At 34.5% G+C, this 57,671-nt stretch carries 44 protein-coding genes and 1 pseudogene (1 of these 45 cut by a window edge); 8 read left to right on the forward strand and 37 right to left on the reverse strand.

The features are described from left to right. Positions 1-22: 22 nt before the first annotated feature. The gene (locus ABEB31_RS02445; RefSeq protein WP_347049752.1) at positions 23-184 is read right to left on the reverse strand and encodes a hypothetical protein; all 162 of its coding nucleotides are present in this window, start codon (positions 182-184) and stop codon (positions 23-25) included. Between the two features lie 648 nt (positions 185-832). Here ABEB31_RS02445 and ABEB31_RS02450 point away from each other — a divergent pair. The 4 genes from ABEB31_RS02450 to ABEB31_RS02465 are packed head-to-tail and all read left to right on the forward strand — an operon-like array spanning position 833 to position 6,768. Continuing rightward, on the forward strand, positions 833-3,166 hold the full coding sequence (locus tag ABEB31_RS02450) for a sensor histidine kinase (protein WP_347049753.1): 2,334 nt from the start codon (positions 833-835) through the stop codon (positions 3,164-3,166). Continuing rightward, the gene (locus tag ABEB31_RS02455; protein ID WP_347049754.1) at positions 3,156-4,214 is read left to right on the forward strand and encodes a hypothetical protein; all 1,059 of its coding nucleotides are present in this window, start codon (positions 3,156-3,158) and stop codon (positions 4,212-4,214) included. Before ABEB31_RS02450 ends, ABEB31_RS02455 begins: the two co-directional genes overlap by 11 nt. Then, positions 4,211-4,921, forward strand: coding sequence for a hypothetical protein (locus ABEB31_RS02460; RefSeq protein ID WP_347049755.1), 711 nt, complete (start codon positions 4,211-4,213; stop codon positions 4,919-4,921). Before ABEB31_RS02455 ends, ABEB31_RS02460 begins: the two co-directional genes overlap by 4 nt. 8 nt (positions 4,922-4,929) lie before the next feature. Beyond that, positions 4,930-6,768 carry an Eco57I restriction-modification methylase domain-containing protein gene (locus ABEB31_RS02465; RefSeq protein ID WP_347049756.1) on the forward strand — a complete coding sequence of 613 codons (1,839 nt, stop codon included), beginning with the start codon at positions 4,930-4,932 and terminating at the stop codon, positions 6,766-6,768. 418 nt (positions 6,769-7,186) lie between these two features. Here ABEB31_RS02465 and ABEB31_RS02470 read toward each other — a convergent pair whose 3' ends face one another. From ABEB31_RS02470 to ABEB31_RS02605, 28 genes and pseudogenes are all read right to left on the reverse strand, one after another. Further along, positions 7,187-8,734, reverse strand: coding sequence for a hypothetical protein (locus ABEB31_RS02470; RefSeq protein WP_347049757.1), 1,548 nt, complete (start codon positions 8,732-8,734; stop codon positions 7,187-7,189). A 207-nt stretch (positions 8,735-8,941) separates the two neighbouring features. Then, positions 8,942-10,135 (reverse strand): MFS transporter, encoded by a 1,194-nt coding sequence (locus tag ABEB31_RS02475; protein WP_347049758.1) that lies wholly within the window; start codon positions 10,133-10,135, stop codon positions 8,942-8,944. A 44-nt stretch (positions 10,136-10,179) separates the two neighbouring features. Continuing rightward, positions 10,180-11,400, reverse strand: a complete 1,221-nt coding sequence (locus ABEB31_RS02480) for a DUF763 domain-containing protein (protein ID WP_347050035.1) — start codon at positions 11,398-11,400, stop codon at positions 10,180-10,182. Positions 11,401-11,543: 143 nt separating this feature from the next. After that, positions 11,544-11,996 (reverse strand): hypothetical protein, encoded by a 453-nt coding sequence (locus tag ABEB31_RS02485; RefSeq protein ID WP_347049759.1) that lies wholly within the window; start codon positions 11,994-11,996, stop codon positions 11,544-11,546. 623 nt (positions 11,997-12,619) lie between these two features. After that, positions 12,620-12,823 (reverse strand): hypothetical protein, encoded by a 204-nt coding sequence (locus ABEB31_RS02490; protein WP_347049760.1) that lies wholly within the window; start codon positions 12,821-12,823, stop codon positions 12,620-12,622. Between the two features lie 64 nt (positions 12,824-12,887). Next, positions 12,888-14,288: an exopolysaccharide biosynthesis polyprenyl glycosylphosphotransferase gene (locus ABEB31_RS02495; protein ID WP_347049761.1), complete on the reverse strand. Its 1,401-nt coding sequence runs from the start codon at positions 14,286-14,288 to the stop codon at positions 12,888-12,890. Next, a complete protein-coding gene (locus tag ABEB31_RS02500; protein WP_347049762.1) occupies positions 14,281-14,676 on the reverse strand; it encodes a VanZ family protein in 396 nt (131 codons plus the stop codon). Before ABEB31_RS02500 ends, ABEB31_RS02495 begins: the two co-directional genes overlap by 8 nt. Before the next feature lie 40 nt (positions 14,677-14,716). Then, a complete protein-coding gene (locus tag ABEB31_RS02505; RefSeq protein ID WP_347049763.1) occupies positions 14,717-17,056 on the reverse strand; it encodes a GumC family protein in 2,340 nt (779 codons plus the stop codon). 38 nt (positions 17,057-17,094) lie between these two features. Beyond that, the gene (locus ABEB31_RS02510; RefSeq protein ID WP_347049764.1) at positions 17,095-17,865 is read right to left on the reverse strand and encodes a polysaccharide biosynthesis/export family protein; all 771 of its coding nucleotides are present in this window, start codon (positions 17,863-17,865) and stop codon (positions 17,095-17,097) included. A 103-nt stretch (positions 17,866-17,968) separates the two neighbouring features. Then, positions 17,969-18,715, reverse strand: a complete 747-nt coding sequence (locus ABEB31_RS02515; protein WP_347049765.1) for a glycosyltransferase family 2 protein — start codon at positions 18,713-18,715, stop codon at positions 17,969-17,971. A gap of 214 nt (positions 18,716-18,929) precedes the next feature. Further along, positions 18,930-19,907 carry a UDP-glucuronic acid decarboxylase family protein gene (locus ABEB31_RS02520; RefSeq protein WP_347049766.1) on the reverse strand — a complete coding sequence of 326 codons (978 nt, stop codon included), beginning with the start codon at positions 19,905-19,907 and terminating at the stop codon, positions 18,930-18,932. Positions 19,908-19,909: 2 nt separating this feature from the next. Continuing rightward, a complete protein-coding gene (locus tag ABEB31_RS02525; RefSeq protein ID WP_347049767.1) occupies positions 19,910-20,731 on the reverse strand; it encodes a glycosyltransferase family 2 protein in 822 nt (273 codons plus the stop codon). Beyond that, complete coding sequence (locus tag ABEB31_RS02530) at positions 20,724-21,137, reverse strand: putative colanic acid biosynthesis acetyltransferase (protein WP_347049768.1); 414 nt, start codon at positions 21,135-21,137, stop codon at positions 20,724-20,726. The genes ABEB31_RS02525 and ABEB31_RS02530 overlap by 8 nt, the downstream gene beginning before the upstream one ends. Before the next feature lie 130 nt (positions 21,138-21,267). Continuing rightward, positions 21,268-22,350, reverse strand: a complete 1,083-nt coding sequence (locus ABEB31_RS02535) for a glycosyltransferase (RefSeq protein WP_347049769.1) — start codon at positions 22,348-22,350, stop codon at positions 21,268-21,270. Beyond that, the gene (locus ABEB31_RS02540; RefSeq protein WP_347049770.1) at positions 22,347-23,510 is read right to left on the reverse strand and encodes a glycosyltransferase; all 1,164 of its coding nucleotides are present in this window, start codon (positions 23,508-23,510) and stop codon (positions 22,347-22,349) included. The genes ABEB31_RS02535 and ABEB31_RS02540 overlap by 4 nt, the downstream gene beginning before the upstream one ends. After that, a complete protein-coding gene (locus ABEB31_RS02545) occupies positions 23,511-24,800 on the reverse strand; it encodes a hypothetical protein (RefSeq protein ID WP_347049771.1) in 1,290 nt (429 codons plus the stop codon). It lies immediately after the preceding gene. Positions 24,801-24,808: 8 nt separating this feature from the next. Then, positions 24,809-25,801: a glycosyltransferase family 4 protein gene (locus ABEB31_RS02550; protein WP_347049772.1), complete on the reverse strand. Its 993-nt coding sequence runs from the start codon at positions 25,799-25,801 to the stop codon at positions 24,809-24,811. A gap of 248 nt (positions 25,802-26,049) precedes the next feature. Further along, the gene (locus ABEB31_RS02555) at positions 26,050-27,129 is read right to left on the reverse strand and encodes a glycosyltransferase (protein WP_347049773.1); all 1,080 of its coding nucleotides are present in this window, start codon (positions 27,127-27,129) and stop codon (positions 26,050-26,052) included. A gap of 74 nt (positions 27,130-27,203) precedes the next feature. Next, positions 27,204-28,055 (reverse strand): annotated as a pseudogene (locus ABEB31_RS02560) (glycosyltransferase family 32 protein); the annotation flags it as partial. A gap of 21 nt (positions 28,056-28,076) precedes the next feature. After that, positions 28,077-29,048: a hypothetical protein gene (locus ABEB31_RS02565; RefSeq protein WP_347049774.1), complete on the reverse strand. Its 972-nt coding sequence runs from the start codon at positions 29,046-29,048 to the stop codon at positions 28,077-28,079. A 6-nt stretch (positions 29,049-29,054) separates the two neighbouring features. Continuing rightward, a complete protein-coding gene (locus ABEB31_RS02570; RefSeq protein WP_347049775.1) occupies positions 29,055-30,065 on the reverse strand; it encodes an alpha-mannosyltransferase in 1,011 nt (336 codons plus the stop codon). Between the two features lie 10 nt (positions 30,066-30,075). Further along, a complete protein-coding gene (locus ABEB31_RS02575; protein WP_347049776.1) occupies positions 30,076-31,002 on the reverse strand; it encodes a hypothetical protein in 927 nt (308 codons plus the stop codon). 65 nt (positions 31,003-31,067) lie between these two features. Further along, positions 31,068-32,360, reverse strand: a complete 1,293-nt coding sequence (locus ABEB31_RS02580; RefSeq protein WP_347049777.1) for a lipopolysaccharide biosynthesis protein — start codon at positions 32,358-32,360, stop codon at positions 31,068-31,070. A gap of 49 nt (positions 32,361-32,409) precedes the next feature. Continuing rightward, positions 32,410-33,822: a UDP-glucose 6-dehydrogenase gene (locus ABEB31_RS02585; protein ID WP_347049778.1), complete on the reverse strand. Its 1,413-nt coding sequence runs from the start codon at positions 33,820-33,822 to the stop codon at positions 32,410-32,412. Positions 33,823-33,877: 55 nt separating this feature from the next. Continuing rightward, on the reverse strand, positions 33,878-35,002 hold the full coding sequence (gmd, locus tag ABEB31_RS02590; protein WP_347049779.1) for a GDP-mannose 4,6-dehydratase: 1,125 nt from the start codon (positions 35,000-35,002) through the stop codon (positions 33,878-33,880). Between the two features lie 80 nt (positions 35,003-35,082). After that, a complete protein-coding gene (locus ABEB31_RS02595; protein ID WP_430408219.1) occupies positions 35,083-36,036 on the reverse strand; it encodes a GDP-L-fucose synthase family protein in 954 nt (317 codons plus the stop codon). 15 nt (positions 36,037-36,051) lie between these two features. Next, complete coding sequence (locus ABEB31_RS02600) at positions 36,052-37,053, reverse strand: mannose-1-phosphate guanylyltransferase (protein WP_347049780.1); 1,002 nt, start codon at positions 37,051-37,053, stop codon at positions 36,052-36,054. Continuing rightward, a complete protein-coding gene (locus ABEB31_RS02605) occupies positions 37,043-37,477 on the reverse strand; it encodes an adenylyltransferase/cytidyltransferase family protein (protein ID WP_347049781.1) in 435 nt (144 codons plus the stop codon). Before ABEB31_RS02605 ends, ABEB31_RS02600 begins: the two co-directional genes overlap by 11 nt. Positions 37,478-38,095: 618 nt before the next feature. Here ABEB31_RS02605 and ABEB31_RS02610 point away from each other — a divergent pair. After that, positions 38,096-38,563, forward strand: coding sequence for a UpxY family transcription antiterminator (locus tag ABEB31_RS02610; protein ID WP_347049782.1), 468 nt, complete (start codon positions 38,096-38,098; stop codon positions 38,561-38,563). A gap of 86 nt (positions 38,564-38,649) precedes the next feature. Here the strand turns inward: ABEB31_RS02610 and ABEB31_RS02615 are convergent, their stop codons facing one another. The 5 genes from ABEB31_RS02615 to ABEB31_RS02635 form a co-directional block, all read right to left on the reverse strand. After that, on the reverse strand, positions 38,650-38,853 hold the full coding sequence (locus ABEB31_RS02615; protein WP_347049783.1) for a helix-turn-helix domain-containing protein: 204 nt from the start codon (positions 38,851-38,853) through the stop codon (positions 38,650-38,652). Between the two features lie 75 nt (positions 38,854-38,928). After that, complete coding sequence (locus ABEB31_RS02620; RefSeq protein WP_347049784.1) at positions 38,929-39,159, reverse strand: helix-turn-helix transcriptional regulator; 231 nt, start codon at positions 39,157-39,159, stop codon at positions 38,929-38,931. A 500-nt stretch (positions 39,160-39,659) separates the two neighbouring features. Beyond that, positions 39,660-41,849 carry a hypothetical protein gene (locus ABEB31_RS02625; RefSeq protein ID WP_347049785.1) on the reverse strand — a complete coding sequence of 730 codons (2,190 nt, stop codon included), beginning with the start codon at positions 41,847-41,849 and terminating at the stop codon, positions 39,660-39,662. Next, positions 41,846-42,574: a hypothetical protein gene (locus tag ABEB31_RS02630; RefSeq protein ID WP_347049786.1), complete on the reverse strand. Its 729-nt coding sequence runs from the start codon at positions 42,572-42,574 to the stop codon at positions 41,846-41,848. The genes ABEB31_RS02625 and ABEB31_RS02630 overlap by 4 nt, the downstream gene beginning before the upstream one ends. A 13-nt stretch (positions 42,575-42,587) precedes the next feature. Then, positions 42,588-43,076 (reverse strand): T9SS type A sorting domain-containing protein, encoded by a 489-nt coding sequence (locus tag ABEB31_RS02635; RefSeq protein ID WP_347049787.1) that lies wholly within the window; start codon positions 43,074-43,076, stop codon positions 42,588-42,590. A 913-nt stretch (positions 43,077-43,989) separates the two neighbouring features. Between ABEB31_RS02635 and ABEB31_RS02640 the strand changes: the two genes are divergently transcribed. The 3 genes from ABEB31_RS02640 (at position 43,990) to ABEB31_RS02650 (ending at position 54,123) form a co-directional block, all read left to right on the forward strand. Further along, positions 43,990-49,269 (forward strand): amino acid adenylation domain-containing protein, encoded by a 5,280-nt coding sequence (locus tag ABEB31_RS02640; protein WP_347049788.1) that lies wholly within the window; start codon positions 43,990-43,992, stop codon positions 49,267-49,269. A 62-nt stretch (positions 49,270-49,331) separates the two neighbouring features. Then, entirely contained in the window at positions 49,332-53,342 is a 4,011-nt protein-coding gene (locus ABEB31_RS02645) for a non-ribosomal peptide synthetase (RefSeq protein WP_347049789.1), read from the forward strand. Further along, positions 53,329-54,123: a 4'-phosphopantetheinyl transferase family protein gene (locus ABEB31_RS02650; protein ID WP_347049790.1), complete on the forward strand. Its 795-nt coding sequence runs from the start codon at positions 53,329-53,331 to the stop codon at positions 54,121-54,123. The genes ABEB31_RS02645 and ABEB31_RS02650 overlap by 14 nt, the downstream gene beginning before the upstream one ends. Before the next feature lie 50 nt (positions 54,124-54,173). On the opposite strand, the gene ABEB31_RS02655 is transcribed toward ABEB31_RS02650, so the two are convergent. The 3 genes from ABEB31_RS02655 to ABEB31_RS02665 form a co-directional block, all read right to left on the reverse strand. Further along, positions 54,174-54,623: a response regulator gene (locus ABEB31_RS02655; RefSeq protein ID WP_347049791.1), complete on the reverse strand. Its 450-nt coding sequence runs from the start codon at positions 54,621-54,623 to the stop codon at positions 54,174-54,176. Positions 54,624-54,625: 2 nt separating this feature from the next. Further along, positions 54,626-57,295 carry a PAS domain S-box protein gene (locus ABEB31_RS02660; protein WP_347049792.1) on the reverse strand — a complete coding sequence of 890 codons (2,670 nt, stop codon included), beginning with the start codon at positions 57,293-57,295 and terminating at the stop codon, positions 54,626-54,628. 228 nt (positions 57,296-57,523) lie between these two features. Further along, a protein-coding gene (locus ABEB31_RS02665; RefSeq protein ID WP_347049793.1) for a hypothetical protein crosses the window boundary here: on the reverse strand, positions 57,524-57,671 show its 3' portion. 56 nt of this gene lie beyond the right edge of the window; the window shows 148 of its 204 coding nt (coding positions 57-204); its start codon lies beyond the right edge, outside the window; the stop codon is at positions 57,524-57,526.

Consider the following 57,671-nt stretch of genomic DNA (forward strand, 5'->3'; position numbering starts at 1 on the left):
ATAAGCTTAAATTTAATAGTATTTAATCTTTAATGTCATTAGATTTATTTTGCTCATAAATTTTCTTAAAAACATCAGAAACAATAATATCAATGCACAACTCAATTATTGCTGCATTTTGTTTTTCTTCTTTGATTCTTTTTTCTTCTTTCTCTTTTAAAGACATTTTAGCTTTTGATTTCACATCGTTAAAAATTAATACATTATAAATCAAAGATTAAATTTCCATTTAAATTGATTGTTAGATAAAAAAGGTTTTTGAATTAAATAATTTTCAAAAAAAAATAATACTTTTAAAAACAAATATTTATTACTTATTTTTAATATTCACTAGATAAATTTGATACCATAAATCAGTTTAAAGAATACAGTTTTCGGTAAAAACCTTATAAATTAAATATTATTATTTACTTATTTATAAAGTAATACAAATAAAAGTTAATTGATGAAAGATTCGATTTTAAAATTAGATTAATCAACGTAAACTCAATAATAAGAGACCTTTTTAGTTAAAAACTAAAATTGATTTAAATTTGGTAGAAAACATAATTGAAATCAATAAAGTGACAATGAATTTGAAATTAAGAAACTTATTTCTAAGACAATTACACTTCATTACAACAAATACAACATTCAGATTACCAGCTTAATGGAAAATTGATTTCACATTTGAGCTATTTGAAAAAATCAGAATCATAACTAACAATTTTTATTATTTCTATCTAGCTACTAAGAATGATTGCGTTAATCTTACTTAGTTTTAAATATAAGAAATAAGTCTCTTTATAATATCACTATAAAAGAATATATTTGCTTAAATAATATTACAAAATTGGAAAAAACGCTTCAAATACAGAAATTAAAAAAACAGTTGAGTGAAGAGGTTCAAAAAGAGCATTCTGATAATAATATTATCTTATCCTTATCTAATAGTATAGCAAATTTAGATGATAATCAAGTTAGATTTTCTATTGACGCTGGTTTAATAGACCGATTAGGAAGAGAATTAGTAGCTCGACAAGAAACAGCCGTTTCTGAATTAGTAAAAAATTCGTATGATGCAGATTCCCAAGAAGTAACACTTTCTTTCATTGATTCAGACAGTATCGGTGGTACATTACGAATTCAAGATGATGGTGATGGAATGACAAGGGATGAATTGGTAAATGGGTTTATGAGAATTTCTTCAACTGACAAGATTCATAACCCCTTATCTAGAACATACAAAAGAACCAGAGCCGGTCAAAAAGGAATTGGGAGATTTGCCGTACAGAGACTTGGTAATAAACTAACTATTATAACTCAAACTTCAGAATCAGAATCTGCATTAATGCTTTCAATAGATTGGAATGAATATATAGGTGATATTAATTTATCTTCTATCTCTAATTCACTAAAGCTAATTCCAAAAAAAAGAGAAAAAGGTACCACTTTAATCATATCCGGTTTAAGGGAAAGATGGAGTGAGGCTGCTATTCAAAGAATATTCAATTACGTTACTGATATCATTCAGCCATTTGCTCTTACTGAAAGAAAGAAAATTGACGATAAAGAGAGAATTGATATAACTAATGATCCCGGATTTAAAAGCAAATTTGTCAAGATAGTTAATAATGTTCCTAAAACTATAAAAAATGAAATTCTTCAATTTCATTCTCATGCGCTTGCAATTATAGAAGGTGAAATTGATGATACAGGAATTGGATTATATTCCATCGAAAGTGACAAATTAAATATCAATGAAATAGGACAAATTGGAAATAATCCTGATAATAATCAAATTCCATTTGATAAACTAAAAAATGTAAAATTTAGAGCCTACTATTTTATTCATGATTCTGATTTAGTCCCTAAAATGCAAGCAACAAAAATTAAAAAATTAGCTCAAACACAGGGGGGAATTAGATTATACAGAAACGGTTTTAGGGTTTTGCCATATGGTGAGCCGAGCAATGATTGGTTAAAACTCGATAAATCTTTACGAACAAGAAGTATCTTGCCATCACATGGTAATAATAACTTTTTTGGATTTGTTGAATTAATTGATCGAGAAAATAATTTTAACGAAACATCTAGCCGCGAAGGGTTAAGTGAAAATGATGCTTTAATTCAATTAGAAAATTTTGTTTATAGAACAATAATTACTGGAGTTATTAAAGTTGCGGAAGTTAGAAATGTAAAAATAACTACTTCACAGTCTAAAGATGAAGATGGCAATTGGGGTAAAATTGAATTTAGAATACAAAATATTGCTCATACTTTAGAAGAATTGGATAGAGAACTGGAAAATGAATCCGGAGGAATTGAAGCAAAAAAACAGAGAAAAAAAAGAGTAAAACAAGTTCAAGATGCAATAAAGGAGATTGAAAAGATTCAAAAAGAAGAGCAAGAGCTAATCATTAAAGAACGTTCAATGCTTCGAGTTTTAAGTAGTGTTGGACTAACAATCGCCCAATTTATCCATGAAATCAAGTATTATATGGATAATATCCAAAGCGATATTAGATATTTATTAGAAAGGTTACAAGATGATAAATTGGCATTAGAAAGAATTACTATACTTGACGAGAATTTTTCTTCATTCCATACCTACACATCATATTTTGATAATGTTGTTTCTCAAAATGTTATACGAGAACTAAGACCATTAGATCTGCGTAGGGTTGTAGAGCCTTTTAGAAAATCGATCACTAATGATGCTTTAAAATCTGGTATTCAATTTGTAGAGCCAATTTATAATAAATACAGAATATTTACAAAACCTATGCACCCTTCCGAGTGGTCTTCAATATTATTTAATTTTTATACAAATTCAAAGAAAGCGATAAAAAGAGCAAATAGTGAGGGTAAAATACTTATAGAATGTGGCGAATTTGAAGATAAAGTATATCTGGAATTTTCTGATAATGGCGATGGAATTTCGACTGAAGATGAAGAAAAAGTTTTTGACGAATTTTTTACAACTACCTCACCTAATAATTTTGAGAACACAAATGATGTTTCGGAGATCTTAGGTACTGGCTTAGGACTCAAAATTGTTAAAGATATTATTAAGAGTTATAGAGGGAATGTTTATGTAGTATCCGCAAAAGGAGATTATTCAACTTGTATTAGAGTTGAATTACCAAAAGCAACAGAAAAAGATTTAGAAAAATATGGCTTATAAAATATTATACATTGAAGATCTACAACCAGGTTCAATTATTCACGAATTACAAGCAAACGGTTTTGAAGCTGAACATTACAATCCCGAAAGCTTAGAAGAATTACTCCAAAAAGTTGTAGGTTTTGATTTATTACTTTTAGATTTTAGACTTACTGAAAGTAAGAAAATAATCTTTGATGCACCTACTATCGCACAGACAATAAGAACCGTTGGAGGGAGTGTTCAAATGGACATTCCAATAGTGCTTATATCTACTGAAAAAAACATCTGTGATTATTTTAGAGATTATTCAAGTCAAGATTTATTTGATTATTCCGTTTCTAAAGAAATTTTTTTAGAAAATATAAAAAAATATACCACTCGTTTTATTGATGTTATTGAAGCTTATAAGAAAGTTATTGAAAATAAAGGAGATCTTTCTAAAACTCTTGCGCTGAAAACTGATGAAATACAGAATATAGACTATAGGATAGTAGAAAAATTATCCAGTGAAATATTTGCAGACAATGTTTTTGCATATAATAACTTTATATTGAACCATATCATACGGTCAACTGGAATTCTTGTAGGTGAAGATGTTCTTTCTGCAAGATTAGGTGTATCCATGGATTCTCCTGATTGGGAAAATCTTAAAGCCAAATTGATTGATTTTAAGTATTCTGGTATTTATTCAAATGCATATGAAAGATGGTGGAGTTTTAAATTAGACCATTGGTGGGAAGAAATGAATAAGGGCATAAGTCTACGAAGATTAAATGCCACTCAGAGGGTTCAAAAATTAATAGGTAATACGGATTTACAATCTCTTATTCCTCAAGAAAAACTTGCCCATTCAAGTAGTTCTAATTTTTGGACAATCTGCAAGGATTCGAAAATGCCGATTGATTCTCTTGATGGACTTGAATTACATCAACGTGATTTATTTCCCTGGCAAGAAAAAGAATATATATCTATTAAAGCTGGACTTGAGTCATCTGATTTGACTAAGTATATTAAGCAATCAGACAAAGCAAGGTTAAGAGAAATAATGAAACAACTTGAGGTATGATTCATTGGGAAAAAGTAAATTTTATAAAAGATATTTCTGATTTTTTAGCAATTATAGCAAAGTATGATGCACCAATTGACGTATCGAAAATTTATGCTTTGCAAAGTGGCTTCGAATATCGAGCAGATTATAAAATCAATGTCAATGATATTGTCTTTAATGTTGATTCTAAAATATCTGGAACCATACCTTTTGAAGTTAAGAAATTAGCAATTTTTTTTAATCATACTTGTGAGTTTGACTTAAGTAAAGATAAATCCAATGAAGATTTGATAATGTCAAGTTATCATTTTCAGATAAAAATAATTGGTTATTGTGATGATGATGGTGAATATGTAAATTATTGGCGTTTGGATCAGGATCAGCCTGGTGCTGGAATTCATAAATCGACACATCCATATTATCATTTTCAAGTAGGTGGGGATGAAATGGCAGGTGTAGACACGGGAAAAGCTATATTTACTGGGGCGCCTAGAATTGCACATCCTCCAATGGATTTGTTTCTTGGATTTCATTTTATAATTAGCAATTTTTATAATAATAAGCATTATCAATTTGTTAATGAAATTATGTCAGATGGAACGTATCAGGATATAATATTTAGAGCCCAAAAAAGATTATGGGAGCCTTATTTTAATGCGTTTAAAGAAGAAACAACTCATTCTAATTTTACCAAAGAAAAGGTATTTCCCTTGTATATAAATTAGTAATATAAATGAAGAATAAAGAAATATCTAAATATATACAAAATTATTCCACAGATCCCACGTTAGTTGATAGATTAATTGTATCCTCATTCATAAAGTACAATTCTCTTGAAGTAATTCATAATGAGTTCATTAAAGATTATGTTATTTATGAAACAGATTCTGAGTTTATAGAGGTTGATAGTTTTATTTCAATTGTCAAGCAAGAAATGAAAGAATTTGACTTTGAGTTTCTTATAGAATTGTTTGAGCATGTTATATCGCCGGGCGATAAAGTTATCACTGGGGCAATATATACACCTAAAAAAATACGTCAATATATAATTGAACAATCATTAAAAAGTAAAACTGATAGGCAGCTATTTAGACTGGCGGATATCGCATGTGGATGTGGAAGTTTTTTATATGAGGCAACTATTTATTTGCGTAAATTGACGAAAAAAAGCTTTTTAGAAATTTATAGTCAAAATATTTTTGGTCTTGATATTCAAAACTATTCAGTGATAAGATCAAAAATACTTCTTACCTTATTAGCTATAAAAAATGGTGAAGACTTAGTTAATTTTAATTTTAATTTGTATGTTGGCGATGCTTTAGATTTTAATTGGAGTGACAATATTAAAAATTTCACTGGCTTTCAAATCATAGTTGGAAATCCTCCATATGTTTGTTCAAGAAATATATCAGAAGAAACAAAACAACATTTGAAAAAATGGAAAGTATGTGAAACTGGACATCCTGATCTTTACATACCTTTTTTTCAAATTGGGATAGAAAATTTAGATCATGGTGGATTTTTAGGGTATATAACAATGAATACCTTTTTTAAAAGTATTAATGGTCGAGCACTAAGAAAATACTTCCAAGAGTTACAATATCGATTTAAAATTATTGATTTTGGCAATAAACAGATTTTTACGAGTAAATCTACATATACTTGTGTATGCTTTATTGAAAAGATTAATGAAAATTTTGTTCAATATTTCAAAAATCAAAGTGAAAATATTGATAGAGATTATTTATTCACTAAGCTAAAGTATGATGAATTGGATGCTAAAAAAGGGTGGAATCTTGAAGTTGCAAATACTTTAAATAAGATTGAAAAAACCGGTAAACCTTTCGGGGAGATTTATAAAACTAGAAATGGTATAGCTACACTCAAGAATAATATTTATATATTCGATCCAGTAGATGAAGATGAAGACTATTTTCATTTGCAGAATGGTAGCTTATATCAAATTGAAAAGAAAATCTGTGTAGATATTGTAAACTCAAATAAATTTACTCAGATTGATAATGTGAACGAGGTTAGAAAAAAAATAATTTTCCCTTACGAGTTTATAAATGGAAAAGCTAAATTGATTAATGAAGTTTTCTTTAAGGATAATTATCCCAGAGCATATGAATATTTAAATGCCAAAAGAGAAATCCTTTCTAAGCGCGATAAGGGAAATGGAAAGTATGAAAATTGGTTCGCATTTGGAAGAAATCAATCATTAGAAAAGATTAAAAACAAGCTTTTCTTTCCTCATATAACTCCTCATATTCCAAATTTTGTACTTGATACCGATGAAAATTTATTATTTCACAATGGATTAGCCGTTATTGCAGAAGATGAAGATGAATTATTATTCCTCAAAAAAATAATGAGTTCGAGGTTGTTTTGGTATTACATCACAAATTCAAGTAAGCCATATGGTTCAGGATATTTTTCTTTAAGTAGAAATTATATAAAGAATTTTGGGATCTATAATTTTTCTGACGAGCAAAAACAATATATAATTTCAGAAAATGATTCAATAAAACTAGATCAAATCCTATTTGATTTATACGAAGTTGTCATGTAACAAATTAATGAAAAAATGTTGTAATTATTGTATATATACTTTTTCATTAGTGGCTGTAAAGAAGCGGGGAAAAATGGTATTAAATTTATAAACTCTAAATTTTAACTTTTAAGGTGTTCGATAGTCGAAAGCCTTAGTAACTTTTTCGGAGCATTTTCAATTCAAAAAATATCATTTTTAATGAAAAAGATATAAAAAAGAATAAAAAACAACTGTCATAAATGAATCATAGATATTATTAAAAAGTATTTATCACAAAGGATTCAAGACATTTTAAGAACCTTTCCAATAAACATTAATATGGGAATTAGGTGTTCAATTGTAATCCCGGCGACTCCAAAAAAACCTCCTGATTATCAGGAAGTTTTTTTTTAAAGCTTAAAAAAAGTGAACAAAAAGTGAACAGATTTACCTTTATTTAATACTTCTTATGTTCCCAGGAATCTTTTAGTTTTTTATAAATCCATTTTTTAAAATTAGGATTATCATATATTTCTCCTAATAAGCCTATTGGATTTGAATACAATGTATCGCTGGCAAAAACTTCTTTCCAGTTAATTGCGGTCGCCGGATTACCTTTGTAAACACCTGCTTTTGTCATTACTTTAAGGAATTCATACGCTATTAATCCCTGACCAATTGCGGTTGGATGAACTCCGTCAAGGCTAAACAACCCTCCTGCCTTAATTTCGCGGTTACGTGTAACTCCATAATATCTGGAATCGACTCTTGGATAGCAAAATTTGAAATAATCCGGAAATTCGTATGGAGGATCGTAACTGTTTCTTTTTAAAGCCATATCATTAAGTGCCGTAGCGATATCGACTAAATAGAATCGCTCCTTGTTCAGTTTTTTATTGGCTTCTGCCACAATTTCCTGTATAATCCTGTTATACATCCTGATGCAATTGTCAATATGAAGCACATCTCTCTGATTGAGATGTTTTAGCGTAATATCAAAATTATCTTCAAAAAGAAAATAAGGATAATATTTTCCATACGATACGATCGATTTCTTTTCATTCGATAAATCACTCTTCTTCATCGGTGCAGGCTTATCCGGGTCTACAATCCATTCCGTAATTTCGATATCTGTTCTTCCAGCTTTTTCAACTGCTTTAATAAGCGGACAAATAGTAACAAGCGGAATGGTTCCGATAAAAACTTTGTAATCAACATCCATAGGATTATCTTCCATAATAGCGATAACCTGATCCATCATGTATTGATATTCTACTCTAAAGTCTTCGGGATGCCAGAGATTCCAGTCTTGTTCCCGGCGTGTATCATAACTTACATTTTGTGGTCCGCTTGCAAAAGCAGTTCCGTCTGGAGATGTTTGTTTGATGGTTAAATTCGTTACGGTTCCAAGAGCATTATTTGCGCCCAGCCACAAAACAAGATTTTCTACTCCTTCTTTTTTGTGATGGTATTTTAACCATCCAAATTGGGTTTGGTCTTTATTATCTGCATTTCCGGATCCTAATACTTTATAAGCTGTTCTGTGCAGGGATTCATTGACAATACCAAAACGGTTATCTCCGTTTTTATCTGACTTCTCTACATATTTTTTGGAGATATCGGCACTGAGCTGCCATGCATTCGAGACATCAAAACCTCTGACAGAAACATTATGGTAGGCATTTTTCCCTTTCGATTTCTCGAGGGATCCGGCTCCTCGTTCATAATAATCTTCTACTTCGTCCAGATAACCATCAATTATCGATACGGCTTTAATCCATTCAAATGGTCCGGAAATATTGGTTTCTAACTTTCGCTCCAGACGGCGAAAAACAGTTTCGAGGTCTAAAGGCAATCCTCCTTTATCCCATTCGGGAAAGTTGTAATCTTTTGAACCTAAAATCTTAGCAAGCAGCGTAGAATAAGATTGATTTGTTTTCGCAGCCGCGCCCGACATAAATCCCTGGGAAATACTGTCGCCTATGGTAAATAATTTTACAGACATGTTTGTAAGTTTTAAATTAAACTTCACTAATTGAAACGTAAGTTAAATCTTTCTGAACAAAGTTTAAGCATAATTATGTTATTTAATTCTTATAAAACAACAAATTAAATATGCTAATGTGTTAATACTGAAAATTATAAAAGAATATATTTAAGCTTTCGCTGAAGTTGAAGAGTGAACTTTTAAGTTTAAAAAGGAACTGCAAAACTAATCCTGAGTATTAATCTGATTAAGTTTTCTTTTATTTCTGGCCCAATACAAAAGGTATAAGATTCCTATTGCAAATATCAATATGTCAAACTTTATAATCTGAGGAATCCGCATAATCTGGTCATTGTAATAACTGCCTCCTAAAAGCGCCCCGCTTCCGATTCCGAGTTCCATTGAAATATACATTGTGGCCACGGCTTTTCCCCGATGTTCCGGATTACTCAAATCAATTGTCCAGGCACTTATTGCAGGTGATAAAATACCCGTTCCCATTCCGTAGATTCCGGCTCCGGCCAAAAGCATCTGGAGATTTCTGCCTTCGCTAATTACAAATAACGCCACTGCGGTTATAATAAGTCCCGCCATAATTACTTTTGGGCGTCCATGTCTGTCAGAAACCTTTCCTGCTCCAAAACGTACTAAGACCGAAGTTACGGTGTAAGCGGTAAAAAACAGGCCTTTGTTGGTGGCGCCTAAATGTTCGCTCCAATCTGGTATTAAAGTTAAGATTAAACCAAATGCAGTATAAGAGAGAAAAGTAATAATTCCGGCCGGGAAAACATTTTTGTCTACAATGTCATTTCGACCTATATAAAACATTCTTTTGTTGAGTTTTTCTTTAACAGCAAGAGTTTCTTTCATATTGAATACAATAATAATGGAGAGAAAAGCGAGAAACGAGGAACTGTAAAACATCACATTCATTCCGTAAGAATTCACAATCATACTTCCTAATGCCGGTCCCAGCGCTCCTCCAATGCCAAAACACAAACCATGCATTCCCAATGCTTCTCCCCACCTTTTCTGCGGAATAATATCTGCAACATAAGCTGATGTCGATGTTGGTTTAAAACCGGTAGAAAAACCATGAACCAGACGCAACAGAAGAAAACCCGAAACGGAACTTAAAACAGGATAAAGAAAACCACAAATTACACAAACCGATGATCCGATTGCCATAACAGGAACACGACCCCATTTGTCTGTGAGTTTACCACTAAACGGACGCGAAATAGCAGCTGTCAGCGTAAATAACGAAATAATCAAACCCTTATATTCTGCACCTCCGAGACTGCTTAAATAATTAGGAAGTTCCGGTATCATCATGTTAAAACTTGAAGAGAAAAGTAGGGAACTTAAACAAAGTAAAATAAATTGTAAAGTATATATTGATTTTTCGTTTTGTGACATTAGGTTGTTATTGGTAATAATTGCGAAGGGCAATACTATTTAAATTAAAACAATTCAAGCTGGTTGTTGGGAGGCATTGGTTTTCTTTTTGGTGGTTTTGCATCTCCAAAAATAGTTTTCCCTCCATATTTATAGGAATTATCTCTTTCTCTCTGAACGAGCGCGTCAAAATTTGAATTTGGCGTAAAGCTTTCTTCTGCTTTTCTGGAAATTTCAGATAATTTCTGAATCGCATTCATCTTATCGCTGTTTCCTATTTTCGCCCGGTTAATGGCTCTCTGCAAAGTATCGATTGTCTCGTCATAAATGGTTACCGGTACAGGAAATGGATGTCCATCTTTTCCACCGTGCGCGAATGAGAAACGTGCCGGATCTTCAAATCTTGTCGGAGTGCCGTAAATTATTTCGCTCACTAATGCCAACGACTGTAAGGCTCTTGGTCCCATTCCTTTCAGAAGCAATAATTCTTCAAAATCTTCGGGTTTATTATCGTGCGTTGTCCAGAGCATAGCTCCCAGTCTTTTCATGTTTACATCTTCGATCCTCACATCATGATGCGCAGGCATAGAAAGATGCTGCATTTCTTTAATAATTTTGGCTGGCGATTCCTTCATCAATTCTAGAATGCCTTCTCTTGATTTTTCTGCAGCGCCAGAGGTAAGATTAAGAATATTGCCCTGGTTTTCACCATAAATAAAAGTATGGGGCTCATTAATAAAAGACTTCAGATCCTGTGAATGCCAATGGTATCTCCTGGCTGTCTGCGAATTTGCATTCATTCCCTGCTGGATGACCGCCCAATGTCCTTTATTGTCCACAATAAAATTATGCTGATACAATTGAAATCCGTCCTGGATTGCTGTATTATCTACTTTTGCTGTTAACCTACTGAAATTTGCGAGGTTATTTCCGTCGAGACCTGTTTTTTCACCCACAAATAAAAGTTCCTGCGGGGTTGTCATAGAATGTTTGCCTTTGCCTCCGCAAATGTAGATCCCGAGTTCTTTTGAATGCGGATTTACAGCCTTCTTCAAAGCTCCGAGTACAGATGTTGTGATTCCCGAAGAATGCCAGTCCATTCCCATGACGGCACCAAAACTCTGAAACCAGAAAGGATTACTTAGTTTACTGATTACTTCTGAAGTTGAAAATTCCAGCGCAATAGTTTCGACAATCGCAAAACCAAGTTTAGACATGCGTTCGGCAAGCCATAATGGAACATGTCCATAATGTAAAGGAAGATCTGCTGTGCCTGAACGTTTCATTTTTTTGATTTGTGTCATGCAAAATTACGCAATTTTTCTATTAAGAAATTACTAAAAAAAGACCCAAATCATAACAAAAAAAGCCTGTAAACTAAATATCTACAGACTTTTTACAAATCAAATTATCTTTTTTGGCTTATTTATTACATCATAAAAAACAAAGCCCTTTGGAGCACTTCAAGTTGTTTTTCATTTGTTTGTGACTTATCAAATTTTTCTTTTGAAAGTTTAGGAAGTATTCGTGACGGCTTTTTAAAATATAATTTTAAATCTTCAAAAATCTCAGTTTTTGTTTTGGAAGCATCAATCAAAAGTACGTCTTTGATTTCCTCAATCATAGATAAGCCATTATAGAGATGTTTACTAAATAAACAAACTATAAAATTGGAATGTATACCTTCGAGTTCAAAAAAATCCAATAATTCAGAATACTCATATACAACAAATACAGAGTGATCAAAGCTGGTCGCTTTATTTTCATTTTTCAACAAAAAGGAATCTTCAGAAAATTCAAATTCGTTTTTAAATTTTCTTTTAAACATTTTTAAAAAAATACCTTTATTATCGCGAACCAAAACTTTTTCTTTTTTAATCATCTCTTAAAAATTAGTATTTATTCTTATACACAGTTCACCTGGCTCATTGCATCATTTCGATAAAACACCGAAAATTTTAATGAGTATAAAAAATTCTTTTGTTCTCTCGGATACGAAAGCAAATGTCATTTTTATTACTGTTTTTAACTTTACGCGATTTAGGGATAGGATAAACAGATTAAGGGACATGCACTTATTGTGGTTTTTTTTAAGAGCATAAATTTAATTTGTCAAAAAGTACAATTGATGAATTTCGAATTACTAAAATGAATTCGGAATTGAAGCATTCAAAACAGGGAATAACACAGAAAAATCCATAGCAATTTGAGACTGCAAAAAAATACAATCTTGAAATGATAGGAATTTATAAAATTTAGGGAAGTGAAAAGTTTACAACAATGTAAAAAAAAGATCTAAAAGTATTAAGCACATACTTTATTGGGCAAAATACTTTTAGATTTTACTACACATCGTGTAACATTTTGCTGTTGCCTCTTTTGAACTTATTAGAGGCGATAAGTAAAATACCAAAATGAAAAATAGTAATCCATTCCACAAACACAGCAGGCTTAATGGATTGTTAATCCATCAGCAGTCAGAAAAAAATGAAGGTAACTAAAATACTAAACGCCAACGTTTACATTTGGAGCTTCTACTGTATTCATGTTTTTTACCTTTTTAATTTTGTCGTTCAGCTTAAGAACTCTATCCAGTTGTTTTTGCTGAATAGTATATTTTGTATAGTATTTATACCATTCTTTTCCGATAAAAAAGGTTGTTACAGAAACTCCTGTAAGCAGACCAATTAGGTAGTTGTTGATATCCATAATTAAGTTAGTTTAGTTTATTTTTTAGTTTATTAGATATTATTTTTTAGGTTTTTCAAATTAATTAAAATGCATTTTTGTCTCCCTTTAAAGTTACAATAACTGTTAGAAAACAAATTTTTACATCCTTTATAAGGCTCCAGCGCTGGACATATTCAATATCGGTGGTAACACGTCGCTTCATATCAGATACTTTTTTGGTTTCACCTCTCAGACCAGAAACCTGTGCCAGACCGGTAATTCCGGGTTTTACAAAATGACGGACCATAAAATTGTTAATATGTCCATTATAATCAGTTGTATGCTTTACCATATGTGGGCGAGGACCTACAACACTCATATTACCAATTAAAACATTAAAAAACTGTGGCATTTCATCTAAACTTGTCCTCCTGATGAATTTTCCAATTGGCGTAATCCTGCTGTCTCCTTTCTGCGCCTGCTGGGTTTCGTCGCCAACATTTACATACATACTTCTAAATTTGTAACACCAGAAATTTTGGTTCTTTTTACCTGTTCGCATTTGCCTGTACAAAACAGGACCTTTACTTTGTTTTTTAATAATAATTGCCAGGATCGGATACAACCATGATAATATAAAAACTATTACCAGAATACTAAAAACAAGATCAAATATTCTTTTCGTTAATCTGTTATACGCATTTTGTAAGGGTTCAAAACGGGGTTTTATAACATGAAAATTATTTAAATGACTGGAATTGAAATGCTTTTTTGAAATGGAGGAAAAATCCGGAACAAATTTTAAACGCATGCAGTACTTGTCACCAAGTTCAAAAAAATCATTTAGATCTGAAATAAAATCGGGTTTTGAAACAATGTATAATTCATTTATATTGTCTTTGGATGCGGCATGAATGGCTTCACAAAGTGCTTCTGTAAAATCCCTGTTATTGGTAAATTCGACCGAAGAATTTTCGTTTAATATCCCAACAAAGTTGATAAAGAAAGAATTATTTTCTAAATGAGAAGCCAATTCGATACTGGTTTTATTAAATCCCCAGATTGCAACGGTATATTGTTTAAAAACCCAGCCTTTTATTTTTCCGATCACGACTGTAAATAATATTCTGGAAAGCAAAAAATAAGACAGTAAGAAACTTAACTGAATTAAATTGGCTTTTGTTCCAAAAAAATACAGCACATCATCCTGAAATATAAAAATGTAACTGTGCCATAAAACCCGTTGTGTAAAGAAAGCACGCCAGCTGTTACGGAAAAATTCATCTAAACTGAAAAGAACGTCTACCCGGTACAATTGAAAATAAGTAACTGAAAACAGCCAGCTTAAAATTGTAATAGGAATCATTTTATTGAGAAACAACGTATTCCAGCCGACTTTCTCCTCAATTGCAAAATTCAAAAAAACCATTGTGCCCAAAACCATTGCAATCATATCTGCAATAGCACAACACATGATGAAAGTAAATTTATGTCTGTTACGCATTTTTTATTTTTTTCAATAAGTTATAACCTACTGCTCCTATTAAACTTCCTGCAATGCCATAAAAAACATCCATAAAATCGGGACTTCTTCTTTCGATAATAAATTGACCGCCTTCTGCCACACATACAATCAATGCTGCAATTCCTAAGTTTTGTGCTAAATTCAAATTTTTAATATCGTTTGGATTTGATCCTGTATATACTTCCAATAAAAAACCAACAGCTAAAAAAGGGACCGCAGTTCGCAAATTATAATACTCATTACTCCATTTTATAAGCCATCCCGGCAAATAATTTTCATTTGAGAACCCGGGATCCGGCAGCCATGAAAAGTATAAAACGGAAACAACCACTATAATTAATAGTAACAGAACTATTTTGTGAGACATTTTTATAATTATTTATTTTAGCAAATAAGCATTGCTGCGTTTAGGCTTCTTTCACTCTTAGTCCTTTTTTGTACCAGGGTTTTTTGATTTTTGCCTCCTGATACTGATAGCCGTAACTTGCTCCGTAACCGTATCCGTATGAGGTTTTCATATTTACTCCGTTGATAACTATTCCCACATTTTTTAATTGATCTTTTTTAATGAAATTATTCACCTGAACCAAATTGCTTTTATCTGTATAATCATATTTTACCACAAATACGGTTACATCTGCCAGATAACTAAAATTAAGTGTATCTGAAACTATTTGCACCGGTGCTGTATCCAGTATGATAAAATCGTATAAGGTTTTTGCTTCTTCAATCAATGATTCAAAATTGGAATTGGTTATCAATTGAGAAGGATTCGGAGGAGCTTCTCCGGCGAAAAGAACATCCAGGTTTTTAGAAAAATTATTGTCTTTCTGAACAAATCCTTTCCAGTCATCACTTTTATTGGCCAGGAAATTAGAAAGTCCTAATCCGTTTCTGCTGATATTAAAATAATCATGCAACTGCGGATTTCTCAAATCTACACCAATCAGCAGCACTTTTTTATTGAGATTACTTATCGTAATTGCGTTGTGCACCGCGCAAAAGGATTTTCCCTCACCTTGTATAGAAGACGTAAACAATATTACATTTCCTTTATTTTCTTCTTTTTTGGGCAGTAAATACGATACGTTTGAAACCAGCGCGCGTGATGATTCTGCAATCATAGAGCGAGAAGTTGCCGTATTGTCTAATCTGTCGTTGAGACTAATTTTAGGAATGTGTCCCAAAATAGGAATATTGCTGATTATTTTCTGAATGTCCTCTTCGTTATGAATTTTGGTATCAAAGAATAAACGGGCATAAGTAACTCCGAAAGGAAGCAATAAACCAAACATAAAAGCTCCTAACATAAAAACTTTCGGCTGCGGAAAAATAGCAGAATAATTGGTTTCGGGCGCATTTAAAGTTTTTAAATTCGATTCTAAAATGGCACCGTTTAAAACCGCTTCTTCTCTCTTTTGTAATAACGCTACATAGGTCTCTTCTTTTAGAGTAAGATTACTGTTGATATTACCTAATATTTTATCCTGGGTTGGAATATTTTTCACCTTGGCATCGGCAATACTCTGCTCATTTCGGTTCGCATTATTGGTTTGATTCAGAAAATTTAAATAGCCTTGTAAAGTATTCAAAATCTCCTGTTTCTGACTTTTAAGCTGAGTCATTAAACTAATATAGGCCGGATTATTTTTTTGTGCTCTTTCTAAAATCAACTGACTTTCCATCAGCTTCGAATTATAATTGACAAGCATTTGATTGACCGTTGGCGAATCTAAATTGTAATCTGTACCTAAAGTCTGCGCAGGACCGGATTGTTTGACGTCGTTTATCGCAAAAACAGCCTGCCCAATTTGTCTTTCGTTTAATGTGGCACTTTCTTTTTTCTGACTTCTGTCCGCTGTTTTTTCCGTCACGTAATTGTCCATTACAGCTATGTCGTTATTTTGCAAATATTTTTCTTTTACCGTTTCTATTGAATCTTTTTCTTTGGTAAAACTTTTAATTCTTTGATTTAAATAAGAAACCGTATTTCTAAATACTTGTTGTTTGTTCAGCACGATGTTTTTATCCAGCAAAACAATGATTTCGTTTAATATTTTTTTCGAACGATCAGGACTCGAGCCAATATGTTTTAATTCTAAAACCCCTTTTGCTGTTTCGTCGGATACAACAAATAGCGAGGATTTTAGTTTTTTTAATGCCGTTGCTGTCGGTTCTAGACTCACTTTATATTCCTTCTCAAAATAAGCAGACGGATTTTTTTTCGCTTTCGCTGATAACTGAATTTTAAATGGCAAACCTATAACAGAGGTATTACTTTGATATCCTTTAACATTATAGCTGTTTTCTGTACCCGTTTCTGTTACTACAAAACCGTCCTTATTTATTTTAATTTCGTATGAAATCTCGGGTAACGAATCTTTAGAAACGGTCGGAATTACAACAAACGGTACAACATTTACGTAGTTATTTTGTACTGTGTACACCTTTTCATAATAGCTGAAATTTAAATTCAGATTTTTTACCACATCCAACAAAAATTCATTAGAAGTCATCAGTCGGATTTCATCTTCCAGATTATCCTTTTCGCTTGTTTTATCTGTGCTTATCGTGATAATTTTTGTTTTGTCTTCTTGTTTTTTATCAATGAAAATAGAAGCCGAAGTTTCGTAAGTTGGCGGAACCACTTTTATAAAGACATATGCCGCACCAACAAATACAATCAGGCTGAGTAAAAACCAGGGCCAATATTGTAAATACTTTAAAAATTCTTTTTTAAAATCCATAACTATTTCAATTATTATATTTGTCTTCCAGATGAAAGTTAATTTGTAGTAATCAGTAAAATTACTGCGGTAAGAGAGGCCGCTATACCCATCAATTGTATCGGATCTTTTATTAAACCGCCACTATTTACTTTCAGTTTATTTGCTGTCACAATGATGACATCATTTTGTCTCACTCTGAAATTGGGATTAGACATCCAGGAAGCGGTAGTTAAATCGACATGAAAAACCAGACGTTTTCCATCTACTTCCCTAATTAGTTTTACGTCTTTTCGGATTGCAGAATAGGTAAGGTCTTTTGCTAATCCAATTGCATCTAACATACTAATCGATTCTTCGCTAAACGGAATAACGCCCGGAGCATTTACTTCTCCCAAAATGGTAAATTTATTATTGAGAACTCTAACCTGTACAGTCGGATTGACAAGGTAATTTTCGTTTATAAGACGTTCTTTTACTTTAGTTTCGACATTGGCTGGCGTGAGTCCGCCTACTTTTACTTCGTTTAAAATCGGCATCATTATATTTCCCTGAGGATTAACCAGATACCCTGACAATTTCATAATTTCTACCGAATTTTGAGCACCCGCTGTTCCAAAATTCATATTAAAAGGAGCTGCCACGACGGGATTAAGATCACCAATATCAATTTTAAGAATATCATTAGGCTGTATTTTTGGAGATGTGTAGGTTACTGTCGAATTGGAATAGCTGTCTAAATCCTGCAAATACAACATTTGCTTTTTGGTTGTACAAGACTCCAGCATCAGTAAAGGCAATAGAATTATCGAAAGGTAAATTTTCTTCATTTTATATTATATATATTAGTATTCTTAATTACTTTGATTTTCAATAATCTAATCTTGCTAAAGACGTATACATTTAAAACGAAGGTTCTTTTTTTTCCTCTTTTTAATGCACTATGTATTGCTTTAAAGCACTTGTTTTCTTTAGAAATACAGTTCCCATAGCCGCTAAACCATGAAATTTATAAATTCTGTAATCTTCCTGTAAAACTTCAAAAGCACGTTTGAAACTGGTACTCATACCTCCCATTCTCATTTTGACGATATAGGAGTCGATATAACTCATCTTAATTTCATATTTGTACAAATAGCGAAGCAAAAATTCGGTGTCAGACGCTATTTTAAAATCAAGATTGTACAAGCCGTATTTATCAATAATATTTTTCTTTAAGTAAACAGTCGGATGTAAGGGCAGCCATCCTTTTTTGACTTTTTTAAGACTGAAAACGCCTCCAATTCTGTTGCGGATCAAACGTTCCTGTTTGTCATTCGAAACATAAACTCCGTCGCCATAAACTCCTTCTGTATATTTTTCAGAATCAAAACGGGATGCAATTCTTGAGATAACTTTTTTATCATAAAATTCATCATCAGAATGCATTAGGCCTATTATATCTCCGGTTGCTAATTTCAGTCCTTTGTTTATAGCGTCATACATTCCTTTATCCGGTTCAGAAATATACTGGCTTATTTTATCTCTGTAAGTCTCAATAATTTCTTTTGTTCCATCTGTAGAATTTCCATCAATAACAATATATTCTATATCATTATAATTCTGTTCCAAAACACTTTGAATTGCTTTTGCAATAGTGTTTTTGCGATTGTAGCATACTGTGATTATAGTAACTCTCATAATATTTATTTTTTAAATTATAAATAGTTTCCATAGTTTACTGTATTTCCCAATTCCAGTTTAAAATTAAAACAAAGGTGTTTTACTAAAAAATGTTCTCGATGAAGCACCACAATACTCGTTAAAAGCACAAAAACGAAGACTTGAAACTTTAAGGTGCAGCAAATTAGTTCCTTAATAAGGAAATTGAGGAAAAAGGAAAGTTACAGCTGAACTAAATAATGGTATTTTGTAAAAAGGAAGTTCTTGCCTCATTTAGCAATAACTGGTCAAAATAAGTAATGGTAGAAACTAAACCTTCTCGTAGTTGTATAGTTGGTTCCCAGCCGTGGAGTCTGCTTTTAGCCAGAGCAATATCGGGCTGTCTTTGCTTCGGATCGTCCTGTGGAAGATCCAGATGTATAATTTTTGATTTGGAATCTGTAAGCTGAATAATGGCTTCAGCCAGCTCCAGCATTGTAAATTCATTTGGGTTGCCTAAATTTACAGGTCCTAAAAAATCCGGCCCGGAATTCATCATTCTTATCATTCCTTCTACCAAATCGTCAACATACTGAAAGGAACGCGTTTGAAGTCCGTCGCCAAAAATGGTAATGTCTTTTCCCTGCAACGCCTGTACAATAAAGTTGGACACCACTCTCCCATCCGCAGGATTCATATTGGGTCCGTAAGTGTTAAAAATTCGGATGATTTTAATGGCCACTTTGTTCTGATTGTGATAATCCATAAATAAAGTTTCGGCACAACGCTTACCTTCGTCATAACAGGAACGAATTCCTATCGGATTTACGTGACCCCAATAGTTTTCAGTCTGAGGATGAACCAGCGGATCGCCATATACCTCGCTTGTACTGGCCTGCAATACTTTTGCATTCACACGTTTTGCTAAACCTAAAACATTAATGGCGCCCATTACCGAAGTCTTAATTGTTTTTATGGGATTGTACTGGTAATGCACCGGTGATGCCGGACAAGCCAGATTATAAATCTCATCAACCTCAGCATAATAAGGTTCTGTAATGTCGTGACGTACCATTTCAAAATAAGGATTATCCAGTAAATCAATAATATTAGATTTAGCTCCCGTAAAATAATTGTCGAGACAAATTACTTCGTTGCCCTCGTTCAACAATCGTTTACACAAATGTGATCCTACAAAACCTGCCCCGCCGGTAATTAATATTCTTTTCATAGCTATATATTATTTTTGATTGAATTTACCTTGGTCTGAATCTGAAAAAAGTAATGTGATTTGAAACGCGCCAGATAAAACCCTTCTTTGCCATCCAGAAATCCTAATTTGAAAAAATAAGCTCCTATAAAATAAACTGCCGGAAGGAATCCCGTATTCAGTAAACCATATTTAATCTTCTGATTTAAAGATAGATGTTCATTTTTTGATTCTTTTAACTGAAGATATCTCTGAGCTTCCCACGAAGAATAGGCATTGTGTTTCGCTATGTAATGTTCGAGGTTTTTAAAATCTTTATGTGCCACTTTTGCTTTTATAACTCCTACTTTACCTTCAATTATCGGATGTTCGTGAACTTCCATATCCAAATGACTCCACAAATCTTCTTCGATTTTTTCGTACGCTCCTTTAGATTTCTTAAAAAGAGCCGATTTCTGAAATCCGTAACCATATTTGAGTTTCCTGCCCATAAAATAGTTCTCAAATTGTATGGTAAAACCATTGTAGTCAGGATCCTGAGTTTTAAGAGCCACTTCTTTTACAAAGGCATCTGTGACAAATTCATCGGCATCCAAAAACAAAATCCATTCGTTGCGAAGGTTTGCATTCTGGAGTGCCCAATTTCGCTTTTTCGGAAATTTACCATTCCACTGAAATTGCAAAACCTCTGCTCCCAGACTGGCTGCAATGGTCGTAGTATCATCTGTACTTCCGGAATCTACTACTATTAATTGATCAAATTGCTTTAATTTATCCAGACAAGACGATAAATTCAAAGCTTCGTTTTTAACAGAAACGATCACAGTAATTGGTATTTTATTCAAAGCTTCTGATTTTTATGATTTTTGCAGGATTACCTCCTACTATAGTGTTTTTCGAAATATTTTTTACTACTGCCGAGCGGGCGGCTATAACCGCATAATCCTCTATACATATGCCGGGCCCAACAAAAGCATCTGCGGCGACCCAGACGCCATTTCCAATCGTAATCGGTTTTAAAATCAGCGGAAAATCATTTTGATTATAATCATGTGTGGATGCACACAAGTACGTTTTTTGCGAAATTATGGTGTTAGAACCGATCGTTATTTTCCCTTGGTTGTAACAGTCAACATGGGGTCCGAGACTTGAATTTTTTCCTATTTCCAAATTCCATGGAGCCCATATTTTAACGGATGAATAAACATTGGCTGACCATTCTATTTTTGCACCAAAACATTTAAGTACCAATACCCTCCATTTTATAAATAATCTAGATCCAAATGGGCGAAAAAGAATTTGTCTCGCTAAATTCCAGAGTAGTCGTGAAAATTTATTTTTAAGACTAAAAGAATGACTGTAAGTTGATAAATCCAAAATATTAATGTTCAAGCGTTTTTTTATACAGTTCATTCATTTTGCAGGCAACAGATTTAATTTCATATTTTTCTGTGACAAGTCTTCTGCCTTTCTGTCCCATATGTTCCAGCTCATTCGCCGGCGTGCTGATTACTTTTGCAATCATATTTTCTAAATTTTTAACCGAGAGCATGATCCACCATCCACATTCATGAATTTCGAGATCTTCCCAAGGTGTACCCTGCGTTGTAATTACAGGTACACCCGTGGCAAGCGCTTCTGCGACAACAATACCAAAGTTTTCACTGTGAGTAGGAAGTATCATCACATCTCCGGATTTTAAAAAATCCCATTTTTCCTGCCCGTATTTAGCTCCGACAAAATTGACATTATTTAAATCTTGTGCACTTACTCTCAAATTCGAAATATAATTTTCGTCCCCGTTGCCGGCAATTTCAAGTAGCCAGCCATTGGTATTAGAATTTCTCCAGGCTTGTAGAAGAAGTTCAATACCTTTTTTAGGATGGATACGCGATAAAAAAATTATCTTTTTTGTTCCGTAGTGTTTCTTAATACCTTTTATATCATTTAAATCGATCCCGTTTGGTATAATATGAATAGGAGTTTTAAAACCTAAATACTGAATATTCAAAGCTTCCATTTCGGCCGTTGTGTGCAGAAATTTCGCATTATCAAGTGCTTTTCGCTGATAGAAATACAGTCCTAATTTTTTCTTTATGGTATTTTGTCTAATAATCCATGGTTCTAACATGCCGTGAGGAGAAAGAATCACTTTAATTCCCAATTCCTGTGCTATTTTTTGAAACCCCCAGTTTTGCGGACTCCAGATACCATTTATATGGACGATATCTGGCTTTTCAGCTGTTAAAAAAGAATGAAACTCCTTTAACATAGAAAACCATCTAAATACATTGGTTTCAAAAAATTTAATTCTTACCCCCTTAATATCTATAGGATTGGCAGATCTTCCGGTAGCAACAATTATATCAATATGATTTTTTAACTCGGAGCCTAATAACCTCATATATTCTGATGTACCTCCATCTTTTTTGTCGATTCCTGCTATAAAATGGATCACTTTCATACTTCATTAATTTGTTTGTAAATAACTTCAATTGCATCTAAGGAATATTCCATGGCAAATTTTTGTACCTGATCAAGAGATTTTTTAGTCGATTCGGCTTTTTGCAGATTGTCTAATTTTAAAACCTTGTCAATAATTTTTGCACCTTCCTGTTTCCATTGCTGTAAATATTTCAGGTCGGTTGGTTTTTTGTCAATGTAAAAAGCGGCCTCTCCTCCTACTTCATTCATAGGAGCTTTATTGGTGGTGATCACTGGGCAGCCGGAAGCCATTGCCTCAATTATTGGCCAGCCGAAACCTTCGTCAAGAGATGGAAATAATAAGCAACTGGCACCACAATAAGCTGCATTTATAAATTCATCAGCCAAATTGGTGACAAAATGAATATCTGTCGCATAGGATGATTTATTCTGCATGTCAATTAATTCATCTGAGGGAGCTTCGCCAAATAAAACTAATGGAGTATTATTCTGGTAATTACTTCTCCATGATTCGTAAATTTCTACAACCCCTTTTCTGTTCTTATAATATTGATTACCACCAATATGCATTATATAACCTTTTGATAAATCGATTTTTAAATGGCTTTCTAGCACTTTTCTGGCAAACTCTTGTGGCGTTGACAAAAAAGTACGATTCAAACCATTGTAACATACTGCAGAATTAATTATGTTTCCTAAATGGAGTTCATGCAAATCTTGTTGTGTTTTCTGTGAAATCGAAATAAAGTTTTTTCCTTTCGAAAAACCTTTTCTAATATAATACTGATACAATTTTCCGGTAGCTGAGGTTGGATTTTCCGGTATATGTCCTAAAGCAGATCTCAAAGCTAAAAAATCATGACAATGTACCACGTGTTTTCTTTTTTGTACAAGGGGTACCCATGGTCCAAGAGCCTGATCGGCAAAAACAAAAAGCGTATTTTTTGATGCCTTTAGCAGTTTAAACTTTACTTCGACAGGAAAAATCAAATACTGATCAACGTACCCAAGCCATTTCCTTAGCGAATTCGTTACCGGTAAATTGTAAAACAGGGCTTTAGAACTCCAAATTTCAACCTGATGACCCCTTTGTTTCATACCAGTCTGCAGCATATTTGCGTAACGCGGCATGCTTTGATGTTTTAAAAACGAAGGGTGGGTAAAAAGTACAATTTTCATCTATTCTCTTTTCGTATTGACATTTAAACTGGCTACCAATAATCCGGAAGCTATTACAGAACAGCCCAGCATACTCGGCTGTGCCCATTGTCCCTGAGTAATCAGAAATAAAGCAGTTCCACAAAAGGTTAATGGTAAAAGTTTAAATTTGCCTGGTAATTTGAGTGAACTAAAAAAAAGTCCGCATGCAAAAACTAATCGTAAAACTATAAGACCACCACCTAAAATAAGTCCTTGTTCTCCACCAACACGATTTAATTCTCCTTCAGAAACCAGGAAACTTCTTTTCCCCGTTAGCAATTGTGCTCCGGCATTTGTTCCCATTCCCAAATTACCTTCAAATAATGGGGCGTTTAATAATGTCGTAAAAGGCTCGCTAAATCCATCTATTGATCTTTGTATAATAGAGCCCCCTTTCTGTCCATTGGCAGTATCCACACGACTCATAAAAACTTCAGTCCCCAGATTAAAAACAGTTGTTGTTTTTTGCAGAACAGCAAAGAGAACACCAATAACCGCTATCGTTAAAGCCAGTCTAAAAATGGATTTTATACTGGTTGAGGAACCTAGAAAGGCAAAAAAACCAACTAATAAAACGCCTAAAACTGCGGTTCTGCTCACTGTTAACGGTAAGGCAATTATTAATGCAATTGTACTGCCTATCAATAAAATCTTTGAACACGCTTCTTTGGACAACCAAAAATAAAATACAAATACAGAAGCCAGAATGTAATAGGAAGATAATCCCGTAGTAAATGAAAACGTTCCTGATGGCCGAAAATACCCCATTGCTCCATCAAAACCTGCGCTTCCTTCTCCGCCAAGACCTGTATTTATATAAGCGGTTTGTGGACTTATAAATTGAAAATAAATAATTACAGTCATTGCAATGGTAATAGCCAGCATTACTCTTCCCATTTTAAGAATATCTTCTTTTGTAAAAACTGCACCAATAACAAAAATTAATGGAAAATGAAGCAGCATTATTCTGGCCCCATAAACCCCTACGAACATATTTTCGTGACCAAAAGTAAATGTAATTACTAAGCTTAATAAAGTAAAAAACGAACTCAATATAACATATACATTGACAAATTTTACTCCGAAATAAAAAGCTCTCAAAAGGATATAAATAGCGATAGGGTCACGCACGATCAGCAATGGCGTTGCTAAACCAGGCAAAATCCATTTACGAAGTGCTCCCTCTAAAATCCACAGTAAAAAATACAGCCATATGGCTATTTTAATGGATTTATATTCGGGTGTTAATGTATGTGCTGTTGTATTCATGACATTATTTATAAAATCTGTAAAGACGAAAGTGCGTCTGCCATCTCTTGTCCGTAAACAGACCATGATCTGGTTCCCGCCTTGTTTTGAGCTGCAATTCCAAATTCCTGCAGAATATCAGGTTTATCCAATATTTGACTGATGACTTCTTTGATGGCAGCTGAAGATCCAGCCGGTACAATCCATCCATTTTTCCCGTTTTCAATTAAATCGGGTCCTGCTGTACGATCTGTGGTAATAACAGGAAGGCCTTGCGACATGGCTTCTGTTATTACTAATCCAAATCCTTCGAAAAGAGACGGAAAAACAAAAACATCATGCTGTCGCATACTTTCTAAAACCTCATCATGAGATAAGGAAGGGATCCAATTGTGCATTTCTAAAGCTAAATTCAATGCCGCACAATTAGAAACCGATTTATGTCCAACAATTGTCAGCTCCACTTTATTTTCCAACCCTTTTACGGCATCAAACAAATAAGAGATTCCTTTTCTTTGTGATAAGCCGCCTACAAATAAAACCCGGAGTTTTCTATTTTCAAGGGATTCATACTTTTTCTGGGTCCGGACTTCAGGAAAACCGTACGGAATTACTTTTATCTCTGCCAATTTTCCCTGAAACTCTTCTAATGTCTTTTTCGTAAAACTGCTTGCTACAAAAATGATATCTGCCAACGCCAATTCCTGGTCTTTTTTCTGCAGTTTTTCATCTGAATCATTAAACCCAATTAGTGTCTCAGCCCAGTCCGGATTAATTTCAAATTCTCTTTCCATAAGTAAGCGGGCACTTCTCCAGTAACCAATAGGCAAGTCATAAATACATTGTATCCCTGTTTTTTTCGCTTTTTTGAAAGTAAGTAATGCGCCATCTTCATAAGCATATACACCCGACAGACCGAGTTTTTTTGCTTTAGCCAAGTTACCGGCTGTCCATTTATCGTGTTTGTGATAAACATTGTCGATACAAAAAAAGCCGTTTTCATGTCGTATTAGAAAATCCAATTTTAGTTTTGATGCTAAAAGCCGACCCGTTTCATAAAACATTTGAGATTGGGTATAAGGCTGCCAAGTTGTATTTAAACTCCTTCTTTTTAAATCTTTTAACCTGGAATTGCTGCTCAATTTGAATAAAAATTGATTCGGAAATATGGCAATGGAGGTGTATAAGCTAAAAAGAATTTTATTTCTTAATAATCCGGCTACCAAATTTTTTGAATTTGCATTTAATGTAGGATGAGATACCAGAACCTTCATACAACAGAAATTGAATTGATAAACTGCGATGCCATATTATTCAGATTGAAAGCTTCCAGTTCTACCGGGACAATATTCAAATTGTTTTTTTCATATCTAATAATTTGCGGAATCTCATATTGTCCTTTGGAGGGTGTCCAATTGCGCGAAACACAAATTGAATTAATTTGATGTTCTTTATAAGCGGCATAAACTCCGCTTTTCTCGCTTTGAAAGTAAGGTGTGGTAGATATTCCGAAATCACTGTTTCTTAATACTTCTGATATTACTTCTTCCGGCTGAATGCCCAATACCTCATAACGAATATTGTAAAAATCCAGAACAGCTGTATAATTGGTCAGCTCTGTTCCATTTTTACCAATGAAAACAAATTTTATGGGTTTAATAAACTGACTTGAATTGATCATTAAATCTTCAATAAAATCTTCAAATGGGGCACCGTTATGAATGGTTCCAAATAAAACAAACTGAACAAACTCTCGACTTTCCTTCTTTAATGCCGTCAGCGGAATATTACCGCAAATAGGTAAAATTTCTGCATTTATATTATGCGACCGAAGAAAATGCTGGTATAACTTATTTTGCGTATTTACAAAATGGGTTTTAGTATTTTGAATTATTTTCTTTGCTATCAATTGTTGTAATTGCCCAATACATTTGTGTTTTAACGAAGATTCTGTGTCAATCCCTAACCATAATTCATGAAACATCACATGCCATTTATGATTCCCTCTGATTTTTTTCAGGTAAGATGGCAGCCAAAATGGTAATCCTTTCGGATTAAAGCTGTAAGGCACATATTGCAGCGAAATCAAATCCGGTTCAAAATCTTTTACTACAGCCTGTAACCAAAGTAAACGTTGTTTCATATTGGTATCAGCAGGTATACGGTGCACCATTACAGTAGTATTTTCTACAACCTGACTTTCACTTGTATAATAAATAGTCTCATCACATAAGGCTAAAATTCGAGCCTTGTGACCCTCTTTTATTAGTTTACCGCTTAGACGACGTGTATAATCACCAACACCATCATTGCCGATTTCGGCTGAGCCGCAAATAAAAAGTATATCCATTGTGTAATCTTATTTTTGAAATCTGTTTATTATAATCTGTACGAACAGCTTATTGATTTAAGGAATAAGCCTTCTTATCCACCCATTACCACCTTAAATATTTGTTTAGAAGTTCTGTAAGTTTTCTTAAAACTTTTGTCAATAAAGTTTACGATTGGAAATATGCGGGGATAATTGTTTCTCACAACGTGCTTGAATTTTTCTATTCCTTTTTTGCCTCTCCAACTTCCGTTAATTAAATGTATAGCGTAAGATTGCTTATCTAAAAAAATAGCATTTCCAACCAAAATATTTGCGGGGAGAATAAGCATATTGTTTTTTAAAACTTGCTCTGTATTTTGATACCGATACCCGTAGTTCTCTGCAACCGGCGAAATAACAGACCCTATTATTATCTGCTTTAAATCGATAGTCCCATCACTTTTGAAAAGCTTTAAATCTGTATATTTTTCTAAACATTCTTTTACATACGGATGATTGGGTGCCGACGCAAAAATGGCGCCCTGAACCGCAAACCCTGTAATTATTTCCCCATCCGTTTTTGGCAGGAATAAATCATTTAACTGTTCATTTCCTCCCGCATCTTCAAATAAACCGGGATGTATTTCCTGAGCGCTAAAAAAATCATAATCAAACCATGATTCTTCAAAAGGCTTTAAAATCTTGACATCAGAATCTAAATACAAACCTCCCTCTGTGTATAAGGCATATAAGCGAATATAATCTGCTGCAAAAGCCCACTTTTTTGCAAGGATTGCTTCTTTTACAAAGGGAACAGAATCAAAATCAAAACTATCTTTATTCCATATGCGTATTTTAAATTCGGGCAGATGTACTTTCCAGGTAGCCATGCATTCTTTTATAAAAGGCGTATAATCTTCTCCACTAAACCAGCAAATATGAATTGTTTTTGGAATCATAATTTTTCTTTTATCATTTTTTTAAACTCAGACTTTATAAAATCTTCCAATAACCTTGGCCAGTTTAATACTTATTGATTTTTTTTTAATTTCCAGTTTAGAATGGGCTAAAAAGGGATAAGAGCAGTTTTTCCAGTAGATAACATCGCTATTTCTTGGAATTTTTCCCTGAATGGCTCTAAGCAAATGATTGGCTTTCCAGGGCTTTGGGCTTCCCATACCGTGAGACATAGTAGATTCTCCTTCCGTAAAACCCATTCCTTCTTTTCCAATGTAGCTTACAATTCCGTCGTACGCCTCAATAGCGGCGTTTAACGCATCCTGATCGGGCTTGTCAAAAATCTGAAAACCCTTCATTCTTAAAACAGTTGAATTATAAGACTGGTTTAAAAAAATAGAATTCTCTAAACCTCCAATTGCCGGCCCCATAATTTCCTGCATTTGAATCCACAACTTTAAGAATGTGATGTCTTTTTTTAGAAGTCCGACAAAACCAGCATTTACATAAATGGCATTTTTAAAATTTAAATCAATATTGTATTCTTTATAATATGATTTCCAGCCTTGCCTGCGTGGATGATATTTCTGAAGAGGAGAATTAACATCTTCGCAAAGTGCCACTCCACAATTTACCCACTGTTCATAGGAATCCCAGGAATCATTGATCACAATATCCGGATCAAAATAAAATATTGATTCTGCATTTTTTGCCGGTCCATTCCAAAGTTCCAACATAAAATCCGGCTTATAATTTGCCATATTATAGTTGGTTTCTATCGGCAGAAAAATAATTTTTATCCCTTTGGCAGGAGCCAGAGTAATGGCATTATTCCATTTACAGACTGCTTCCTTTTTTCCTTTTAAAATCCATTCAGGCAATGTACCGCGGTAACCTGCATATATATTACCTGTAAATCCGTTTTCATACAATGAATTTGAAAGTGCGGCTACACCATAATGGTAATGACCTTCGAAAATAGTGCAAACTGCTGCATTCATAGAATATTATAATTTTAATAGCTGTTTAAATTTTCTTTTTATACGTTTTGACTGGTGCCTGATGAAAGTGATGTAAAATAAATCAGCGTTTTGAATTTTGTATAAACTCATCATACGTTGTCTGTTTGTCTGACTGGAATACATAAGTTCATCAATAGATTCTGGTCCCAACCTTCCTCTGCCCGAATAATGTATGTGGGTAATGGGGACGTAATGGTCTGGATGGTGCGTTTCTTGATCGACTTTCAGCTTTGATTCTTCACTTAAAGTGGAGTACCACATTTTATAAGAAACTGTATTTTGCGTGTATCCTCCCTGTATTGCATGGATCAAATCCAGGCTGTTTTCATAATCTCCAGACCAGGAACTAAGCCAATTGTAAGGAGGTTTACACAAGTTCAGTAATTTCCAGTCTCCCAGTAAGGAAGCAATATGCAATAGCGATTGATCGTGTTTTTTTGGTATTTCCGGATTTTGTTTAAACCAATCTACCGCTGCATTTATATCTGTAATAATTTTAGATTTAATCCTGATCAGCATATGCCCTGCCGTAATGGCGGTATTTAAAGCATCTTTTCCAAAATATTCATCGACTTTTTCCGGAAGCAGATAATTATGAATTCCTGCTGTTGTATATTCTGTATCCGCATGAATTAAATCATAATATGGTGCAAAATCAAACATTCTCTCCCAATTCATTAAGGCGACGATATCATTATCGGTATAAATAAATTCGTCCCAATCTGAAAACAAAGCCAAAAAGCGATATAAAAATCCTAACGGACATTCTGTTAAAACACTTCTAAGATTGTTTATAAAGGCTTTTGCTTCATCTGAAAAGTCATCGACAGTTAAAAACTCGACCTCTTTTAAAATATATTCAGAAGTTACTTTTTCACCCCCAAAATGAATTAACCGTATTGGCAGCTTACAACCGCTTTTCCTTATTGAAAAAATTAAATTTTCACTATACCACTGGCTTTTTAAATTGGCCACTAAGACAATACCTTTTTTCATTGAATTTCTGTTATAAACCGAGATGCCACTTATAATCTTTCTGCCACATTTTATGGCGGACTGGTCCTGTATAATGTCTTACTGCCATTTGTTTAGGATGAAACAAATAAGAAAAATCAAACTGATCTCCTGAATCCAAAATGAATTTTTTTGGAGTAAGAGGCATATAATAATTATTCTTTAATAAATGATGGTAGATAGTTTGCTCACTAAAATATTCGTAAGTAAAATCGAATGTTTTGAAAAAATCTAATGATTCCTTCATATTTTCGAAAGCCACATTTGCAAAGATAAATCCTGAATTGACCTGATAGATTTGTTCGGTATTTACTGCTTTGTACCGACTATCTAAACAGCCCCAGTTAGTATCCGGCATATACCACCCCTTTGCAGCAGGCTTTTCGGATAATACTAATTCTAATATATTGGCATGTTCATAAAACAAAATATCCGAATCTATAAAAAGAGTTGGTTTTGCAATTGCATGATTTAAATAATAGAACATCTTCCTGCCCAGCGGTGATGTCTTACAATAATGAATTAAATATTCTTCATAAGGTGCCAATTCTTCTTTGCAAATACCTTTAAGAGACTGAATTTCGCTCCAATTAATTCTATTGACAATCTTGATAAAACCAAAACTTTTTTCCAGTTGCTCTATTTGCTGCTGCGTGTGAGATCCATCTGAGTAAAGGGTCCATTTTAATGGTACTCCAACGTAACGAAGAAAGGATAATATGGACAGGAGCTGCTCCTGAAAATCATTAAATGAAGAGAAACTGGCAATTTCCATGTCAATGGTTTTCTTTTGATTTATTTTAGAAATCACAGTAGACAAATCTGAAAATACTTCCTTCTCGAATTTTCTGCGATTTTTTTTTCCTTTAGCTACGGCAATTTTTTTTGTAAGTCCGCCCTGACCAGGTAATTTATTCATATAATCAGAATTTATTTTTCTTAGAATTTGGTTTTGAAAAAGAATGATTTATAAGTACTGTTTATTTATTTCTTATTGGAAAGTATAATCGAAAAACTAAACACGTAATTGACTATTAAAGAAATGATCTGATATAAAATACTATAGTAAAGTATACCCCGTAGCGTTGTCAAATCCCAGATGAAGTACGCCATTATCACTGCTCCAATATTCAAACCAATAACCATAACCGGATTTAAAAAATGACCCCTGCTGCCCATTAAATTACCAGTCATTGCTGTTATCAATCCGATACAGTTTGAAAGCATAATTAAAAAAAGTTCTGAAGACAGTGAGTTGTAGGAAGCTCCTAAAAGCCACAGCATCTGATAAGGAAACAGAAATACTATGAGGATAATGGCTCCCGCAGCTAAAAAAAGAATCAACTGAAAAAACAAAAAGTACTTTAAAAGAGTTTCCTTATTTTCTTCTAATCTCGAAAAACGTGGTAAGAACAATGTTCCCGAAATGGTTGTAAAAAAAGCCATAAGTGCTGCAAATCTCCCTAATGCTCCCACACTTGCCAAATCTGTCGAATTTCCAAAAACAGATAATATCCAAATTACTATTTGACCGGATAAGGCGTAAAAAATAACATTGGGAAGAATTTTAGCTACTATGCCTAAAATTTCTTTACGAATTTTTGGATCTGGTTTTTGATTCCCTTCAACAAATTTTTTATTGATTATTTTTAATCTTGAATTCCCATAAATCTGTGGAATTCCCGAAGCCAAAATAATAATAGCTGTCCAGGGGAAAATGAATAGAACTAAAACGGTTAATACTAATCTTCCTAAACCAATTATTAATTGATTTTTTTGTAAAGTTGCTATATCCTGATGCAGTTTTGGAGTTATTTCAAGAAGCGAATCTGATAAAGCAGCATAAAAAGCAGGAACTAAAGAAAGTAAAATTAAAAGTGAAGCTAGCCAGCCTGCATTATTTTTTAATAATAAATAGATAATTATTGGAGTTGCGATTACTAATGCTATAAAGGCGAATTTCTTTCTAAGATCTAAACCTGTGGCCAAAACAATCCCTAATTTCTGAGGATCTTTCCAAACTTTTCCGCTAAGGGCCATAACTCCGTTAGAAATTCCCGAATCTGTAAACATAACCAGAGTACCTAACATTGTATTTGCGAGCGTATACAGTGCATATTCCTGAACAGGAAGCATTCTCACAATCAATATACCCGATATAAATCCGACTAATTTTAATAGTACCTCTGTACTTCCGACAATAGAAATTAGTTTACCCCAATTAACAATTGTATCGTATTTGGGATGTTGTCGGAGTTTTATCAAAGTAGCTTTCAACAAAAAGAATTTAACAGTTTAAAAAATAGTTATTTACAATATTAAAAGATCAACCTTTGCCGATACTTTTCACCTGAAATCCAATTGCAAGTAGTTTTTCGACATCCAGAATATTACGTCCGTCAAAAACAAAAGCCGGTTTATACATATTAATAAAAATAGAATTCCAGTTATAGGTTTTAAATTCGTCCCACTCGGTTAAAACAGCTACAGCATGTGCCTGATGAAGTGCTTTTTCGGCTGATTGATAAACAAAAATCTGTTTCAGTTTCGATTCAATTTTTTGCTCTGTTAGTCCTTTCAGCTCCCATAAATAACTCATATCTGCTTTTATTTTTTCTTCAGAAACTTTTGGGTCATACACATGAATTTCTGCACCGTCTTCGATTAGATGTTCGGCTACATAAATAGCTGCAGATTCTCTGGTATCATTAGTGTCTTTTTTAAAAGCCCATCCCAGAAATGTTATTTTTTTTCCGCTTACGGTATTAAAAAGTGAGGTTATAATTTTCTTTGCAAAACGGTATTTTTGATAATCGTTTAAAATGATGACCTGCTCCCAGTAACTGGCCACTTCGGGCAGATTAAAATAACGGCACAAATAAACCAGGTTTAAAATATCTTTTTGAAAACAAGAGCCTCCAAAACCCACAGAAGCTTTCAAAAATTTTGGTCCAATTCTGCTATCTGTACCTATTGCTTTTGCCACCTCATCCACATCGGCTTCTGTCACTTCGCATAAAGCAGACAAGGCATTTATTGAAGAAATTCTTTGTGCCAGAAAAGCATTGGCCGTTAATTTTGATAATTCTGAAGACCACACATTTGTAGTTAAAATTTGGTCTGGCGAAAGCCAGTGCGCATAAATATCAACCAATGCCTGAATTGCTTTTTGACCATTTTCAGTTTGTTTTCCTCCAATTAAAACGCGGTCTGCATTAAACAAATCATTTATTGCTGTTCCTTCTGCCAAAAACTCCGGATTAGAAAGTACTTCAAATTTTACTCCGTTTCCGGTATGATCTAAGATGGTCTGCAAAGTTTCTGCTGTCCTCACCGGAAGCGTCGATTTTTCTACAATAATTTTATCGTTTTTTGCGATCCTGGCGATTTGTCTGGCGCATAACTCTACAAATTTTAAATCTGCCGCCATACCTTTACCTTCACCATAATTTTTTGTCGGAGTATTTACCGCGATAAAAATCATGTCTGCTTCCTGCACGGCGCTGTCTACATCTGTAGAAAAAAACAAGTTACGTCCTCTTGCTTCACTTATTACTTCTGAAAGTCCCGGCTCATAGACCGGTAATTTATCCAGATCATTGTCATTCCACGCAGCAATTCTGCTTTTATTTAAATCTACAACCGTTACTTTAATTTCGGGACATTTTAATGCGATAACAGACATGGTCGGGCCACCAACATAACCGGCACCTAAACAGCAAATATTTTTGATCTTCATTTAAATATCTTTTTTGGGAGGCGAAGTGTACTTTATTAATTAATTTGGTAATTTATTATTCATAATAATTAAAGATGGTAAAGCCCGATTCCTGAAGAAGCTGCTCTTTTCTCATTAATTTTAAGTCACACTGCATCATTTCCTGCACCAATTCAGAAAGTTCATATTCGCACTGCCAGCCTAGTTTGGTTTGCGCTTTTGTTGGATCTCCAATTAATAAATCTACTTCTGTAGGTCGAAAATAATGGGGATCTACAGCTAATACTTCCGTACCAACAGGAAGCTGATAATCGGGATTGCTACAGGATGCCACAAAACCTTTTTCTTCTACTCCTTTTCCTTTAAATTCTAATTCAATACCCACTTCTGCAAAACTCATTCGTACGAATTCACGAACCGGAGTCGTTTTTCCTGTCGCAATAACCCAGTCTTCTGCCTGGTCTGCCTGAAGGATCATCCACATCATACGAACGTAATCTTTGGCATGTCCCCAGTCACGCTGTGCATCCAGATTTCCTAAATATAATTTATCCTGTAAGCCTAAAGCTATTCTGGAAGTTGCTCTTGTGATTTTACGGGTCACAAAAGTTTCGCCACGAATTGGTGACTCATGATTAAATAAAATACCATTACAGGCATACATTCCATAGGCTTCCCTGTAATTTACCGTAATCCAGAAAGCATACATTTTGGCTACTGCGTAAGGCGATCTCGGATAAAAAGGAGTGGTTTCTGTTTGGGGAACTTCCTGTACCTTACCATACAATTCTGAAGTGGATGCCTGATAAATTCTGGTCTTATTTTCCAGTCCCAGTAAACGAACAGCATCCAGAATTCTTAAGGTTCCCAAACCATCAACATTACCCGTATATTCAGGAGTTTCAAACGACACCGCAACATGACTCATCGCCGCCAAATTATAAATCTCATCAGGCTGAATTTCCTTAATCAGTCGCGTCAAATTAGTGCTGTCGCTCATATCACCATAATGCAGAATGAAATTCCTGTCATTTACATGCGGATCCTGATATAAATGATCTATCCGATCTGTATTAAATAAAGAAGTACGTCTTTTTAAACCGTGAACGATATAACCTTTTTCCAGTAAAAATTCACTTAAATAGGCTCCGTCCTGCCCTGTTACTCCTGTTATAAAAGCTGTTTTTTGTATTGGATTCATAATATAATTGTATGGCACAGAGGCGTTCTGCTGCAATGTTGCAAATTGATAAGTGGTTTGAGCGTGCTGAATCTAAAAATCTAGTAATGCTTTTCTTTCAGCGTTTCGATATTTTTAAGGAACCAGTCATATGTTTTTTGGATTCCTTGTTCTAAGTCTGTCTGATGTTTCCATCCGATGGCGTGCATTTTTGAAACATCCATTAATTTTCGGGGTGTACCGTCGGGTTTGCTTTCATCCCAAAGTATTTCTCCGGTGTGTCCGACAATTTTTTGTATAGCTGAGGCCAAGTCTTTAATGGTCAGATCTTCACCTGTTCCTATATTGTATAAATGCTCCGGTAATTTATTTTCTAATGCGAACACTACTGCTTCTGCCATATCTTCGACAAATAAGAATTCTCGCATTGGTGTGCCGGTTCCCCAAAGTGTAACCGGAGTATTATTACTTTCTTTCGCTTCATGAAATTTTCTAATCATAGCGGGCAGAACATGAGAACTATTTAAATCAAAATTGTCATTAATACCATATAGGTTAGTTGGCATTAAACTCACAAAATCTTTATCAAACTGTTTGCGGACAGCTTCGCATAATTTTACGCCGGTAATTTTTGCCAAAGCATACCATTCGTTTGTTTTCTCTAAAGAAGCGGTGAGTAAATAATCTTCTCTAAGTGGTTGTGGCGCTAATTTTGGATAGATACAGGAACTGCCCAGAAAGATAAATTTTTCAACATCCAGACTGTGGGCTTCACTAATCAGATTATTCTGAATCTGCATGTTTTCCATCAAAAATTGATAGGGAAAATCATTATTGGCTAAAATCCCGCCAACCTTTGCGGCAGCATCTATAATTACATCTGGTTTTGATTTTTGTATAAAATCCCGAACTGCATTCTGATCTCTTAAATCCAGTTCTTTACTTGTAACACCTATCAGATTTCGATAGCCTTTTGCAGTTAGATTTCGCCAAATGGCGCTTCCCACCATTCCTTTGTGTCCGGCAATATAGATTACAGATTTTTTATCAATCATTTTAAGCTTATTTTATTATAATAATGGCGAAGCAATCGATTCTAACTGTTGGTAGATTTGTTTTACTTCCTGAGAATTTTCCTTTTGCAAAACCATCAAGGCATCGGCAGTGTAAATAAGAATGCAATTCTTAACCCCAATAAAAGTCGTGTGCAGTGAAGTACCTATTACAATATTTCTATTGACATCAATTGGGTGACCTTTGTAAACCAGATAATCGTAGACCGATTCAAAAGAACCTAAATCTGACCATTCAAAATGAGCCGGAACTACCTTAATGTCGCTGCTGCGTTCCATCACTGCATAATCAATACTGATTGATGGAATTTCTAATGACAATTCATAATCTAAAAAACCATTCGTATTGGCTTCCCAGGCAATTTTAGATTTTTGGTAAACTTCTGGTTCCTGCTTTTCCAGTTCATCTAAAAACTTTCCTGCTTTGAAACAAAAAAGTCCGCTGTTCCAGAAATAGTTTCCGTTGTTTAAGTAGCGTTTTGCTGTTTCATAATCAGGTTTTTCGTGAAATGCAATTACATTCTCATTTTCAAACTCGATATAGCCGTATCCGGTTTCCGGCTTGCTTGGCTTTATACCGAAAGTCACCAGATAATCCTGACTGGCTAATGAGAATGCCTGCTCCAGTGCATTATTATAGGACTTAATTCCCTCTATAATATGATCTGAAGGAGTAATCAATAAAATATCTTCAGGTGCTGATGCAAACGCTGCAAATGCAATTGCAGCAGCTGTATTGCGGGGAACTGCTTCTATAATTGGAGTAAATGGCCTGTCGAATTTTGACATAATTGCATTACTCATTTTGTAATTTTCTATATTTCCAACAACTATCGTTTTATTGGATATAGTCAGATTTCGTGCAACTGTTTTTTCAAAGAGTGACTCTCCGTCAAAAAGTTCTAAATATTGCTTTGGAAGTGTTTTCCTGGAAAGAGGCCAAAGTCTGCTGCCCACTCCTCCGGTTAAAACGACGTGAGTAATGGTATTAATTCCCATTAGAATGCACTAAAACTTCTCTTTGATAAACTTCATTACGCAGGTTAGTACTCGAAAAACGATGATCACGTGTATTAAAATAAAGCTCAATTCCTTTTTCTTCGCAGTACTTTCTTCCTGTAAAATCTCTCTCCTTATATTCATCTCCTAAAATACGGATGTCTATAGCAAAGGATTTTAAAACATCTTCTAAGTCCTGTTCCGTCGAATATGGAACAACTTCATCCACAAACTTGCAGGCCTTTAACTGTATGTAGCGTTCTACTACAGTCTGGGTCGGTTTATTCTTTGTTGGGCGATCTAACGTCGGATCCGTCTGTAGACCAACAATTAAATAATCACAATGTTGTTTTGCTTCTTCAAGCATTTTAACGTGCCCTGCATGTAACAAATCAAAAGCACTAAATGTAATTCCGGTTCTCATCTGCTTACTGTTTTAAATTAAAAAATATGTTTGTTAATGTGGTATGATTTTCAGAAACGGTAGTCAACCATTTTATTAGGGTTTGAGCTCTTTTTACTAAAATTTAAAAAAGGGTTCCCCGTGAATAGTTACATTATAACTACTCAAAAAAGAAAAATAAAATGGTGTAAAAACTTGGGAAACCAGGAAAATTAATTGCGATACATGAGCAAAACTTTTTATAATAAAGCATTCAAATCAGCGCCATAAAGTCAATTTATCCCTCTCAATAATTAAGATAAAATTATAATAATAGAACTAATACAGAATTTCATTTTTGTTGCTAAATGTCCTAAATAAGGAAATTTTAGTATAAAACACTTTCGCCTTTTTTTAAGTGTGGAATTAAATTTACTACCTGGTTTAAAGTTACATAACCTGATTTTTAATCGTGCTTTTCTACACATCAGTAATACATCGATTGAAGGTTTGATCATGAAAGAATCTGACCCAATTTTGTAGTATATGAAATAAATTAGAGAGTATTTTTTTTAGAAAATTTCGAAATAAAATAACAGATATAAAAAGATTAATATTTAAGCACATCTATTTACAAAAAATAAATACAATTGAAGCCTTATGAAATGGTATGTAGTTTACACAAAACCAAAGTGGGAAAAAAGAGTTGCAGAGCAGTTAACCAAATTTAATATCAACTGTTATTGTCCTGTTATCAAAAAAGTTCAACAAAGATCAGACAGAAAAATAAGGGTCGAAGTGCCGTTATTTAATCATTACATTTTTGTACAATTAGCAGAAAAAGACAGAAATATGGTATTTAATTCGCCCGGAGTTGTCCGCTTTTTGTTTTGGCTTGGAAGACATGCTATTGTTAAAGACAGAGAAATAGAAACGATAAGAGAATGGCTGGATGGCGGAGATACATCTTCGGAGATCTCGGTTATGCAATATCAAATTGGCGATAAAATACATTTAAATTCGGGTGCTTTCTGTAATCAGAATGCTGTTGTAAAAGATATTACAAAAACCCATTATGTGTTGATTTTAGAATCTTTGGGATATGTCTTAAAAGTAAAACATAAATAATAAATAAAGAAAGAGCCTTGAGAGAAGTTCTACGCTTCACTGGTAATTTCCTTTTTTAAAGAATGAAATTATAAGCTCCTGAATTATCAGTTTTCCAATTGAAAAATCTGGCTCTTTTTAATACCCAGGATTTTAACCAACTGATCTAATTTTGAGAGTTTGAGGTCAATCATTCCAAGCTCAATTTTTTCGTATTTTTTTACGCTCATCTCCATTTGAATAGCTACATATTCCGGAGTATGATTGTTCTGTAAACGATACTCTTTAATTTTTAAGTAGTAATTTTCCATGACTTAGTCTTTTAATACAATTTTTTGTAATCGTTAATTTGGTTAATCTAATAATCAATCTGTAAAAAAAATTAGTTATCTGGTTTCACTAAAAAAGATCGAAACATCGAATTTAAATATGAACTCAATCGAAACCTCTAAAACTTTTGATATTTCTATTAATTTAGAAACGGTTAAATCAACATCACCTCTTTCAATTTTGCCATAACCACTGGTACTCATATTTAATTCTGCGGCAACATATTCTCTGGTGAAATTTTTTAATTCTCTTATCTTTCTAATATTTTCGTATACACTATATTTCATAAAAAATAAAAAGTATAAATAATTCTTAGTCAAAAGTTACTGTTGTTACCATCATTAAAATTTTTCTTCAAAATAAAATAGCGTTATATTCCTATTATGCAAAAAAAATCAGTTTTTAACAATAACCTTTCAATTATTAATAAAGTTTAAAGCTAAATAGTTGTTTTTATTTAGCATTCATTTTAATTTTCGATCAAAAATATATAATGTTTTGAGTTTATAATAATAAATCTGTTCAACGGATTTTAAAATCCGATAAAATACACGATGTTATGTTTTAAGGCATCTGAAAGGTGCTGGAAACCGTAAAAAAATTAATTTATAAGCACCAAAAGTTCGTAATCTTACTTGTTTTATAAATTTTTAAAAGTTTTAAAGAAGAAGAAGAAAATCCGGAAAATCTGCCACAGTTTGTTTTGAAGAAAACTACATATAAAATAAAAAAGAGCTTCCGATCAAATACTCGGAAGCTCTTTTTTTATAATACACTGTTGTAAATTTTACTGTTGTGTGACCAATAACCGCGGATATGGATTAGGGGTAGAATTTATTACTACAGTTGGCACACCGACTTTTACATTTACAAGCAGTTTACTTAATGTGGGATTGGCAGATAATGTCGAATTTACATAAATAGCCGATGAATCATAATATAAATTTGAAGGCTTAGTTACAATTACATTCCCTGCAATAGTAGAATTTAGAATATAATGATATGTCGAGTTGTACATTACAGGTGAAAACATATTAGCGGAATCTAAAAAATTACTGCCTTCAATGTAAGTCACCATGGAATTTACTACCGAAGATGACGGGTTATTATTATAAAATTTCGAACTATAAATAGAAATAGAATTACTGCTAATTACATTTGCTCCTTTGTAATTACTAAAATCACAATTTGCAATAACCGGATAATTTTGACCACCCATACTAAGCGCTACTGAGCCTGTGTCAAATTTACAATCCACCCATGCATTTAAATTATCTGGTCTGGTTGCGGGCATGGAGATTGCGGTACTGCAGTTTATAAACTGAGATTTGTAATACATGGTTTTATCAACATAACTCGACGTATTATAATCTCCGGAATAGGGCAATAAAGGCTCCTGAGAAAATCCTTTTCCACAATTAATAAATCCCAAATACTCGAAAAAATTATTATCAAGTCCCATAATCTGATACAGCTGAATCCCTATTGCCTGATCTCTGAAGTTAACAAATCTCAGGTTTTGATATGCAATCTGACCAATTCCTACATTATTCTTTTTAGCTGCATAAAGACCAACACTTCCGCCTTGTAAGGTTAAATATGCTAAAGTAAAATTACTATCTGTTCCTGTATCAAGTGTCAGTAAAGGAAAATCATCTGTCAAACCAACAATAACCGTTTTTCCGGTTCCCTTACCTAATATCCCATGATTACCATCAAGATGAATTTTTAGGGTTGATCCGATGTAAAATATACCTTCGGGTAATTCTGCAATTCCTTTAGAATCAATTAAACCCTGGATATATGCACTTTGATCTGTTTTTCCCGTTCTGGTTGTCTTCCAGTTTGGGCCTAAAGGATCTGGCAAAGTCTCCCAATTTGGCCTTGCCCAAGGCGTATATTTTGTACCCAGAATGACACTACTCAGGTTTGCCAGCACAGATGAATTAGTGATGACAGCAGTCTGCTCTATACTATTGTACTTAACAGAATTACTATGATCAAGATTACCCAGTAAATCAAATCCTGTTACGGCGCCGCTTCCTCTGTTATATCCACCCTCGCCGTCTATTAAAAACATATTAGTTCTGGGAGAGATAACATCACTTGTCGTTTTCAGATATTTATTCAGAAAAAATAAATTTTGTGCATCGATATCATAAGATCCTGTTTTAACAGCAGAGTATGAATTTCCGCCCCCAAAATCGGTTATTTTCAGATCACCTATATTTTTAGCAGTAAACATTGCTTTAGAACCTTGTCCGTTCAGATTCCATCCCTCGCTGTCCACACCAACAAAAGTTGCCGATTGTAATCCGTCAATATCTGTTGCATCTCCCACAGGGGTTAAATAATTAGAATGTAAATTCACATTTCCATAACTTGGTGTCAGACTATTACCTTTCATAATGAGTTGATTGGAAATGGATTGAGCCTGATGCTTAATTATTTTATTATTTCTGAAATACCCAGAGGTACTGCAATCGAGTTTTATTTGTCCGCCGATATCTATTAATTCATTATTTTCCAATTTTGCGCCAACTGCACTGATGTAAACATATTTTAAAGTTTTAAAAATACAATTGGATATTACTGCACCTGCCTCAAAAGACAGTGTTCTGTCAACAAACGACAATTGTTCCAAACGCACATTACTACTGCCTGCAGCTATTGTTATATTGGATACTTTCGTCAAGGTAGGATGTCCGTACAATCGTTGATTAGTTTTCATGACTATATTCACCCCGGAATAATCTCCTTTCTCTAATCTTACTGAACCATATTGATCTAAAGCCTGCTGTATAGTTGCTTTTTGCGTAACTGGTAACAAATAGGAAGTAAAATAATTATTCTCCTCCTGTTGATTATTAACTATCGGATTTTCGGGAGTTCTCGCAGGCACTTCATCAATTGCATATTGATAATTTTGCGAAAAAACCGTTGTAGACAGCAGTAAAAAGTAAATTAGCTTTTTCATTGTCCGGATATAATATAGGAGTTTGCACCTGTTTTTCTAAGAAATCCAAATCTGACATTTCCTGTAGTACTTGTAAATTTTCCAGCTCCTCCTGCTGTATAGTTCAGAGTCACACCAGATGCGCTCTGAATGGAAAGTACAGCTCCGTTGTGAGCTTCTAAATTAATAGTCTCGCCGACTGCCATAGCTGAAAAGTCTGATGTTAAGGTAAGAGTAGACGATGTTGTACATTCTAATGTATTATTTACATCTCCTGTTGCAATGTTTCGTGATGTTGTAAAGGGAACAATTGCAGAACGAAAAGGCGTACTTGAGGTTCCGCCTGCAGTTTTCGCATACAATGCATAAGGCACACTTAAAAGTTGGGTAACTCCCACAATATTGTATGAAGACCCCCCTTTTACATCTACCTGTGTTTCTATATAATAAGGTCCTTTATCCCAGCCAATTTTACTAAAATCACCGGTAACGATCGTTCCGGTTCCAATTTCAAGAGAAACAAGTCCATTACTATTTGTAGTAGGAGAGTGCGTTTCCTGATACACAATTGTTCCTGTTGAGGTACTTTGATGCACAATTACTTTAACGCTAATTCTGGAATTGACAACGAGACTGTTGTCCTGAGCGCGAATAATTGCCTGATAACTCATTTTTTCAGGTGATTGTGCAGATACCTTAAACGTCACCGTCACAAATAATAATAAGAGGATATGTGCGAGTTTCATTATATTTTTAGTTTTAATTTTTAATTATCTTAAATGATTTCAGGATTTTATTGTTTACATATACTACAAGTATATATATTGACGGACTAAGATTATTTAAACTAACCTGTGTTTCCTCCTGATTAATAGTGTTTTGCCTTAGTAATCTGGCTTGAATATCGTAAAGTCTGTACGAGCGCTGACCATCTTCAGACTCCAGGCTGTTCATACTAATAGTAACAAAATCTGTGGTTGGATTGGGGTAGACAAACATTTGTGCTTTAGCAGGCTCATCAACTTCGGGAATATCGAGATTACCACTTTTTTCCTGATGCTGAATACCTTGGGCAACACTAAAAACAGGTTCTTCTCCGATGTAAGTATAAAATACCTGACCAATAGAATAAGTAACTGTTCCCGAGCTTCCACTTGCACTATTTCCAGATGTTACAATTGTCTCCATTAAATCTGTATTGGCGGGAGTACTTTGACTAATTCCTTTAAAAGGAATCCATAACATCATAATTAGCAGCAGGTATATGTTTCTCGTTTTTAGATACTTCACAGTTGATTTATTCTTACGTTAATTTTTATACTGCAAAATTATTTAATTTCAAAAAATAATCGATATAATAAATATTATATCCGATTATCGGTATAAAATGTAGTATTTTAATGACTATTTACTTACATTGAAAAAGTTAAAAAAGTAGAATGGAGCGGTGCTTTTATTTTAACTTGACTAAAATTATTACAGATTTGAAAGTAGGACTGTAATAATAAGGGGCTTTAAAATCTTAGTAGGAAGATGTACAAAAATAACGACTATTTATTTTTAAAATTATATCTGATAGTTGTTTTTATTTAATATTCAATACAACGCCTGATATTATCTCAATTTAATAATTATGAGGTGCCTAAATAAAAATAATCACAAAAAATTTCTATTTAGTTGATTTACAAATATTTAAAAATCGCTTTTTTATATCATTCAATGATCCAAATTTGAAATCCTACAAAACTGATCTGTATGAATGGATTTGAATACATATAATACTCTAAAATAAAAAACACTAAAAATTAGTCTTTACAATTCAATAAATAAATTAAAACAGGCTCACAATTATTTAAAATATGCTTTTAATCGAGAATAATAGCTTTATACAGAATATGCGAGATTTAGTGAAATATTTTTCCTTTTTTTGATCGACTTATTAAAGAATAAGCAATAAAAAGTATTTAAGACCGAGCCAAAATAAAAGCCAATAACCAATCCATTTCTTATATCCTTTTATTTTTTTCAACAGAAAACACAATAAATGCGACGACGAAATACCTCACTAAAAAACTGTAAGACAAATATCTAATATTTTTCTTGTGGAAAGCACTGATACTATCATCCTATTTTGCTCCTCTTTAATTTTAATACCCTTAAAATGAAAAGACCAAAAAACAATAATTCAGAGAAAGAAGTCAAAGGAAACTTCATGGCGTATCCTGATAATCCGGTACATGAGCTTTTTTCAAAACAAGCGTCAGTATCGCCTACTGCCACAGCAATAGAATTTAGAGACCTGAAAATTTCATATCAGGAACTGTCAAAAAAAGTGAATCAAACCGCAAATTATTTTGTTGGGCAGGGATTATCTCCCGGACAGTTTGTCGCTGTCGCAATGGATCGAAATCCTGATTTAATTGTTTCACTTCTGGCCATTATACAATGCGGGGCAGCCTATTTACCCTTAGATCCAAAATTTCCTGCTGAACGGTTAGAGTTCATGCTTGAGGATTCACAGGCGAGTTTTCTTCTTACCACAAAAACACTTTCAGAGTCATTACCAAAAAATTTAAAAACAATATTAATTGAAGATGTCTTAGTTTCACTAGTCCAATATCCCGATACATCTGCAGGTAATTCGGTCACTCCGAAAGCTGTTGCTTATATAATATATACTTCAGGTTCGACAGGAAAACCCAAAGGTGTCACTGTTACGCATAAAAATTTAGTCAATTTTCTTTTTAGTATGGCAGCTGAGCCAGGCTTAAACGCGAAAGACAAATTATTATCAATCACCACCATCTCGTTTGATATTGCAGGTCTGGAACTATTTCTTCCTTTAATAAAAGGCGCTGCAGTAGTTTTAGCCGATTATGAAACTACACGCGACGGTCAGCTTTTATTTAATCTTTTACAAAAAAAAGAAATCACTATACTGCAGGCAACTCCCACAACCTGGCAGTTACTATTAGATTCGGGCTGGAACAGTCCACTTGCTTTAAAAGCACTCTGCGGAGGCGAAGCCCTGCCTTTAAACCTTGCAAAAGAATTACTGTTAAGATGTGATTCTCTTTGGAATATGTACGGTCCCACAGAAACGACAATTTGGTCTGCTGTAAAACAAATTACAGCCGAAGATAAATTCATTACGATTGGATTTCCTATTGCCAACACCCAGATATATATGCTGGATGAAAAATTACAAATTGTAGAGCAAGGAGAAATTGGTGAAATCGTAATTGGCGGAGACGGAGTCGCAGAAGGTTACTGGAAACGTCCTGAATTAACAGCGGAAAAATTTATTGCAAGCCCGCTTTCTACAATACCCGATTCCATTCTTTATCGCACCGGAGATTTAGGAAAGCTGCTTCCAAATGGAGAATTGCAATGCTTAGGACGTATTGACCATCAGGTAAAATTGCGGGGCCATCGTATTGAACTCGGCGAAATTGAAGCAACTCTAAACACCATTTCCGGAATCAAACAATCTGCGGTTATTCTTAGCAGGCATTTTGGAAATGAGGATAAACTTGTAGCCTATTTAAAATCTGAACAGCAACAAGATGAAGAGGAAATTTCAGAAACACTTTCAAAAGTTTTACCCGAAATATCGATTCCGTCAAAATACATTTGGGTAGATGAATTTCCAATTACACCAAATGGAAAAATTGACAAGAAAAATTTACCTCTTCCAAAAAATAACAGACCCGAATCTGCTCCTCTTTTCAAAAAACCAGTTACACAATTAGAAAAAGATATTGCAGCAATCTGGAGTCAGCAACTGAAAATAACCGATATAGGAACAGAGGATAATTTTTTCGATTTGGGAGGAAGCTCTGTATTGGCACAAAAAGTCACAACACTGCTAAAACAGCGTTTGTCTCTGGAAATACCGGTTTCAAAAATTTATATTCACCCTACGATAAAAGATCTTGCTTCGGTTTTAGAAGAAAATAAAATTCCGGAAAATCCTTTTGAATTGAAACCAACCAATGAAAATCGAACTCCTTCGGATATTGCCATAATCGGTATGGCAGGAAGATTTCCCGGTTCTGACACCATCGGGGAATTATGGGAAAATTTACGGGACGGTAAAGAAACTATTTCCTTATTTTCCAAGGAAGAATTAGATCCGAGTTTACCCGAAAGTCTTAGAAAAGACCCATTGTATATTGGAGCAAGAGGAATTTTGTCATCGGCCAAAGAATTCGATGCCAATTTCTTTGGATTAAATCCGCAGTTGGCAGCTGCAATGGATCCTCAGATCAGGATCTTTTTAGAAATTTCGTACGAAGCTCTGGAGCAATCCGGACATCTTCCCAAACATTATAAAGGAAGCATCGGAGTTTATTCGGGAAGCGAAATTAACTCGTATTATGAAAATAATATTTTCCCAAACAACGAGCTAAAAAGTGCTGTTGGCGATTTACAAATCTACACCGTCAACGGAAAAGATTTTATTGCACCGCGCACTTCGTATCATTTAAATTTAAAAGGGCCATCAGTTAGTGTTCATTCTGCCTGTTCTACTTCTTTATTGGCTGTAGCCGAAGCTGTAAAAGCAATACGAACCGGTATGTGCGATGTGGCTCTTGCAGGAGGATCGAGTGTAACAGCACCCATAAACAGCGGGCATCTTTATGATGATGGATTCATTAAAAGTCCCGATGGATCTACCCGTTCTTTTGATGCATCCGGAAAGGGTACTGTTTTTAGTGATGGCGCGGGAGTTGTTGTACTTAAAAAATTAGAAGAAGCCGAAAAAGATGGTGATATTATTTACGGTATAATAAAAGGTGTCGGTGTAAATAACGACGGGGGTGACAAAGGAAGTTTTATGGCACCAAGTGCTAAAGGTCAGGCAGGAGCCATAATAAATGCCTTTAATGATGCGCAAATATCGCCTTCGACAATTACGTATATGGAAGCACACGGAACCGCCACTCCTATTGGCGACCCCATTGAAATTGAAGGACTTAAAATTGCTTATGGCAAACAGGAAAAATACAATTATTGCGCATTAGGCTCTATAAAAAGTAATATGGGCCATACTACTGCTGCAGCCGGTGTGGCGGGTTTGATTAAAACACTATTGGCGATGCAGCACAAGCAGATTCCGCCAATGATTAATTTTGACAAGCCCAATCCAAATATCGATTTTGATAATAGTCCTTTCTATATCAACAACAAATTAATTGACTGGAAAGCAGAAGGTAAACGAAGAGCCGGAATAAGTTCTTTTGGCATAGGAAGTACCAACGTTCATGTTATTGTTGAAGAATATGAAGCACCAAAAAATAAAGAATCGTTAAACACAAAACCATTGCAATTATTAACCTGGTCAGCAAAAAGTAAGAACAGTTTGCTGGGTTATGAAAATGCTTTGGGCCATTTTATCGATAGATCTAAAAATGTTGCTTGGGCTGATATTACTTACTCACTGAATGTTACACGAGAGGACTTTAACGAAAGAAGTTTTTTAATAGCGGACTCAAATGAGGATGCTGCTGAAAAATTGATTTCATTAAAAACTAAAAACATAAAATCTTCTACCTTAAAAAGTATTCCCCAAGAAATCGGATTCCTTTTTCCAGGACAGGGATCACAATATATACAAATGGGAAAAACACTTTACGATAACGAAAAAGTGTACCGTGATGCCGTAGATCAATGTGCCGAATTACTGATGGACGATCTGGAACTAGACATTCGCAGCATTCTTTATCCAAAAGACAATTCTGCAGATGCCGAGGAACTTCTTAGAAACACGCGTTTAACACAGCCTTCTTTGTTTGTAACAGAATATGCATTGTCTCAATTGTGGCAAAGCTGGGGAATAAAACCAACCTTTCTATGTGGTCACAGCATTGGTGAATTTGCAGCGGCACATTTGGCGGGAATTTTGTCTTTGAAGGACGCTTTACACATCGTGGCCGTCAGAGGAAAATTAATCAGTCAGTTACCGGGTGGATCAATGCTTATTGTTCGTGTATCGGTGGATCAGCTTAAAGAGTTAATTCCTCAAACACTTTCAATTGCAGCCATTAATTCTAATCAGTTTTGTGTTGTTGCGGGGAAAAAAGAGGATATCTCCCTTTTCAATCAGGTGCTTGACGCGAAAGATATTCCGAACAAATTACTCAATACAAGTCACGCCTTCCATTCTTATATGATGGAACCGATTCTCGAAGATTTTAAAAAGACTTTAGAAAATGTAAAATTAAGTATACCCAGACTCCCAATTATTTCGACTGCATCGGGAACCTGGCTTAAAGATACCGAAGCCACAGATCCGGAATACTGGATAAATCAGTTAAAAAATACAGTTCGTTTTGCAGACGCCATGAACACAGCATTTGAAATGGATGATTTTGTACTATTGGAAGTGGGGCCCGGACAAACCTTAATAACTCTCGCACGCCAGCAGGCTGCCGGAAAAATCATTCCTGCATTTGCGAGTATAACACCTCCGCGGGAAGATCAGGAAAATGAGTACAAAACATTATTAACCACTTTAGGCGAATTGTGGATGAAGGGTTTAAATCCGGACTGGAAAGCATTTTACAAAGAGCAGCAAAGACAAAAGGTCGAATTGCCAGGTTATGTTTTTGATCGCAAACTTTGCTGGATAGAACCTTTGGCAACTACCGAAAACATGCACGTTCAAAAAACATACGCCTCTCAAGCTACTGTAGATTTAGGAATTGCAGAAACTAAATCGGAATCAAAAAACCACTTGAGAAAAGATAAGATCATTTCTCAAATTGCTGAGATTATAAAAAATGCATCAGGAATTGTTTACGACTCAGCTGCGTCAGATAATACCTTTCTGGAATTAGGCTTGGATTCCTTATCACTTACTCAGTTGTCGGGGAAATTAAAGAAAGAATTTAATTTACCTATTACTTTCAGACAACTTAACGAATCGTATGCTACACCATCTCTTCTGGCAGAGTATATAGAACTTAATCTTCCTGAGGAAGTTGTTTTCGCAAAAGAAACTGAAAGTCCTGCTCCGATTATCATTTCAAATAAAACAACTATCGAAAATAATGCGGTTTCTTTAGAACAGCTTAAAAAACAGATACAGCAATTAAGTCAGAAAGTGGATCAGTTAGAAGATTTGAAAAGTTTATCTGCCCATAGAAATAGTTCTATTATTCCTTTGGAATTACAAATTCCCGATTCAGTTAAAATCAGTATGAATGAAATTAAAGCCGAACCGAACGGAATTCTCAGAACCAATGGTATTTCTAAAAAAGAGAATATTGTAGACATTGTTAAGAGTCAAAATCAAAATTCAGAAAAAAAATATACTATAAGAGCAAATGAACCTCCTGTTCAAGGCAGTAAACTGGGAAGGGATGAGTATGGAAATCCTGTCTGGTTTATCGATGATCCTGTCAGGAAAGGAAATTTTATAAAGATCAAATTATAATAAAAATAATATTTTAAAATGTCAAAAAAGCTGTCCGGTTTAACATTTAAAATAGGAGAACAATGAAAAATCAACCTCAAATACAGTTAGAAATGGAAACTGAAACTGAAATTCAATTTAATCCATTTTCACCCGAAATAGAGAGGGTAATTTACACTACAAATTCGCAACAGGAAATTTGGAGTGATTGCATTTTTGGAGGAAGTGATGCCAACAAAGCTTACAATTTGTCTGTATCTATTAAACTGAAAGGCAATTTCTTTACAGACATTTTTGAACGCGCTGTAAACACATTAGTACAACGTCATGAAGGTTTGCGGGCCACATTTAGTCCGGACGGTCACTTTATGTGTATTTATAATGATTACAAAATTGAAGTTTCTCAAAATGATTTTTCTGATTTAGCATTATTCGAAAAACAAGGCTATATAAACCGATTTATCAAAGAAGAAATCAGCACTCTCTTTGATCTGGTAAATGGTCCGCTTTTTAGGATTAACATTCTTAAAATTGATGATGCTGAACATCTTGTTACGCTTACAATTCATCATATTATTGGCGACGGTTTAAGTATCGATATTATTCTGGAAGAATTAGCTGCACTATATTCTGCCTATGTTGAAAACAAAGAACGACAACTCCCAGTTCCGGAACGTTTCAGTGAGTTTGCTGAAAAAATTAATTCCTTCATGGAAAGCACTGATTATAAATTGCAAGAAGATTTCTGGATCAATATGTACAAAGAATCTGTTCCTGTTATAGAATTACCGCTGGACTTTACCCGACCTTCGTTACGGACATACAACAGCAACCGAATTGATTTTCCTTTTGATGATGCCCTTATCAACAAATTAAAAAACATCGGAATTTCTGCCGGAAGTAGTCTTGTGACCACACTTTTGGCTGCTTTTGAAATTTTTTTATGCAAAACAACAGGCCAAAATGATGTCGTAGTAGGATTTCCGTCTTCCGGAAACAGCGTCTACGACATGAGACAATTAATTGGAGACTGTGTTAATTTACTTCCGCTCCGCAGTAAAATTGCGTCGCATCTCAGCTTTTTTGATTATCTAAAAGAAAGAAATTCGCAATTATTTGATGCATACGAAAATCAACAGGTAAGTTTTGGTCATCTGCTTAAAAGTTTTCCGATCGCAAGAGATCCGTCGAGAATACCTTTGGTTCCGATTATTCTGACAGTTGACCTGAACAGAACTATTGAGGAAGATTTTTCTTATACAGGTCTTACCCATGAATTTAAACAAAATCCACGCGAATTTGGAACTTTTGAAATTCAGCTTCATATTTTCAGAACCAAAAACGGACCCGAATTTCAATGGACGTACAATACCACACTATTTAAACCCGGGACCATAAATAAAATGATGGAATCGTTGCAGGAAATTATTAGTAAACTAATCGCTGATCCAAAAAATCCATTATCAGATATAATAGGCGGGAATTATTTAGAAGACTATGCCGAAATAAACAATACGGATATGCCTTATCCGGATGTAACTTTAACCGAATTATTAAGGAAACAGGCGGAGCTTACACCACATAATATTGCTTTGGAATTTCACGATTCTAAAACAACATACCTTGAATTACATAAAAAAGTAAATCAAATGGCGCATTATTTAAAAGCGCAGGGTATACAGTCTGGAGATTTTATTGCAGTTTCATTTGAAAGAAATCCGGAGCTACTTTATGCATTACTCGCGATTATGCAATGCGGCGCTGCCTATCTGCCTTTAGATCCGGAATATCCAAAAGAGCGTTTAGATTTTATGCTGAATGATTCTGGTGCAAAAGTACTGCTGACCAGTAAAAAATTATTCGCATCTCTTCCCTCCTGGCCTCAAACACTATTTATCGAAGATGCAACGGAGGTATTGAATGACTATTCGCCACTTCCGCTTGCCTTTATGATGAGTTCTGAAAATATTGCGTATATACTCTATACTTCAGGTTCTACCGGAAATCCTAAAGGCGTACCCATTACACACAAAAATTTGGTTAATTTCCTTTGTAGTATGGCTTTGGAACCCGGTTTGAAGGAAAAGGACAGACTGCTTTCCATTACAACCATCTCATTTGATATTGCAGGTTTAGAGTTGTACTTACCGCTTACAAAAGGTGCAACATTAATATTAGCAGATCACGAAACTGCAAGGGATGGCAGACTTTTACTCGATTTGGTAAAAAGCGGAAACATTAACTTCCTGCAGGCTACGCCAACTACCTGGTCTATGTTATTAGATTCCGGCTGGAACGAGCATTTACCGATTAAAGCTTTATGCGGAGGTGAAGCAATGCCGGCAGATCTGGCGGGCGAATTACTATCCAAATGTAATTCGCTCTGGAATGTTTATGGCCCTACCGAAACCACCATTTGGTCAACTGTAAAGGAAATTAAAGCCGAAGACAAAGCGATCACCATCGGTAAACCAATTGGAAATACACAGATTTATATCTTAGACAATCAAGGCCAACTTGTGGCGCCTGGAAATGTAGGCGAAATTGTAATTGGGGGCGATGGTGTTGCCAAAGGATATTGGAACAGACCCGAACTTACTGCTGAGAAATTTATCAAAAATAGTTTTTCAGCCAAAAAAGATGAGATACTTTATCGCACTGGTGACTTAGGGAAAATAAATCCAAACAAAGAAATAGAGTGTTTGGGACGTGTAGATCAGCAGGTTAAAATTAGAGGACATCGAATTGAACCCGGCGAAGTAGAACAGGCTCTTTTACTCCTTGGCGGAATTAAATACGCTGTGGTACTGGCAGATGAAAACTTTCTTGTTGCGCACATTGTACCAGATTCCAGCTTAGAAAGTGGTGCGGAGAAAATCCCTGAATGGCGCGAAGCACTGGGCGCAAAATTGCCGGCACAATTAATACCGCATGATTTTAATTTAATTGAAAAAATCCCTACTACACTTAACGGTAAAACAGACCGCAAAGAATTAGCAAAATATAAGGTAAATAAAAAAATCACATACACCGCTCCCCGAACAGAAGAGGAAAATATAGTGGCCACTATCTGGAAAGAAAGTTTAAATCTCGAAAATATTGACATTTTCAGCGACTTCTTTGAAATGGGCGGACACTCCATTAAAGGAGTAAAAGTAATGATCGAAATCGAAAAACATACTGGTAAGCGAATTCCTTTATCGGCATTATTTAAATATTCAACCGTTGAGAAATTTGCTAAGTTGTTAAACACCGGAACCGAAATCTACGCTGATTGTCTCGTTCCCATTAAACCAGTTGGCAATAAAGTACCGTTGTTTATCATACACGGAGCCGGACTTAATGTTCTGAATTTTATAAATTTAAGTAAACATTTTGATGACGATCAGCCTATTTATGGCATTCAGGGAACCAGGCCCAAAGGTTTTGACGGCTGGTACGAATCGATTGAAGCGATGGCAGCCCATTATATCGAAGCCATCATCAAAGTAAATCCAAAAGGACCGTATGCTTTGGCCGGATTTTCTTTTGGAGGAATTGTAGCTTTTGAAATGACCCGTCAATTAAAGGAAATGGGCAAAACCGTAACTTTAACAGGATTACTCGACTCGTATGTCGATTCTTCTTATTATTATGGAAATTACAGACGCAAACAACTTGTGAGATACTTTGATCTGACGCACAAAAGACTTGATTTCCTCAAAGAAATGCTGTTAAGCTGGAAAGCTTTTAAAATGCGCATCAACGGAAAAAAAGAATATATACTTCAAAGGCATTTTGGCAAAAAAATTACAATGACCGAACAGGAAGAACTGGCTCTTCAGCAATTTATTGAAGCAGATGCAATGGTAAAGAAAATTGTGGACCGATATCATCTCAAACCACAAAATTTTAGTGTTGATCTCTTTCGCTCCAAAGACGATGAGAATTACAAATTAGATCCAACACATCTGGGATGGAAAAAAGCTGCAATGGGCGGAGTTACCATTCACAATATTTCGGGTAATCATTTAAACATTGTAGCACCACCGAATGATAAAGTACTGGCAAGATTAATTCAGGATATTTTAGACAGGAATCATGAAGATCTCTAAACTCCTGGTTTCATTCTTTCAGGCAAAAAGTACTGCTTTTATACCACAAAAAGAGTATTTATTAGAAGATAATGAGATCATTATTTATATTGTCTATCTGCCAAATTTCAGCGCAATTAAGGACGAGCTGGCTGCATTCCTTAATTCTGCCGAAGTGAAGAAAACAAAACGCTTTTATAAGGAAACAGACCGAAACCGGTTTATAATATACCGGTCGATTTTGAAACTTGTATTGGGTGCTTACACGAAATTAAATGTAAAGAACATTTACCTGGATTATGACTTTAACAGAAAACCTTATTTAGCTTCTCATCCGTGGCTGCATTTTAATATTTCGCATTCTGAAGACTTTGCTGCTATTGCTGTTTCCCGCAGAAAAGTTGGACTGGATATAGAATATATGAGTAAGGATTTTAATTTTACAGGTATGCTTCCTGATGTTTTTAATGAAAGTGAAACCAACATCATAGAAAAGGCACTGGACAAAAAAAATACATTTTATACTTTATGGACGCGTAAAGAAGCTTTTGTAAAAGCACTGGGAAAAGGTATTGACGAAGATTTTAAGTACATTCCATGTTTGGATGGAGAGTACAATGTAGATTTTTCTTTAATAAAAAACAGTCAGGACTGGCAGGTTCACAGTTTTGATCTTGCAGATGATTATGTTGGTGCTATTGCTCTAGAAGGTTTATCTACCAGTTCTAAAGATATTTTTATGTATAAAATGCCAAATAAAATGCACGATTTATTAAAAATGGCTCAAAAAAGGGGTTACTAAATCACAGCTTAAATTCATAATTAAAAACGAGGAAAATATTGTGTTTTATTCTAAGCAAAAACATGAAGATATTTATTAACTGCCAATTTTGGAGCGGAGTCTTTCAATCCCGTCTCTAAATTTTCAATTACCGATCGCAAAACGTCTTTTAAATCGTTAAAATTATTAGGTTTTACAAAATAACAAAGTGCTCCCTGCTGAGACGCGGTTTCCAAATCGTTTTTGTGTGAAGAAGTCGAAATCATAATGACCGGAATGTCCTTATAACGTTCGTCAGCTTTAAGTTTTTTGAGGCATTCCCAACCGTTAATGATCGGCATATTTAAATCAAGAAAGATAACGCCCGGCAACTGATCCTGATTTTCGAGTATTTTTAAAACTTCACTTCCATTTTCTGCACAATGACAAATTACATTTTGATCTATGTCGATCAATGCTTCACAAAACATTTCAGTGTCATCCCTGTCATCATCAGCTAGTAAAATTATTTTTTCTTTCATAATTAAATGTCTTTTTCCTTTTGCTCAAATGGCAGTGTAATTTTAAAAACTGCACCTTTATCAAGAACTCCCGAGGCTGTTATTGTACCTCCGTGACGTTCTGCTATTTTTTTACAAAGTGACAATCCCAATCCGGTACCTTCGTAACGGTCTTTGGAATTAAGTCGGGTAAAAGTTTCAAAAATACGACCTGTCTGATCAATATCAAAACCAATTCCGTTATCTTCAACAGTAATTATTGCAAAATTTTTATCGCCTTCAGTTTGTTCTTTGGCGGCAATAACGATTTGCGGTGGTACTTCTTCCCTCGCAAATTTAATAGAATTATTGATTAGATTATAAAACAACTGATAAATCAATACAGCAGCACCTTCTATCGTAGGAAGGTTATGATAGAAAATTTTTCCGTTTGCTTTCTGCAGCGTAATTTCCAAATCTGTTTCAATATTTTTGATCACTTCATTAAGATCTACTAAAGTAGCGGTTTGAGAGTCGGCATTAATTTTAGAATACGCCAGAACGCCATCAATCATATTAAACATACGATCCGAAGCTACATGAATTCTGTCAATAAATCGGGATGAAGATTCGTCTAATTTACCTTCAAGATGATTTTCCAGACGGCCTACAAATGTTTTTATTTTTCGAATTGGTTCTTTTAAATCATGCGATGCCACGTGCGCAAATTGTTGTAAATCATCATTAGAGCGCTGTAATTCTTTGGTACGTTCTGCAACCAGAATCTCCAGATTCTCTGTAATTGATTTTTGTTCATGAATATCTGTGCAGGTTCCAAACCATTTCGTAATTACACCATCTTTATCCTTAATAGGAACGGCTTTACTTAAAAACCAACGGTATTCTCCGGTACTCGCATTTCGCAATCGAAACTCAAGCTGATACGAAGTACCGCTGTACACACTGTTGTACCATACTTTAGAGACCAGTTCTGCATCGTCGGGATGAGCTTTGGAAATCCATCCGGAATCTCCAAAATCATCCTCCTCCATACCTGTATATTCGTACCATCGGCTGTTATAATAATCTACAAATCCGTTTGGATTAGCGGTCCAGATCATCTGAGGAACAAGATCGGCTAGCTGTCTGAATTTTTCTTCGCTTTCTGTAATTACATTCTGAAGTTCTTTTTGCGAAGTGATATCACTCGCTGTACCAAACCATTCTATAATTTTATTGTGCTCGTCTAATATGGGAACAACCCTCGAAAAAATCCAGCCCACTGAACCGTCTAAATTAATTACCCGGTGTTCCATTTCAAAAATGCTTTTGTCTACAATAGATTTAGAAATGAGATGAACTGCTTTTTCCAAATCTCCTGGATACACAAATTTATCCAGCCAATTCACGCCGCGCCCTTCAGGTCCGGATAATAATCCGTCACCTTCCAGACTCTGCATAATCATCCAGTCCGCATCCATGTGATAGACTAAATCTGACGATGCATTTACGAGTGCACGAAAACGTTTTTCGCTTTCTTCCATTTTCTGTCGTGCCATAACCTGTTCGGTTACTTCGACAGCAACCTGTATCATTCCGGTGATCTCTCCTTCTTCAATTAAAGGACGATAAGCCAAGTTATAATAGTAGTTTCTTAATTGTCCGGTACGGTTATGTGGTACACGAACTTCGCTTTGGTCAAATGGGATTCCTTCATTATATACTTTCAAAACCTGTTGCCAGACATATTGTCCTTTGAGTTCCGGTAAAACATCAATGAGGCGCATGCCGATGATTTCTTCGCCACGGCCAATCATCTGAAGCATGTGAGTATTAATTTGTTCGATTACCAAATCATCTCCTTTTAAAACCAAAGTAGGCGCCGGAGTCTGAGAAATCATATGTCGGAACCGGTTCTCACTAACGCGGAGCTTTTCTTCAGCCAGTTTTATTTCGGTAATATCCCTGGTTGTTCCGGCTACACTTTCTACTTCTCCATTTTCGTTAAAAACCGGGACTAAAATATAATCGTAAACCCTTTTTCCCAGTTCTGCATGCGGAAAAGAAACCGTCCCTCTGATTGATCTCTTTTCAGCAACAATAATATCTATTTCTCTTTCATGCATTAAAGCATGCCATTCTTCGTATCCATTTTCTCTTAAGCCCTTACCTATTGCATCTTCTGCCGATTTCCCCCACATGTTGAGCAGGGCTTTATTGGCATACGTAAATTTATAATCCAGATCAAATACATAAACCAGATCGGGCGTGCTGTTTATTATAGAATCGTAAAGTCTTTTTTGTTTTTCTGCATCAACTGAAGCGGAATTTAATGCAGTTTCTGCTTGCTTTTTTTCAGATATATCTTCCATTGTCACAACCAGCAGTTCACCTTCTTTTACAGCGTTAAAAACAAACCAATAGTCAGTATCGTCCTCTGTGTAAGATTGTTCAAAATTACACGCCACTCCTGTTTCTGCAGTTTCAATAAATTTTCTAAGATTGTCAGTTTCTTTCATTTTCGAAAGCTCACTGTAACGTTTACCTGCATAATCCGGATTATTAATCCAGTTTATCAGATACGTGTTTAGTAATAATATGGAAAAATCCTGTACTTTACCTTTATCATCAAATAAAGGTTTTAGTACTGCAATTCCGCTTGGAGCAGAATTAAAAACAGTCTGAAAGAGGCTTGAATTATTTATTATCTCCATTATAGTAGTTGGTGAAAATAATTTCCAATGCTGTTTAATGAAATTAAAGACATAGTAATTTGGGTTAAATCCTTCTCAAATATAAATAAAAACCTGCGTAATTAAATCATTCATTTTAATTATTAGGCACAAATAAAATCAGGTAAAATGAGGTTGGCAAACTGTTTTAATTTCACAAAGCCAAATCGTGAGATTCAGCTTTGTAAATTATTGTAATATTTGCTTTTTTTATTTTGCTACAGAATCAACCTGAACACTGGATGCAGTGTCTTCCATAATTGTATCTACTTCTGGTCCAACCGTGTCGAGAGTATTCTGAATAGTATCATTCTCGTTTGGTGTCATTGTCGCAGCTTCATTATTTTTACAGGAAAAT

Source organism: Flavobacterium olei (assembly GCF_039749035.1).
Taxonomy (GTDB): Bacteria; Bacteroidota; Bacteroidia; order Flavobacteriales; family Flavobacteriaceae; genus Flavobacterium; species Flavobacterium olei.

Coding starts and splice junctions, on each gene's coding strand:
- ABEB31_RS02520 (WP_347049766.1), bottom strand. CDS start 19,907: ATGAAAAGAATATTAATTACCGGCGGGGCAGGTTTTGTAGGATCACAT.
- ABEB31_RS02600 (WP_347049780.1), bottom strand. CDS start 37,053: ATGGGAATTAATACCATTACTCACGTCGTTTTAACCGGAGGAGTGGGC.
- ABEB31_RS02610 (WP_347049782.1), top strand. CDS start 38,096: ATGAAATGGTATGTAGTTTACACAAAACCAAAGTGGGAAAAAAGAGTT.
- ABEB31_RS02490 (WP_347049760.1), bottom strand. CDS start 12,823: ATGGATATCAACAACTACCTAATTGGTCTGCTTACAGGAGTTTCTGTA.
- ABEB31_RS02640 (WP_347049788.1), top strand. CDS start 43,990: ATGAAAAGACCAAAAAACAATAATTCAGAGAAAGAAGTCAAAGGAAAC.
- ABEB31_RS02660 (WP_347049792.1), bottom strand. CDS start 57,295: ATGGAGATAATAAATAATTCAAGCCTCTTTCAGACTGTTTTTAATTCT.
- ABEB31_RS02645 (WP_347049789.1), top strand. CDS start 49,332: ATGAAAAATCAACCTCAAATACAGTTAGAAATGGAAACTGAAACTGAA.
- ABEB31_RS02540 (WP_347049770.1), bottom strand. CDS start 23,510: ATGAAAATTGTACTTTTTACCCACCCTTCGTTTTTAAAACATCAAAGC.
- ABEB31_RS02615 (WP_347049783.1), bottom strand. CDS start 38,853: ATGGAAAATTACTACTTAAAAATTAAAGAGTATCGTTTACAGAACAAT.
- ABEB31_RS02625 (WP_347049785.1), bottom strand. CDS start 41,849: ATGAAAAAGCTAATTTACTTTTTACTGCTGTCTACAACGGTTTTTTCG.
- ABEB31_RS02455 (WP_347049754.1), top strand. CDS start 3,156: ATGGCTTATAAAATATTATACATTGAAGATCTACAACCAGGTTCAATT.
- gmd (WP_347049779.1), bottom strand. CDS start 35,002: ATGAATCCAATACAAAAAACAGCTTTTATAACAGGAGTAACAGGGCAG.
- ABEB31_RS02630 (WP_347049786.1), bottom strand. CDS start 42,574: ATGAAACTCGCACATATCCTCTTATTATTATTTGTGACGGTGACGTTT.
- ABEB31_RS02535 (WP_347049769.1), bottom strand. CDS start 22,350: ATGAAAGTGATCCATTTTATAGCAGGAATCGACAAAAAAGATGGAGGT.
- ABEB31_RS02480 (WP_347050035.1), bottom strand. CDS start 11,400: ATGAAACGTTCAGGCACAGCAGATCTTCCTTTACATTATGGACATGTT.
- ABEB31_RS02635 (WP_347049787.1), bottom strand. CDS start 43,076: ATGATGTTATGGATTCCTTTTAAAGGAATTAGTCAAAGTACTCCCGCC.
- ABEB31_RS02475 (WP_347049758.1), bottom strand. CDS start 10,135: ATGTCACAAAACGAAAAATCAATATATACTTTACAATTTATTTTACTT.
- ABEB31_RS02595 (WP_430408219.1), bottom strand. CDS start 36,036: ATGATTGATAAAAAATCTGTAATCTATATTGCCGGACACAAAGGAATG.
- ABEB31_RS02585 (WP_347049778.1), bottom strand. CDS start 33,822: ATGAAGATCAAAAATATTTGCTGTTTAGGTGCCGGTTATGTTGGTGGC.
- ABEB31_RS02575 (WP_347049776.1), bottom strand. CDS start 31,002: ATGAATAAATTACCTGGTCAGGGCGGACTTACAAAAAAAATTGCCGTA.
- ABEB31_RS02515 (WP_347049765.1), bottom strand. CDS start 18,715: ATGAGAGTTACTATAATCACAGTATGCTACAATCGCAAAAACACTATT.
- ABEB31_RS02555 (WP_347049773.1), bottom strand. CDS start 27,129: ATGGATATACTTTTTATTTGCGGCTCAGCCGAAATCGGCAATGATGGT.
- ABEB31_RS02545 (WP_347049771.1), bottom strand. CDS start 24,800: ATGAATACAACAGCACATACATTAACACCCGAATATAAATCCATTAAA.
- ABEB31_RS02465 (WP_347049756.1), top strand. CDS start 4,930: ATGAAGAATAAAGAAATATCTAAATATATACAAAATTATTCCACAGAT.
- ABEB31_RS02505 (WP_347049763.1), bottom strand. CDS start 17,056: ATGGATTTTAAAAAAGAATTTTTAAAGTATTTACAATATTGGCCCTGG.
- ABEB31_RS02605 (WP_347049781.1), bottom strand. CDS start 37,477: ATGAGAACCGGAATTACATTTAGTGCTTTTGATTTGTTACATGCAGGG.
- ABEB31_RS02510 (WP_347049764.1), bottom strand. CDS start 17,865: ATGAAGAAAATTTACCTTTCGATAATTCTATTGCCTTTACTGATGCTG.
- ABEB31_RS02495 (WP_347049761.1), bottom strand. CDS start 14,288: ATGCGTAACAGACATAAATTTACTTTCATCATGTGTTGTGCTATTGCA.
- ABEB31_RS02620 (WP_347049784.1), bottom strand. CDS start 39,159: ATGAAATATAGTGTATACGAAAATATTAGAAAGATAAGAGAATTAAAA.
- ABEB31_RS02650 (WP_347049790.1), top strand. CDS start 53,329: ATGAAGATCTCTAAACTCCTGGTTTCATTCTTTCAGGCAAAAAGTACT.
- ABEB31_RS02655 (WP_347049791.1), bottom strand. CDS start 54,623: ATGAAAGAAAAAATAATTTTACTAGCTGATGATGACAGGGATGACACT.
- ABEB31_RS02460 (WP_347049755.1), top strand. CDS start 4,211: ATGATTCATTGGGAAAAAGTAAATTTTATAAAAGATATTTCTGATTTT.
- ABEB31_RS02500 (WP_347049762.1), bottom strand. CDS start 14,676: ATGTCTCACAAAATAGTTCTGTTACTATTAATTATAGTGGTTGTTTCC.
- ABEB31_RS02485 (WP_347049759.1), bottom strand. CDS start 11,996: ATGATTAAAAAAGAAAAAGTTTTGGTTCGCGATAATAAAGGTATTTTT.
- ABEB31_RS02570 (WP_347049775.1), bottom strand. CDS start 30,065: ATGAAAAAAGGTATTGTCTTAGTGGCCAATTTAAAAAGCCAGTGGTAT.
- ABEB31_RS02470 (WP_347049757.1), bottom strand. CDS start 8,734: ATGTCTGTAAAATTATTTACCATAGGCGACAGTATTTCCCAGGGATTT.
- ABEB31_RS02565 (WP_347049774.1), bottom strand. CDS start 29,048: ATGAATGCAGCAGTTTGCACTATTTTCGAAGGTCATTACCATTATGGT.